Below are 57261 nucleotides of genomic sequence, written 5' to 3' on the forward strand. Positions count from 1 at the left end.
GCGCGCTCCCCCGCCCCCCGTCTTTCAATGTACCGACTCACCCCCCCGCGGGGGGGCGCCCCCCCCCCCCGCCCGCCCCCCCTTCCGCGTATCCGCTTGAGTTCTTCCGCGGCGGGTCGCCGGACCGACGGCGACCGCCTGAACCGGGAGATCGGGGGTGCCACTCGTGCGGATCGGACTGCTCACGGAAGGTGGTTATCCGTATGCCACGGGAGAGGCGAGGCTGTGGTGCGACCGGCTCGTGCGCGGGCTCCCGCAGCACGAGTTCGAGCTCTACGCGCTGAGCCGCAGCGCCGAGCAGGAACGCGCGAGGGTCCCGCTGCCCGAGCACGTCACCCGGGTCCGCACCGCCCCCCTGTGGGTCCCCGCCGACGACGGACGGACGTACTCCCGGCGCGAGCGCCGGCGGTTCGCCGATGCTTTCCGCGAACTGGTCCACGGGATCTGCGCCGGCGAGGCACCCGCCTTCGCGGCCGGGCTGTACGGGCTCGCCGGACTCGCCCGCGAACAGGGCGGCCTGTACGCGGCGCTGCGCTCCGAGCGCGCCGTACGGGCGGTGGAGTCCGCCTGCCGGGCGCCGGGCGCCGGGCGGACCGTGCAGGCGGCGCAGGTACCCGACCTGCTGGAGTTCGTGGACGAACTCGAGCGGATGCTGCGGCCGTTGTCCCTCGACTGGTACGAGGAGCCCGGCAGCCTCGGCACCGTCGACGTCTGCCACGCGGCGGCGGGCGGGATCGCGGCGCTCCCCGGACTGCTGGCCAAACGCTTCTTCGGGGTTCCGCTGCTGGTCACCGAGTACGGGGTCCAGCTGCGGGCCCACTACCTCGAGCAGAGCCGTGACGCCCGGCCCGCCCTGCGGGCCCTGCTCGCGGCCTTCCACATCCGGCTGGCCGGCGAGATCTACGCCCGGGCCGACCTCCTGACCCCCGGCAACGCGCACGCCCGGCGCTGGCAGGAGCGGGGCGGGGCCACCCGGGACAAGCTGCGCACGGTCTACCCCGGGATGGAGGCGGACCGATTCGCCACCGTCGGGGAGTCCGCGGACTGCGGAGACCCCGACACACTCGTCTGGGTCGGCCGGATAGAGCCCGCCAAGGACCTCATCGCCCTGCTGCACGCCTTCGCGGAGGTCCGCAAGGCCGCGCCGCAGACCCGCCTGCGCATCTTCGCCACGGCCGCGGCCCCCGGCTACCTCGCCGACTGCCGCTCCCTGGCAGCCCAGCTCTTCCCCGACGAGGCCGCCGACGCCGTCACCGTCGGGGAGAACCCCGTCACCTTCGAGGAGATCGGCGGGCCCGACGCGCCCACCCCGGCCGAGGCGTACGGAGCCGGGCGCGTCGTCGTCCTGTCCTCCGTGATCGAGGGCTTCCCGGTCACCCTGGCCGAGGCGATGCTCTGCGGCCGGGCCACCGTCTCCACCGACGCCGGCGCCGTCTGCGAGGTCATCGGCGGCACCGGGCTCGTCGTCCCGCCGCGCAACCCGCGGGCCCTGGCCGACGCCTGTCTGTCGCTGCTGCGGGATCCCGAGCGGGCGCAGCGGCTCGGCGCGGCCGCGCGGGCCCGGGCCCTGGAGCTGTTCACCGTCGAGCAGAACGTGGCCGCCTTCCAGGAGATCTACCTGAGGCTGCTCGCCGCCGGCTCGGCCCGGCCGGACGGGGAGATCCCGTTCGCCCGGCCCGCCGAGGCGCGCGTCCCGGGCCACTGGACCAGCCCCACCTGGGCCGAACCCCTGCCGGAGGCGACCGTATGACCACCATGGACCCGCCCGCCGGTGCGGCCCCGCTGCCGGGGCTCCGCCCCGGACCCCGCGCCTCAAACGCCGGCGAGGCTGGATCAGCCGGACCTCGAGCGGCGCCGCAGGTGGGGAGGCGGCGGGTGGGCGGGGATCCCGTCAAGGCGCTGCTGCACCGGCACCGCGAGCTGTGTGAGCGGGCCGTCGATCCACTGGAGATCGCCGCCGGGCTCGAGGCCCACGGGATCACCGACCGCACCGCCACCCGCTTTCGGCACCGGGACGTCTTCTCGCTCGCCGAGGAGCTGTACGCGCGCACCCCGCACGCGGAGGCGCCCGCCGCCGCGCCCGCCCGCGGGCCCGCCGGGCCGTCGGCCCTGCGCCTCGGCTGTGCGCTGCTGCCCGGGGCCCTCGCGTTCGGCGCGGCCGCCGCCGCGCCGGCCTGGGCCGGGCCCGCCGCCGTGGCCGCGACCGTCGCCGCGCTCGTCTGGCCCGGGCGGGCCGCCGGCGGGCGGTTCCCCTACGCCGCGCACCTGCTCGCCGCGGCCGTCGCCGGCTGGGCCGCGCACCGGCACGGCACCGCCCTCGCCCTCGGCCTGGCCCTGGCCGTCGCCCCCGGGCACCTGGTCGCCGCGGCCTTCGCCGCCCGGGCCCGGGCCCGGGTCGCCGCGAGCCGCGCCCTGGAGGAGTTCGCGGACCGGGTCCGGCCCCTGCTCCTCGCCGCCGTCGCGGTGTTCGCCGCGGCCGCCGCCGGGGCCGCCGCACTCGCCGGAGCCCCGCTCACGGCGGCCGTGCCGCTCGCCCTGCTGCTGTTCCTGACCAGGCTGCTGCTCCGCCACGGCGCCCACCGCGGCCCCGTCGCCGCGGCCCTGGCGCTCGCCCTTGTCCCGGCCCCGGCGGCCGCCTCCGCCGCCGCCGCGGGGCTCCTCGTACACGCGGTCCTCGCCCTGTCCCGCGCATCCGCCCATGCGCGGCCCCATCCACCCACCCGCAAGGAGAAACAGAAGATGACCGGCCAGCCAACCAACCAAGGGGCCACGCGATGAGGGTGCTGCTGATCGGAGCCAACGGATACCTCGGCCGCTACGTCGCCGACCGGCTGCTCGCCGACCCCGCCGTCCAGCTCACCGCGCTCGGCCGCGGCGACGACGCCGACGTCCGGTTCGACCTCGCCACCGGCAGCCCGGGTGCGCTGACCCGATTCCTGGACGCCGTCCACCCCGGCGTCGTGATCAACTGCGCGGGCGCCACCCGCGGCGGAGCCCGCGAGCTCACCCGGCACAACACCGTGGCCGTCGCCACCATCTGCGAATCGCTGCGCCGCAGCGGCTGCGGGGCCCGGCTCGTCCAGCTCGGCTGCGCCGCCGAGTACGGGCCCAGCCAGCCCGGGTCCTCCACGGCCGAGGACGCCGTGCCGAGACCGGGCGGGCCGTACGGGGTCAGCAAACTGGCCGCCACCGAGCTGGTGCTCGGCTCCGGGCTGGACGCCGTCGTGCTCCGGGTCTTCTCGCCCGTCGGCCCCGGCACCCCCGCCGGATCCCCCCTCGGCCGCCTCGCCGAGGCCATGCGGCGCGCGATGCAGTCCGGGGACGGGGAGCTCAAGCTCAGCGGGCTCGGCGTGCAGCGCGACTTCGTGGACGTACGGGACGTGGCGCGGGCCGTGCACGCCGCCTCCCTCTCGGCCGCCCAGGGCGTGGTCAACATCGGCACCGGCCGCGCGGTCCGGCTGCGCGACGCGGCCGCCGTCCTCGCCCGCGTCGCCGGGTACGGGGGCGCCCTGCACGAGCTGGACGTCCCGCACGGCGGGCCCCAGCAGCACGCGCACCCGGGCCGGCCGGCCGGTCTCGCCGCCATCGGGTCCCCCCGCTCGGAGGCGACCGCCGAACAGCTCGCCGCCGCGGCCCCCCAGCCGTACCCGTACCCCGACGGCTGCGGGGCCTGGCAGCAGGCCGACGTCCGCACCGCCCGCGACCGGCTCGGCTGGCGGCCCCGGATCAACCTGGAGGAGTCCCTCGCGGACATCTGGATGGAGGCGGCGTGCCGTATCTGACCACCCCGCCCGGGGCCGCGACGGCCGCGGCCACCGAGGCCGGCCGCCTCGGTCTGGGCATCCCCGGCTACGCGCACCCGCTGCTCGCCCCCGTCGAGTGGGCGGAGCTGACCCGCCCCGGCACCCCGCTGCACTGGGCCGTGCTCAACGTCACGGACGGCCCGGGCGGGCGCCCCGACCCGCACTGCACGGAGGCGGCCGCCAAGCTCCGCGGCACGGACGGCACCGGTCCCCGCCTCCTCGGCCACCTCGCGATGCGAGACGGCACGCGGTCCTTCGGGGAGCTGGTCTCCGACGCCCACCGCTTCCGCGACTGGTACGGGGTGGGCGGCTTCTACCTCGCCGGCGCTCCGGCGGACAGGGCCGAACTCGCCTCGGTGCGCCGGGTCGCCGACACCCTGCGCGGCCTCGGCGAGGACATCCGGATCGTGCTCGGGCACGGCACGCACCCGTACGAGGGCTACCTGGCCGCCGCCGACCAGCTGGTCACCTTCTCCGGGGCCTGGGCCGACTACCGCTGGTCGCAGGTCGCGGAGTGGACGGCCGACCATCCGCCGGAGCGGTTCTGCCACCTCGTCCACGGGGTGCCGCGCACGCACCTGGAGGAAGCCGTGCGGATCGCCCGCTGGCAGGGAGCGGGCACCATCTGGTTCACCGACCGGCGCGGCGCGGCCGACCGCGACCCCTGGGCCTCGATGCCCGCGTACTGGGACGAAATCGTCTCGCGGATCGGGACAGGTGTCTTGGAATGAAGACGGGCGTGGCACTGTTACGGGATAGCACAACCCTTAAATGCTCCCCGCGTCCGCGGGGATGACCCTGGAGTCCCCGTGTCGCTGCCACCCCTGGTTGAGCCAGCTGCTGAGCTCACCGTTGACGAGGTCCGTCGGTACTCGCGTCACCTGATCATCCCCGATGTCGGGATGGACGGGCAGAAGCGCCTGAAGAACGCCAAGGTGCTCGCCGTGGGTGCCGGCGGACTCGGCTCGCCCGCCCTCATGTACCTGGCCGCGGCCGGCGTAGGAACGCTGGGCATCGTGGAGTTCGACGAGGTGGACGAGTCGAACCTGCAGCGCCAGATCATCCACAGCCAGGCGGACATCGGCCGTTCCAAGGCCGCGTCGGCCCGCGACAGCGTGCTGGGCATCAACCCGTACGTCAACGTGGTCCTTCACGAAGAGCGGCTCGAGGCCGAGAACGTGATGGAGATCTTCAGCCAGTACGACCTCATCGTCGACGGCACGGACAACTTCGCCACGCGCTACCTGGTCAACGACGCCTGCGTGCTGCTGAACAAGCCGTACGTGTGGGGCTCGATCTACCGCTTCGACGGCCAGGCCTCGGTCTTCTGGTCCGAGCACGGCCCGTGCTACCGCTGCCTGTACCCGGAGCCCCCGCCGCCGGGCATGGTCCCGAGCTGCGCCGAGGGCGGCGTGCTGGGCGTGCTCTGCGCGTCCATCGGGTCCATCCAGGTCAACGAGGCGATCAAGCTCCTCGCGGGCATCGGTGAGCCGCTGGTCGGCCGCCTGATGATCTACGACGCCCTGGAGATGCAGTACCGCCAGGTCAAGGTCCGCAAGGACCCCGACTGCGCGGTCTGCGGTCCCAACCCGACCGTCACCGAGCTCATCGACTACGAGGCCTTCTGCGGCGTCGTGTCGGAGGAGGCCCAGGAGGCGGCCGCCGGCTCGACGATCACTCCCAAGCAGCTCAAGGAGTGGATCGACGACGGCGAGAACATCGAGATCATCGACGTCCGCGAGATCAACGAGTACGAGATCGTCTCGATTCCCGGCGCGAAGCTGATCCCCAAGGGCGAGTTCCTGATGGGCACCGCCCTCCAGGACCTGCCGCAGGACAAGCGCATCGTCTTGCACTGCAAGACGGGTGTCCGCAGTGCGGAAGTCCTCGCGGTCCTGAAGTCCGCGGGCTTCGCGGACGCGGTCCACGTCGGCGGCGGCGTGATCGGCTGGGTCCACCAGATCGAGCCCGACAAGCCGATCTACTAGCAGTCAGCAGCCGGAGGGGCCGTACCGCGCGTGATGCGGGGTACGGCCCCTCCGGCGTGCCGGGACGTGCCGGGACGGGACCGGCCCGGTCAGGCGGGGGATCCGGTCGGAGGGTCGGTCGCGGGCGCGGTCGGGTCTCCGGGCGCGGTGCAGACGGTCCCGGCGGCGGGCGTCGTCCCCTCCAGCAGGTACGCGTTCACCGCGTCCTGCACGCAGGTGTCGCCGCTGTTGTACGCGCCGTGCCCCTCGCCCTTGTAGGTGAGCTCCACGCCGACGCCCGGGCCGAGCCGCTCCACCATGCGGCGGGCGCCCTCGTAAGGAGTGGCCGGGTCGCCGGTGTTGCCGATCACCAGGATCGGGGCGGCCCCGGGGGCGGACACGTCCGGGGTCTCCCAGGCGCCCGCGACCGGCCAGTCGGTGCAGCTCATCATCGCCCAGCCGAGGAAGTCGCCGAAGACGGGCGAGGCCGAACGGAACGCCGGCAGCTTGGCCTTGGTTTCGTCCAGGGTGTAGCGGTCCTTCGAGTCGGCACAGTTGATGGCGGTGTTCGCCGCGCCGATGTTGCTGTAACGCCCTTGCTGGTCACGGCCGTTGAGCGCGTCGGAGAGGGCGAGCAGCAGCTGGCCCTGCCCGCCGTCCGCCTCGTCGAGGCCCTGCTCCAGCAGCGGCCACAGCTCCTGCGAGTACAGGGCCTGCGCGATGCCGTTGGTCGCCTGGCTCTCGGTGAGCTGCCGGTCGCCGATGCCGGCGATGGGCTTGGCGGACAGGTCCTTCTGCAGCTTGATGATGTTGGCCTCGATCTCCTTGGCGGTGCTGCCCTGGAGCTTGCACTCGTCGCCGCGGTCCACGCAGTCCTGCGCGAAGTTGCCGAGGGCGAGCTGGAAGCCCTTCGCCTGGCCGAGGGCGCCCCCCTCGGAGGTCTTGGTCGGGTCCACGACGGCGTCGAAGACGGCCCGCCCGACGTTCGACGGGAAGAGGTGCGCGTAGACCCCGCCGAGCTCGGTCCCGTAGGAGATTCCGAAGTAGTGCAGCTTCTCGTCGCCGAGGGCCTGGCGGATGCGGTCCATGTCGCGGGCGGCGTTGGAGGTGCCGACGTGGGGGAGGACCTTGTCGGAGTTCTTCTTGCAGGCCTGCTGGTAGGTCCGGATGTTCTTGACGAAGGCCTGCTCCTCCGGCGTGCTGTCGGGAGTGGAGTCCTGGGCGTAGTACGCGTCCAGCTGCTTGTCGTCCTGGCAGCGGACGGGGGCGCTGCGGCCCACCCCGCGGGGGTCGAAGCTGACCAGGTCGTACCGGGAGCGCAGGGCCTCGTACTCCTTGGCGGCGCCGGGGAGGGTGGTGATGCCGGAGCCGCCGGGGCCGCCGAAGTTGAAGACGAGCGAGCCGATGCGGTTCTTCTGGTCGCGGGCCTTGGCGCGGATCAGGGCGATCGGGAGGGTCTCGCCCTCGGGCTTCGCGTAGTCGAGTGGGACGTCGAGCGTTGCGCACTGCCAGTCCTTGGGCGGGGCCTGGCCGCCGCCCTCCAGGGGGGTGGGGGCCGGGCACTCGCCCCACTTGAGGGGCTTGACCTCCTTGGCGCCGTCGCCCTTCGTCTTCTTCCCGTCGCCGTCGTCGGAACAGCCGCCCGTGGTGAACAGGGTGGCGGCCAGTGCGGCGGCGGCGGTGACCCGCCAGACGTTTCTCGGCATGCCCCCATCCTCTGCGGCCTCGGCCTCCACCGCCCCCGCGCTGACCCGAACGGGTACCGGCCGCGGACCCCGTACACCGGGCCGGAGGCTAGATCGCTTCCTTGCGGGTCAGGAAGTTGAACGAGATCCACCCCGGCAGCACCGGCAGCCAGAACGTCATCAGGCGGAACAGCAGGACCGCCGAGATGGCGACCTCCTTCTCCAGGCCCGCCGCGATCAGCCCCAGCGTCAGGGTGGTCTCCACCGCGCCCATACCGCCCGGTGTCGGCGCCGCGGACCCCAGCGCGTTGCCCGCGAGGAACACCACCGCGATGCTCGCGTAACTGATGGCCTGGCCGCCCCCGAACGCCCGGATCGACGCGTCCAGGCACATCACGAAGCAGCCCGTCAGCAGCAGCATCCCGCCGATGCCGGTCACCAGCTTCTGCGGCCGCTGGAGCACGTCCAGCATGCGCGGCACGACCCCCGCGAACAGCGCCCGTACCCGCGTCGCGACGAACTTGCGCATGAACGGGACCGCCGTCACCACCAGCACCAGCACCGCCACCGTCAGCAGACCCGCGATGACCGTCCGGGACGGGGTCATCTCCGGGGTCTTCTCGGTCCCCGTCAGGTAGCCGAAGGACAGCAGCAGCAGGATGTGGCTCGCCAGCCCGAACAGCTGCGAGGCGCCCACGCTCGCGACCGCGAGCCCCGGCCGGACCCCCGCCCGCTGGAGGAACCGCGTGTTCAGCGCGACGCCGCCCACCGCCGCCGGAGCCACCAGCTTCACGAAGGACCCGGCCACCTGCGCGACCACGGTCCGCAGGAACGACACCCGCTCGGGCACGAAGCCCAGCAGGCTCATCGCCGCCGCGACGTAGCTCAGCGCCGAGAACGCCAGCGCCGCCCCGACCCAGCCCCACTGCGCCTCGCCGACGATGGTCGCGAAGTCCACGTGCGCGAGCTGCGTCAGCAGGAAGTACGCGCCGAAGGCGCCCGCGATGAACGACACCAGCGTGCGCGGCCGGATCCGCTCCAGCCGGGCCGGCTCCACCGGCGCCTGCGGGCGGATCAGCAGCACCTGCTGGCGGATCTGGCTCAGCAGGTCCTCCTCCCGGGCCCCGTCCAGCGCGTCGTCCAGCGCCTTCTTCTCCGCCTTGCGGTCCGCGGCGGAGCTGGTGGCGGAGGCGTCCGCCCCGCGCACCGCCTTCGCCGCCCGCGAGGACTGCAGTACGGCCTCCCGCTGCCGGTCCGCCCGCTCCCGGGCCAGCTTGCGCAGCGTGGCCCGGGTGGACCGGCTCAGCGCGATCGGCTGGAGCAGCGGCAGGCAGTCCGCCACCGCGTCCGGGCCGAGCACCGACACCGCCGAGGCCACCGCCCGCTCCGCGCCGACCCGCAGGCCGAGCGTGGTCAGCAGCTGGGCGATGTCCATCCGGAGCACCAGGTCGCCCGCCGCGATCTCGCCGCCGCGCAGGTCGGTGAGGATGACGTTGCCGGAACGATCCACCACCAGGGCGTCCCCGGTCAGCCGCCGGTGCGCGATCCGCCGCGACTGCAGGGCCCGTACCTGCTCCCAGGCGTCGCGGCTCAGCTGGTCGGTGATCTCCTCGTCGGAGAGGGAGTCCAGGGTCCGGCCGCCCAGGTGCTCGTACACGAGCATCACGGCGTCCGGGCCGAGCTCGGAGGTGGCGATCAGCTTCGGCGCGTTCGCCCCGGCCGCGATGGCGGCGTACGCGAGCAGCGCCTCCTGCTCCAGCGCCTGGCGCAGCGACTGCAGGCTGCGCCGGGTGGTGATGCCGCGCAGGGTGAGCCGGCGCCAGACCCGGTAGAAGAAGCCCTGGGCCTGCTGCTCGCGGTCGACGACGGTGACGTCGAGCGGCGGGCCGTCCTCCAGGGTGACGTGGTAGCGCCGCCCCCGGTCGCTGACCTCGGAGGCCTCCGGGCTCCCCTCGGTGATGACCTCGGCGCGCATCGCGCTGACCGGCCGGAAGCCGACGCGGCGCAGTCCCGCGAGGAGGGTCTGCCCGGTGGGGCGCACATTGGGCGAGCCGACGGCGTACAGCGTCCCGTACGCGACGCTCCAGCCGATCAGCACGGTGAGGATGATCGAGAAGGGCGTGGTGTAGCCGCTGACCAGCATCGTGAACGCGTCGAGCAGGAGGACCACCCACAGCGCGACGCGCCAGTGCGGCCTGCGGGTCATCCCGACGGCGCACATGTACGCGATCACGGGCGCGAGGTAGCCGTGCACCGGATCGGTGAGGGCCCCGCCGGCCCCCGCGGACTGGGTGAGGGCTTCCTGGATGGTGTCGGGGGCGGCCTGGGAGACCCACAGGTCGGTCGCGAGGGTGACCCCGTGCGCGAGGACGGCGGCGAGCACGCCGTCGGCGATGCGCAGCCCGTCGCGCTTGATCAGCCGCTCGATGGCGAAGGCGACGGGGAGCAGCAGCACCGCGATGCTCGACACCAGCGCGGCGACCTTGATCAGCAGGACGGGGGCCGCGCCGGTGCCCTTGTTGATGTCCTCCTCCAGGCCCACCGTGGTGCCGTGGGCGAAGGCGGCGATGGCGAGGACGACGGCGATGCCGAGGATGCCGACGAGCAGGCGTACGAGGTCGGACGGGCGGTGCACGCGGGCGGCGAGCAGCGGTTCGTCGACCTCGACCCGGTCGGCTTCGGTGGCGGCGTGCCCGTGCGCGCCCTCCGGCTCCTCGCGGCTGCCGGATCCGCTGCCGGGTCCGCGGTCGGGTCCGCGGTCGGATCCTTGCTCGGAGCCGCTGTCGGACAGGGGTCTGGGCCGGGGGGCGGGGCCGTCGTCTGGGCGCGTCGCGTCGTCGTCCGCCGCCGCGCCGTCCGGAGGGCTCACACCCTGCTCCTTCGTCGTCACTTCCGTCTCTTCTTGATCACGTATCACCAGTCACCGCCCGCAAGATGGTGGCACGGACCGACCTGCCAGCGGGGCATCAGGGTGCGCGCCGGTACGGAACCTTGTCTTCCGGCGCCGGGCGGCCGCCGTGCTGCACCATGGGCCGAATGAGCGAGGAGCTGCCCGCGTACGCGGAGCACGTGCTGGAGGTGGCCGAGCGTATTCCGCCCGGCCGGGTGATGACGTACGGAGACGTCGCCGAGTGGCTCGGCGAGGGGGGACCGCGCCAAGTCGGGCGCGTCATGGCCCTGTACGGAGGCGCCGTGCCCTGGTGGCGGGTGGTGCGCGCGGACGGCGTACCGCTGCCCGGCAGCGAGCGCCGCGCCCTGGAGCACTACCGGGCCGAGGCCACCCCGCTGCGGCTGACGGCGGGCGGCGAGCCGCGGCTCGACATGCGCCGGGCACGCTGGGACGGCGGCGGGGACCGCGACGAGGCTCACACCTGACAGCTTCGGCCATGTGCGGCCGGTACGGGCGGTCGAGCGCCCGTGCGAAGGCCCGTCCGGGGGACGGTGACGAACTGCGCGGGGCCGCCCGGTTGCCGTAGCGTTGCCTCTTCCGCTCCGGCCGCCGCCGACGCGGTGCCACCCGAAGACCCACCAGGACCGGCAGCTCACGTGATCACCTCTCCTTCCGACCGCACCGAACGGCGGCGTACGCGGACTCCTGACGCGTACCGCCTCGTGCGCACCGGGCCGGAACGGGTGGACCCCCCTGTCCTGGACGCAGCGCAGCGTGCGGTGGTTGACCACGCGGGCGGACCTCTGCTGGTGCTGGCCGGACCGGGCACCGGGAAGACGACCACGCTGGTCGAGGCCGTCGCCGCCCGCGTGGAAGCGGGCACGGACCCCGCCCGGATCCTCATCCTCACCTTCAGCCGCAAGGCGGCCGTGGAACTGCGCGACCGGGCCGCCCTGCGGCTCGGCGGCGCGCGGGCTCCGCAGGCGACCACCTTCCACTCCTTCTGCTACGGACTGGTCCGCGCCCACCAGGACACCGACCTCTTCGCCGATCCGCTGCGGCTGCTGTCGGGTCCGGAACAGGACGTGATGGTCCGCACCCTCCTGGAGGGCCAGCGCCGGATCCCCGCCGTCGCTTCCATCCGCTGGCCGGACGACCTGCGGGCCGCGCTCACCACCCGCGGCTTCGCGGACGAGGTCCGCGCCGTGCTGGCCCGCGCCCGCGAACTGGGGCTGGGCCCCTCCGCGCTCTCCTCCTTCGCCGACCGGATCGGCCGCCCGGACTGGAAGGCGGCCGCGGCCTTCCTCTCCGAGTACCTGGACGTCCTGGACATGCAGGGCACGCTGGACTACGCGGAGCTCCTGCACCGGGCCGTCCTGCTGGCGGAGCGCACCCCCTCCCTGGCCTCCTCGTACGACGCGATCTTCGTGGACGAGTACCAGGACACGGACGCCTCCCAGCTGCGGCTGCTGCGCGCGCTGAACGGCCCCGGCGGCACGCTCGTCGCCTTCGGCGACCCGGACCAGTCGATCTACGCCTTCCGCGGCGCGGACATCAACAACGTCCTGGACTTCGAGTCGGCCTTTCCCGGCGCGGCGGTCAGGGCCCTTTCCGTCGGCCGCCGCTCGGGCGCGAACCTCCTCGCCGCCACCCGCCTCCTCACGGCCCGCATGCCGCTGCCCCGCCTCCCCGCGTCCGCGGTCCGCGCGCACCGCGCCCTCCACGCCACGAGGGAGGGCGGCCGGGTGGAGGTGTACACCTACCCGACGGCCGGGGCGGAGCTGGACAACATCGCCGACATCCTGCGCAGGGCCCACCTGGAGGACGGCGTGCCCTGGCAGGACATGGCCGTACTGGTCCGCGCCGGCGGCCGCACCCTCCCGGCGATGCGGCGCGCCCTGATCACGGCGGGCGTCCCGGTGGAAACGGACGGCGCGGACACCCCGCTCCGCCACGAGCCGGCCGTGGCCCCCCTCCTCACAGCCCTGCGCACGGCCGCCACGGCTGCCGCGGCCACGCCCGTCCCGGACCACGGTCGGGTGCCCGGCGACGCCGCCGACGCGGCGGGCGGGGCCGCGCCCGAGCGCGCCGGCTCCGCCACGGCGGACGGCGTCGACCCGGCCGGCCCCGCGGCGCCGGAGCCGGGCGAGCTCCCGCCGACAGCCGTCCCGGGCGCCGAGCCCGGCAACGCCGAGGCCGCCGCGGGCGAGCCGGGGCCGGGGCCCGGACGCGCCGGCGGGATCGGGGTCGAGGCTGCCATCGAGCTGCTCGGCTCGCCGCTCGGCGGGATGGACGCCGCCGACCTGCGCCGCCTCGGCCGTGCCCTCCGGGACGAGGAGCGCGCCGCGGGCGTCAAGGTGCCCGCGCCCTCCGACGTCCTGCTCGCCCGCGCCCTCGCCGAGCCGGAACGGCTCACCGCCCACGACCCCGCCTACGCCCGCGGCGCGCAGCGCCTCGGCCTCCTCCTGCGCAAGGCCCGCGAGCTCCTCCAGGGCGGCGGCACCGCCGAAGAGGCCCTGTGGACCCTCTGGGACGGCACCCCCTGGCCCCAGCGGCTGGAACGCAGCGCCCGCCGCGGCGGCCCGGCCGGCCGCAACGCCGACCGCGACCTCGACGCCGTGTGCGCCCTGTTCGACACCGCCGCCCGCGCCGAAGAACGCACCGGCGGCCGCGGAGCCCTCAACTTCCTCGAACAACTGGAGGCGGAGGACATCGCCGCCGACACGTTGACGACGCGCGCCACCCGCCCCGACGCGGTCCGGCTGATGACCGCCCACCGCTCCAAGGGCCTGGAGTGGTCCCTGGTCGTCGTCGCCGGCGTACAGGAGGGCCTCTGGCCCGACCTGCGCCGCCGCGGCTCCCTCCTCGAGGCCGACCGCATCGGCCTCGACGGCCTCGCCGAGCCCCTCACCCCCGGCGCGCTCCTCGCCGAGGAGCGCCGCCTCTTCTACGTCGCCGCCACCCGCGCCCGCGACCGCCTCGTCGTCACCGCCGTCAAGGCCCCGGCCGAGGACGGCGACCAGCCCTCCCGCTTCCTCACCGAACTCGGCGCCACCCCGAAGGACGTCACCGGCCGCCCCCGCCGCCCCCTCGCCGTCCCGGCCCTCGTCGCCGAGCTGCGCGCCACCACCGTCGACCCCGAGGCCTCGCCCGCCCTGCGCGACGCGGCCGCCCGACGCCTCGCCCGCCTCGCCGCGCTCACCGACGACGACGACCGCCCGCTGGTCCCGGCCGCCCACCCGCAGCGCTGGTGGGGGCTGTACGAGCCCACCCGCAGCAGCGTCCCGCTGCGCGACCGGGACCGGCCCGTCGCCCTCTCCGGCAGCGCCCTGGACCAGCTCGCCAACACCTGCTCGCTCCAGTGGTTCCTGGGCCGCGAGGTCAAGGCCGACGCCCCCTCCACCGCCGCCCAGGGGTTCGGCAACGTCGTCCACGTCCTCGCCGACGAGGTCGCCTCCGGCCGCACCCCCGCCGACCTGGCCGTCCTCATGGAACGCCTCGACTCCGTCTGGGACGCCCTCGCCTTCGACGCGCCCTGGAAGTCGGCGCAGGAGAAGGAGAACGCCCGGGCCGCCCTCGAGCGCTTCCTGCGCTGGCACACCACCGACCGCGGGGGCCGGGCGGCCGTGGCCACGGAGCACTCGTTCGAGGTCACGCTCGAAGCCGGCGAGCACACCGTTCGGATCCGGGGCTCCATGGACCGGGTCGAATCCGACCCGCAGGGGCGTGCGTACGTCGTCGACTTCAAGACCGGCAAGGCCGCGCCCACCAAGGACGAGGTCGCGCGCCACCCCCAGCTCGCCGTCTACCAGCTCGCCGTGCGCGAAGGCGCCGTCGACGAGGTCTTCGACGGCGTGCGCCCCGCACCCGGCGGCGCCGAGCTCGTCCAGCTCCGCCAGGGCGCGCCCAAGAAGGAGGGCGGCGACGAGGTCCCCAGGATCCAGGCGCAGCAGCCGCTCGACGGCGAGTGGGTCGGCGACCTGCTCGCCACCGCCGCCGGCCGGGTGCTGGACGAGCGCTTCGCGCCCGCCGCGGGCAAGCACTGCGACCACTGCTCCTTCCGCAGCTCGTGCAGCGCCCGGCCGGAAGGCCGCCAGACCGTGGAGTAGCCGGTCGGGACGGGCGGGCGGGACGGCCCGGTGAGACGGCCGGGCGGGAGTGTCGGTGGGGGCGGCTAGCCTTTTGAGGTGTCCGCGCGTCCGTCCGTCCTCACCGACCCCGAGCAGCTCAAGGAGCTCCTCGGCATCCCCTTCACGCCCGAACAGCTGGCCTGCGCCACCGCACCGCCCGCCCCCCAGGTGATCGTCGCGGGCGCCGGATCCGGCAAGACCACCGTCATGGCCGCCCGCGTGGTCTGGCTGGCGGGCACCGGCGCGGTCGCGCCCGAGCAGGTCCTCGGCCTGACCTTCACCAACAAGGCCGCCGGGGAGCTGTCCGAGCGCGTACGCACGGCACTCGCGCGGGCCGGCATCACCGACCCGGACCCTTCCCCCGTCGAGGCCGGGGCCGGCGCGGCCGGCGGCGAGCCGCGCATCTCGACGTACCATGCCTTCGCCGGCCAGCTCCTCAAGGACCACGGCCTGCGCATCGGCCTCGAGCCCAGCTCCCGCCTCCTCGCCGACGCGACCCGCTTCCAGCTCGCCGCCAAGGTGCTGCGCGAGGCCCCCGGCCCCTACCCCTCGCTCACCAAGTCCCTCCCCGACCTGGTCAGCGACCTGCTCGCGCTCGACGCGGAGCTCTCCGAGCACCTGGTCGAGCCGGAGCGCCTGCGCGCGTACGACACCGATCTGCTGAACACCCTCGCCGACGCGAAGCTCACCAACGAGGACCTCCGCAAGGTTCCCGAGGCCGTGCGCGGCCGCCTCGAACTGCTCGAGCTCGTCGCCCGCTACCGCACCGCCAAACGCTCCCGCGACCTCTTCGACTTCAGCGACCAGATAGCCCTCTCCGCGCAGCTCGCCACCACCCGGCCCGAGGTCGGGGCGCTGCTGCGCGAGGAGTTCCGGGTGGTCCTGCTCGACGAGTACCAGGACACGTCCGTCGCGCAGCGGCTGCTGCTGTCCGGGCTGTTCGGCGGAGGCACCGGGCACGCGGTGACCGCCGTCGGCGACCCCTGCCAGGCCATCTACGGCTGGCGCGGCGCGTCCGTGGCCAACCTCGACGACTTCCCCGTGCACTTCCCGCACGCCGACGGCGCCCCCGCCACCCGCCTCTCGCTCAGCGAGAACCGGCGCAGCGGCGGCCGCCTGCTCGACCTGGCCAACGGGCTCGCCGCACCGCTGCGCGCCATGCACGAGGGGGTGGAGGCGCTGCGCCCCGCGCCGGGCGCGGAGCGCGCGGGCTCGGTACGGTGCGCCCTGCTGGAGACCCATGCCGAGGAGCTGGACTGGCTCGGGGACTCCGTCGCGCACCTGGTCCGCACCGGGACGGAGCCGGGGGAGATCGCCGTGCTGTGCCGGTCCGCCGGGGACTTCGCGCGGATCCAGGCCGTCCTGGTCGCCCGGGACGTGCCGGTGGAGGTGGTCGGCCTGTCCGGGCTGCTGCACCTGCCGGAGGTCGCGGACCTCGTCGCCGTCTGCGAGGTCCTCCAGGACCCGGGCGCCAACGCCTCGTTGGTCCGGCTGCTCATCGGCCCGCGCTGGCGGATCGGCGCGCGCGACCTGGCCCTGCTGGGGCGCCGCGCACGCCTGCTCGTGGGCCGTTCGCCGGCCGGCGCGGACGGGGACGCGGACCCGGACGGACGCCTCGCGGCGGCCGTCGAGGGTGTGGACCCGGCGGAGATCGTGTCGCTGGCCGACGCGCTGGAGACGTTCCTGGACGGGGCGGGCCAGTCCGACGACGGGCTCCCCTTCTCGGCCGAGGCCCGGGTCCGCTTCGCGCACCTCGCGCAGGAGCTGCGCGACCTGCGGCGGTCCCTCGCCGACCCGCTGATGGACGTACTGCACCGGGTGCTGGCCGCGACCGGCCTGGAGGTGGAGCTCTCGGCCTCCCCGCACGCGCTGGCGGCCCGCCGCCGGGAGACCCTGTCGAACTTCATGGACGTGGCCGCGGGCTTCGCCGCCCTGGACGGCGAGGCGACCCTCCTCGCCTTCCTGGCCTTCCTGCGCACGGCGGCCCAGTACGAGAAGGGCCTGGACCACGCCCTGCCGGGCGGGGAGAACACGGTCAAGGTCCTGACGGCCCACAAGTCGAAGGGCCTGGAGTGGGACGTGGTCGTGGTCCCCGACCTCTGCACGGGCGCCTTCCCGAAGGAGAAGGCGCCGGAGGCCTGGACCTCGTACGCGAAGGTGCTCCCGTACGCCCTGCGCGGCGACGCGCCCACCCTGCCCGGGGATCCGGCCTGGACCTCGGCCGGGCTGAAGTCCTTCAAGACGGCCCTGAAGGACCACAAGTCCGTGGAGGAACTCCGCCTGGGCTACGTGACCTTCACCCGCCCGCGCTCCCTCCTCCTGGCCTCGGGCCACTGGTGGGGCCCGACCCAGAAGAGGCGCCGCGGCCCGTCGCCGTTCCTGCAGGCCCTGTACGAGCACTGCGCGGCCGGGTTCGGCGAGATCGAGGCCTGGGCGGACGAGCCCGCCCCGGACGCGGAGAACCCGGCCCTGTCCGCCGAGTCCGCCGGGGACCACTCCTGGCCCCTCCCGCTGGACCCGCAATCCCTGGCCCTGCGCCGTTCGGCGGCCGCCCTGGTCGAGTCCTACCTCGCGGCCCCCGCCCCACCGGCGGAGGACCCCTACCTCTGGCCCCCGTCCTGCGAGGACCCGTCCTACGAGGACGAGCCCTGGCCGGCCGACGACCCCTGGCCGGCCGACGACCCCTGGCCGGAGGCCGCCCCCTGGGCCGATGCGCCCGGCCCGGCCGGGCCGTCGGCCTCCGGCGACCCGGACCCCGCCCACGGCGACGACCTGTGGCCGCAGGCCGACCCCTGGGCTCCCGCCCAGCCCCGGTCCGCCGAGCCCGGCCCCGGCCCCCGCATCGCGGCCGCCGGCCCGACCCCGCACGGGGCCCGCGGCAGCGCCCCGTACGACGACGACCTGTGGCCTGAGGCCGGCCACTGGGCACCGCCTGGGCCCCGCCACGGCGACGGCGCAGCCGTGCCCGCGTCCGGGGGACAGGCCGCGGACACGCCCGGCCCCGGCGCGCCCGGCGCCACCCCGAGCCCCGCCGGAGGCGCACCGCTCACCCCCGAGGACGCGCGGGCCGTGGCCTCATGGGACCGGGACCTCGACGCCCTGGAGGGCGAGCTGCGCCGCGCCCGCGCAGCCGTCCGCGACGTCGAACTCCCGGCCGCCCTGTCCGCCAGCCAGCTGCTCCGGCTCGCCGCCGACGAGCAGGGCTTCGCCCGCGACCTCGCCCGCCCCATGCCCAAGCCCCCGCAGCCCGCCGCCCGCCAGGGCACCCGCTTCCACGCCTGGGTCGAGTCCCGCTTCGACGAGCTCCCGCTCCCGCTCCTCGACGTGCTCGACCCCGCGACCGAGCTGCCCGGGTCCGACCAGGAGGTCGCCGACGAGGCCGACCTCGACTCCCTCAAGGCCGCCTTCGAGCGGAGCGAGTACGCCGACCGGCCGCCCCACCGCATGGAGGCCCCGGTCCAGCTCACCCTCGCCGGCCGCGTCATCCGCGGCCGGATCGACGCGGTCTACCGCACGGACACCGGCTACGAGATCGTCGACTGGAAGACCGGCCGCACCACCGAGGCCGACCCCCTCCAGCTCGCCGTCTACCGCCTGGCCTGGTCGGAAGCCACCGGCACCCCGCTCGAACACGTCACCGCGGCCTTCCTGCACGTCCGCAGCGGCCGCGTGATCCGCCCCCGGAACCTCCCCGACCGCGCCCGCCTTGAGCGGATCCTCCAAGGCAAATCGGACACCGACGGTGACCATCAGGCGGACAGCTAGGCTCGGGGTCATGAGCGACACCCCGCCGGACAGCGTCGTCCGTACGTACATCGACACCCACCGCGCCGCCTTCCTCGACGACCTCGCCGAGTGGCTCCGCATCCCCTCCGTCTCGGCACAGCCCGAGCACGCGGGCGACGTCCGCCGCAGCGCCGAATGGCTCGCGGCGAAGCTCAAGGAGACCGGCTTCCCGGTCGCCGAGGTCTGGGAGACCACCCTGCACGGCGCCCCGGCCGTCTTCGCGCACTGGCCGAGCGAGGACCCGGGCGCGCCCACCGTCCTCGTGTACGGGCACCACGACGTGCAGCCCGCCGCCCTCGCCGACGGCTGGCACACCGACCCGTTCGACCCGGTGGTCAAGGACGGCCGCATGTACGGCCGCGGCGCCGCCGACGACAAGGGCCAGGTCTTCTTCCACACCCTCGGGGTACGCGCCCACCTGGCGGCCACCGGCTCCGCCGCCCCCGCCGTGAACCTCAAGCTCCTCATCGAGGGCGAGGAGGAGTCCGGCTCCCCGAACTTCCGCTCGCTCGTCGAGGCCCGCGCCGCCGAGCTCGCCGCCGACGTCGTGATCGTCTCCGACACCGGCATGTGGTCCGAGACCACCCCCACCGTCTGCACCGGCATGCGCGGCGTGGCCGACTGCGAGATCGACTTCCACGGCCCGGACCAGGACATCCACTCCGGCGCCTTCGGCGGGGCCGTGCCCAACCCGGCCACCGTCGCCGCCCGCCTGGTCGCGGCCCTGCACGACGACGGCGGACGGGTCACCATCCCCGGCTTCTACGAGGGCGTCGCCGAGCTCACCGACGCCGAGCGCGCGCTGATCGCCGAGCTCCCGTTCGACGAGTCCGAGTGGCTCCGTACCGCCAAGTCCCACGCGGCCGCCGGCGAGGCCGGGTACTCCACCCTGGAGCGCGTCTGGGCCCGCCCGACGGCCGAGGTCAACGGCATCGGGGGCGGTTACCAGGGCCCCGGCGGCAAGACGATCGTGCCCGCCTCCGCGCACCTGAAGCTGTCGTTCCGCCTGGTGTCGGGGCAGGACCCGTACGAGGTCGAGGCGGCCGTCAGGGACTGGGTCGCGGCACGCGTCCCGGCCGGAATCCGCCACTCCATCACCTTCGGCGCACCGACCCGCCCGTGCCTGACCCCGCTGGACCACCCGGCGCTGCAGTCGGTCGTACGGGCCATGGGCCGCGCCTTCGGCCAGAAGGTCCGCTTCACCCGCGAGGGCGGCTCGGGACCCGCGGCCGACCTCCAGGACGTCCTGGGCGCGCCCGTCCTCTTCCTCGGGATCTCGGTGCCGTCCGACGGCTGGCACTCGCCGAACGAGAAGGTCGAGCTGGACCTGCTCCTCAAGGGCGTCGAGACGACCGCCTACCTCTGGGGCGACCTGGCCGCGTCCCACCGCACATCCGCCTGACGCCCACCTGCCTGTCCCACCACCGGGGGAGTTGGAAGTACCCGTGAGCATCCATACCGAGCGCCCGCTCTCGCTGACCGCGCCCAGCGGCATAGACCGCGCCGCGCACCACCGCCTCGACGAGGCCTGGCTGGCCGCCGCCTGGAGCCACCCGACGACCCGCGTCTTCGTCGTCTCCGGCGGCCAGGTCCTGATCGACGACACCCCCGACGGGGGCACCGGGATCGTGATGACCCCGGCCTTCGAGGCCCCGGTCACCGAGACGCACCGCTACTTCCTGGGCACCGACGAGGACGGCGTACGGTACTTCGCGCTGCAGAAGGACTCGCTGCCGGGCCGCATGGACCAGTCGGCCCGCGCGGCCGGCCTGCGCGAGGCCGGACTGCTGCTGTGCCCGCGCGACGCGGGGCTGATGGTGCACGCGGTGGCGCTGGAGAACTGGCAGCGGATGCACCGCTTCTGCTCCCGCTGCGGCGAGCGCACCGTGGTCGCGGCCGCCGGGCACATCCGCCGCTGCCCGGGCTGCGGCGCGGAGCACTACCCGCGCACCGACCCGGCCGTGATCATGCTGGTCACGGACGAGCAGGACCGCGCGCTGCTGGGCCGCCAGGTGCACTGGCCGGAGGGCCGCTTCTCCACGCTCGCGGGCTTCGTCGAACCGGGCGAGTCGATCGAGCAGTCGGTCATCCGCGAGGTGTGGGAAGAGGCGGGCGTCAAGGTCGGCGAGGTCGAGTACGCGGCCAGCCAGCCGTGGCCGTTCCCGTACAGCCTGATGCTGGGCTTCACGGCCCGCGCCACCACCTCCGAGATCACGGTGGACGGCGAGGAGATCGAGGAGGCCCGCTGGTTCTCCCGCGAGGACCTGCGCCAGGCGATCGAATCGGGCGAGGTCCACCCCCCGTCGGGAGGCATCTCCATCGCCGCGCGCCTGGTCGAGACCTGGTACGGCGAGCCCCTGCCGAAGCCCGGTCCCGCCGCCTGACACCGAAAGGCCCCCGCCTCGGCGGGGGCCGCTCTGTTCAACGAGGGGGTCAGACGGCGAGGGCCTGCTTGACCTGGGCGAGCGAGGGGTTCGTCATGACGGACTCGTTGCCCGCGGGGGACTTCACGAGGACGGTGGGGACCGTCTGGTTGCCGCCGTTGGCCTTCTCCACGAACGCCGCGGACGCCGGGTCGAGCTCGATGTTGATCTCGTTGTACGCGATGCCTTCCCGGTCCAGCTGGGTCTTCAGCCGACGGCAGTAGCCGCACCAGGTCGTGCTGTACATCGTGACGGTGCCCGTGTCCTGCATGCTGCGCTCTCCTTCGTGGGGCCTCGGTGGTCCGAGTAGTCGAACGTACGGGATACCCCGGCCATTCCCGCAGTCGCCCACGTGTGCCCCTCCCGATAAGTACTACGCATACGGGCGGCCTGTGGACAGGTTTCCCGCCCGCCCCACGAGACCTGGCAGCATGGCGGGGTGACAGCAGCAACGCACTCCTCATCCTTCGCCGGTTCCGTCGACCCGGCCGACGCGGTGCTCCTGGGCCTGGACCCGGAGCAGCGCGAGGTCGCGACGACCCTGCGCGGGCCCGTGTGCGTGCTGGCCGGCGCCGGTACCGGCAAGACCCGCGCGATCACCCACCGCATCGCCTACGGGGTCCGGTCCGGCCAGCTCATGCCGGCCAGTGTGCTGGCCGTCACGTTCACCAACCGGGCCGCCGGCGAGATGCGCGGCCGGCTGCGCGGCCTCGGCGCGGACGGGGTCCAGGCCCGGACCTTCCACTCCGCCGCCCTGCGCCAGCTCCAGTACTTCTGGCCCAAGGCGGTCGGGGGGGACGTCCCCCGGCTCCTGGAGCGCAAGATCCAGTTCGTGGCCGAGGCCGGCGCGCGCTGCCGCATCCGCCTCGACCGCGGCGAGCTGCGCGACGTCACCGGCGAGATCGAGTGGGCGAAGGTCACCCAGACCGTGCCCGCCGACTACCCGGCGGCCGCCCTCAAGGCGGGCCGCGAGGCACCCCGCGACCTGGCGGAGACCGCCCAGATCTACGGGACGTACGAGCAGCTCAAGCGCGACCGCGGCATGATCGACTTCGAGGACGTGCTGCTGCTGACCGTCGGCATCCTCCAGGACCGCCACGACATCGCCGAGCAGATCCGCGCCCAGTACCAGCACTTCGTCGTCGACGAGTACCAGGACGTCAGCCCCCTCCAGCAGCGGCTGCTGGACCTGTGGCTAGGCGAGCGCGACAGCCTCTGCGTCGTCGGCGACGCCAGCCAGACGATCTACTCCTTCACCGGCGCCACCCCCGACCACCTGCTGAACTTCCGCACCCGCTACCCGCAGGCCACCGTGGTCAAGCTGGTCCGCGACTACCGGTCCACCCCCCAGGTGGTCCACCTCGCGAACGGGCTCCTGAACCAGGCCAAGGGGCGGGCCGCCGAGCACCGGCTCGAGCTGGTCTCGCAGCGCGAGCCCGGCCCCGACCCGGTGTACGCGGAGTATGCGGACGAGCCCGCCGAGGCCGAGGGCGTCGCCCACCGGATCCGGGACCTGATCGCGGCGGGCGTCCCGGCCGGCGAGATCGCCGTGCTCTACCGCATCAACGCCCAGTCCGAGGTCTACGAGCAGGCCCTCGCCGACGCCGGGGTGCCGTACCAGCTGCGCGGGGCCGAGCGGTTCTTCGAGCGGCAGGAGGTCCAGAAGGCGATCCTCGCGCTGCGCGGGGCCGCCCGGTCCGGGGGGAACGACCCGCTGCTCGACGATGTCGTCGAGCTCGGATCGCAGGTCCGCGCCGTGCTCAGCTCCACCGGCTGGACCACCGAGCCGCCGGCCGGCTCCGGCGCCGTGCGCGACCAGTGGGAATCCCTGGCCGCGCTGGTCCGGCTCGCCGAGGACTTCAGCCGCGCCCGGCCCGGCGCCACCCTGGCCGACCTCACGATCGAGCTGGAGGAGCGCAAGGCCGCCCAGCACGCCCCGACCGTCCAGGGCGTCACCCTGGCCTCGCTGCACGCGGCGAAGGGCCTGGAGTGGGACGCCGTGTTCCTCGTCGGCCTCACCGACGGCATGATGCCGATCACCTACGCCAAGACCGACGAGCAGGTCGAGGAGGAGCGCCGGCTGCTCTATGTCGGCGTCACCCGGGCACGGTTGCACCTGGGCCTCTCCTGGGCGCTCTCCCGGGCTCCGGGCGGCCGGGCCTCCCGACGCCCCAGCCGCTTCCTGAACGGGCTCCGGCCGGGCTCCGCGGCCCCGGGGAGCGGGTCGGGCGGCGCGGCCGAGCGGGCGGCCGCCGTCCGCAAGCGCGGCCGCCGCGGGCCGGCGCTCTGCCGGGTCTGCGGCAAGACCCTGACCGAGGCGGGCGAGATCAAGCTGATGCGCTGCGAGGACTGCCCGTCCGACATGGACGAAGGGCTCTACGAGCGGCTCCGCGACTGGCGCGCGGTCCAGTCGAAGGAGCAGGGCCTGCCCGCTTTCTGCGTCTTCACGGACAAGACGCTGATGGCGATCGCGGAGGCCGCGCCGTCCGAGGCGGGGGAGCTCTCGATGATCTCCGGCGTGGGTGGACGGAAGCTCGAGCGGTACGGAGCGGACGTGTTGGCCATCTGCGCAGGTCAGGAGCCTGAGGCTGCGGAGTCTGACGACGCGTAGAAACTCGTCGGAAAAATAGTTTGCACATGCCCAGCCAATCCCCATAGGTTCTTAGCAACGGAAACGGTGGCTTCTCCGAAGCCCAGGATCCGTGCTGTACTTATCCGAATACGCATGGGACAGGCCCCCGGGCCACGTCCCCGAGACGCCGAGAGGAGGCGAGACCAGTGACCAGCTTCATGACCTTCACCAAAATGACCGATCGCTCCGTCGACGCCTCCTGCCTGCTCGGTTCCGTCTCCCTCCGGGGTACCGGTGTGTCCGCGATTTCCGCGGCCAGCCCCGCCCTGCTGGCGACCCTTCCGGTCAGCGAGCGCAATGAGCGACCGACCCAGGCACCGGTGGCAGTACTGGCAGCAGAAGCTCAGGCGCATGGCGCCTACGGGTTCGCCGCCGCAGCCGGTGCCGCCAGTGCCGGACTCAAGCGCCAGACGAAGCAGACGAAGCAGCAGCACCACCTGATGTGGGCCTTCCGCGGGCTCGAACCCTGGAGTGATCCAGCCTGATCGCATGATCTGGCCGGCGCCTTCAGGGCCGCGGAACCCCACCCGGGATCCGCGGCCCTTCTGTTTGTCCCCGAACGGGGGCGACACAGCGAAGGTGCCTCGGGACTGGCAGAGCCAGTCGGTGTGAGGACAGCCCAGCCGAACCCGGCCGACCGGCCGGAACGACTAGCCGAACAAGACGAGGAAGAAACCACCGTGCAACTCGAAGCGCACGCCCCGTCCGTACCGCAGACCCAAACGATCTCCCCGCCCGCAGTCCCGGAGGACCACACCTTGACCCCGCTCACCGCGCTGACCGCGCTCGACGACGCCATCGAGAACCTCGGCGTTCCCGTTCCCTGCCGCACCTTCGACCCCGAGGTCTTCTTCGCCGAGTCCCCGGCCGACGTCGAGTACGCCAAGTCCCTGTGCCGGACCTGCCCGCTGGTCGAGGCCTGCCTCGCCGGGGCGACCGAGCGCCGCGAGCCCTGGGGTGTCTGGGGTGGCGAGCTCTTCGTCCAGGGTGTCGTCGTCGCCCGGAAGCGTCCGCGTGGCCGCCCGCGCAAGAACCCGGTTGTCGCGGCATGACCGCCAACGGAACCATCGACCGCCCCCTCACGCACGACCCCCTGAAGCAGGCCCTCATGACCGCCCACTCCACGAGCGAGCAGCCGCACGGCGCCGCCCACGCAGACTTCATCACCGCCGGCGCGATCACCTCGCGTCAGAACAGGACCCGCGAAATGCAACTCATCCCAGAAGCCCTGGCTCGTGCCCATATGGACGACCGCATGCGTGAGGCCGACGCCGAGCGTCACGCCCTGCGCCTGGTCGCCGCCCGCCGCATGCAGCGGCGAGCCGAGCGCGTCTCGCTGCGCGCCCGGCGTGCGCTGGCCATGGCCGTCATGCACTAAGAGGCATGCGGTAGCAGCAGAGAATCAGTCCCGGGGGGACCGGTCCGAACGGACCGGTCCCCCCGGTGCGTTGCGAGGGGCTGTCCACCCCGCACGGCGATATCGTCTGGAGGTGGACCAGCCGACTCCCCACCCCGCCCAGCCGGGACCCGAGACCCAGCCCGTCGTCTGCGCGCGCTGCGGCGCCCGCTCTCCCGACGGCGCCCCGATCACCTGGACCTGCTCGGTGGAGAACGGGACCAGACAGTACTTCTGCGTCGACTGCGCGCGCGCCCATCTCCGGTCGATCGAGGGCAGGCTCGACTCCTCCTGGTGGTGACGGGGCCCCGCCCGTCACTCCTCGGGGGCGAACCCCGGCAGCCAGGTGTCCAGTTCGTCACGCAGCCGTACGGTCGCGCCCAGCTGGCACAGCACCCCGATGGTGCTCAGCGTCACCCGGTGGATCAGCAGGTACGAGGGCGGCAGGTTGATCTGCCGGCCCAACTGATGCGCGGGGGAACGGGGATCGGCGATCCGCGCCGCCTGACCGCGCAGCCACGGCCGGGTGAAGGTGAACTCCTCGGCCTCGGCGGGCTCGATGATCGGCTTGAGGTAGTCCAGCACCGCGTCGGGGTCCAGTTCGATGGACTCCTTCACGAACCCCTCGGCGCACAGGTGCCCGTAGACCCCCTCGGCATCACCGTCCAGCGTCAGCCGCAGCGACCGGCCGATGGGCTTGGGCCAGCCGCCTGGCAGCCGGTCCACCGTGCCGAAGTCCAGGACGCCCAGCCGCATCCGGCCGTCCGCCCCCGATATCAGCCGGAAGTTGCCCGGGTGCGGATCCGCGTGCAGCAGCCCGGTGCGCGCGGGCCCGGAGAAGAGGAACCGGGCCAGCAGCTGTCCTGCGCGGTCGCGCTCCTCCTGCGTGCCGTCGGCTATCACCTCCGACAGCGGCGTTCCCTCCAGCCACTCGGTCACCAGCACCTGGTCGCCCTGGTGCACGACGTCCGGCACGACGACATCGGGGTCGTCCACGAACGCGTCCGCGTGCGTCCGCTGGGCCTCGGCCTCCAGCTCGTAGTCGAGCTCCTCGGCGACCCGGTCGCGCAACTCCTTGATCAGCGGCTTGATCTCCATGCCGGGTATCAGCGGGCCCAGCAGCCCCGCGAACCGGCTGAGCTGCTTCAGGTCCGACAGCAGTGCCTCCCCGGCCCCCGGGTACTGGACCTTGACCGCCACCTGCCGGCCGTCGTGCCACACCGCCCGGTGCACCTGCCCGATCGAGGCCGCCGCGGCCGGCTTGTCCTCGAACTCCTCGAACAGGTCCCGCCAGTCCGCGCCCAGCCGGTCCGCGAGCACCTGGTGCACCGTGGCCGCCGGCAGCGGCGGGGCCGCCTCCTGAAGCTTGGTCAGCGCCGCCCGATAGGGTCCCGCGACCTCCTCGGGCAGGGCCGACTCGAAGACCGACAGGGCCTGCCCGAACTTCATGGCACCGCCCTTCAGCTCCCCGAGGGTGCGGAACAGCTGCTCGGCGGTGCGCTGTTGAAGCTCACGCGCCACGATCTCCGCCGACTTGCCGCCGATCCGCTTGCCGAGCCCCCAGGTGGCCCGACCCGCGATGCCCAGCGGCAGCGCGGCCAGCTTGACGGTACGGGTGACCGCCTTCCGGGGAAGATCAGACATACGCCCCTCCATGTCCCAGACAGCTGCGCCGCAAGCGGCGGTTCGGGAATGCCCCTCCAACGCACGCATCCTGTCATGGCCCTCCCGGAGGGTTCCCTCCCGATCCTTCCCCGGCGCCCCGGGACACCGCCGGACGGCCGGCGCTCGCACCGCAGGGGCAGTCGGGATGGGGCCGCAGCGGGGTGTGCTGCCAGTGCAGACCCGGGAGCGCGGCCTCCCAGCGGGCAGCGGTGGAGGCGGGCAGCTCGCCGTCGAGGAAGGACAGCGCGTGGGCCGCGGCCAGGCCGGCCACGGCCGTGGACAGGCCCAGGTCGCAGGCGGCGCTCGTCCGGCGGCGGTGGGCCGACCGCCACTGCACGAGCATCCGCGGCCAGGCGGGATCCCGGTCCACGCGGTCGCGCTCCATGCACCCGGCGCACGCCGTCGCCCCGGGCAGTACCAGCGGCCCCACCAGCCCCGTGCCCTCCAACACCCCCGCGTACAGGTGGGGGATGCCCGCGGCGACCCAGGCGGCCGCGGTGTCCGGATCCGGGGCCCAGGCGTGCAGTCCGTCCCGCGGAGCGACCACCACCAGGGCGAGCCCCGGCTCCGGCCCCTCGCCCTGCCCGGTGCGCGGGGCGCGGCCCGGGGCCGACTCGCGCACCAGTCCGCCCGCCGCCTCGGCCCGCAGCCGGCCGACGCTCCCGGGCCCGAGCCCGCCCGGGGCCACGTCCCCCGGCTCCACCCGGCCGCCGTCGAGCACCTCGACCCCGCCCACGCCGGCTCCCGCCAGGACCGAGGCGATCAACGCGCCCACCCGGCCGCTCCCGCGCACCTGGACCCGTATCGCCCGGCGCGCGGCGATGCCCCGTAAATCCCCGCCCGGTTCACGGTGGACCAGGGAGAGAGAGCCCAGATCGGGTCCCAGCCGCTCCAGGGTCTCCGGCCGCTTGCGGACGGCCTGGGCCCGCGGGCCGCCCGCCGTGGCGTCGTCGATCAGCCCGGCCCCGGCCAGCCGCCGGACCAGCTCGTCCGCCTGCCCGTCCGGCAGCCCCATCCCGGAGGCCTCGGCCCGCAGCAGCTCCATCCGCCGCGTCCCGTCGATCCGGTCGATGAGCGCGCCCGTCGCCGTGTCGACCGGGCCGAGCACCACCGCGTGCGCGGGGGTCACCCCGAACTGCACCGTCTGCAGATCCCGCCAGGCCCGTGCCAGCGCCGGCTTCACCTTCGGATACACGGCCGTCCCCCTCGATTCCCCGTGCGGCACTCGCACCGCCCCTTTTTCCGTTCCTCCGCAACCCTGCCCGCCCGCCGCATTCCGTGCAGGAATTTGTCCACAGGCAGGGCCTATTAGGCATATGAGATGGAGAAATCGGGCGTCATGAAGGCCGACCGCGCATCGATCACGTTCGAACCCCGGACGGACGGGACTTCCGCGACGGGTTCCGGGTACCGTCGTGGCGTGTCCGCCGACCCATCGCAGCGCGCCGTCGAAGTCCGCCGGAGCGCGCGCCGCCGCAGGACCGTATCCGCCTACCGCGAGGGTGACCGTACGGTCGTCCTGATCCCTGCCCGGATGTCGGAGGCCGAGGAGCAGCGCTGGGTGGGCGTCATGCTCGACAAGCTGGCCGCCCAGGAGAGCAGGCGCACCCTCGGGGACGCGGAACTGACCGAGCGCGCCGAGCGTTTGTCCGAGCAGTTCTTCGACGGGCGGGCCCGCCCCCGCTCCGTCCGCTGGGTCACCAACCAGAACACCCGCTGGGGCTCCTGCACCCCGGCCGAGGGCAGCATCCGGCTCTCGCACCGCCTCCAGGGCATGCCGGAGTACGTCGTCGACTACGTCCTCCTGCACGAGCTGGCGCACCTCCTCGTGCCGGGCCACGGCCCCCGCTTCTGGGAGCTGCTGGAGGCGTACCCGCGGACCGAGCGGGCCCGCGGCTACCTGGAGGGGATCGTCGCCGCCGAGCGCCTCCCGAAGGTTCCCGCCACCCGGGACGAATGACCCGGCACGGCTCAATGCGACCCGCACGGGCCGTCACGCACGGTGATATGTACCGGGTCGGTACCGACTTGGCCGGATGTCGGCCGTTGCCGATAGCCTGAGCGGCACGCATTCACAGTCGGGATGGGGGACGGTCGTTACGTATGGCAAGGGAATTCCAACGGGGCCACAAGGCCAAGATCAGTGATCTGACGGCGGGTACCGATCTGTACGTGGGTGTCCAGATCGCCGGGCCCGGACTCACCTTCGACATCAGCTGCTTCGGCCTCGACGCGAACGAACAGCTGTCGGACGACCGCTACTTCGTCTTCTTCAACCAGCCGAAGTCGCCCGAGGAGTCCATCCAGCAGCTCGGCGCGCAGGCCGGTGACACGGAATCCTTCCGGGTGACCCTGGACCGCGTGCCCGCGTCCATCCACAAGCTGTCCTTCACCGCCACCCTCGACGGCGCCGGCCAGATGTCGCAGATCGGCCCGGGCTACATCCGGATCGTGGCGGGCGGCGAAGAGGTCGTCCGGTACGCGTTCAACGGCTCGGAGTTCACCACCGAGCGGGCCGTGATGCTCGGCGACTTCTACCTCAAGGACGTGTGGCGCTTCGCCGCCGTCGGCCAGGGCTTCGACGGCGGACTCGACGCGCTGCTCCGGAACTTCGGCGGCGAGGTCGCCGAGGAGCAGCAGCCGCAGCAGCAGGCGCCGGCCGCCCAGGCAGGGGCCGCACCCGGGTTCGCCCCGCCGCCGCAGGCGGCCGCTCCGGCCCCGTCGTTCGGCGCCCCGGCTCCGCAGGCCGCGGCTCCGCAGCCCCCGGCTCCGCAGCCCCCGGCTCCGCAGCCCCCGGCTCCCGCGCCCTCCTTCGGCGCGCCGCCCGTGCCCGCCCCGGCCGCGCACGCCCCGGCTCCCGCCCCGCACCCGCAGGCGTACCCGCAGCACACCGCGCCCACCATGGCCGCGCCGATCGCCGCCCCGCCGGCCCCCGCGCCGTACGGGCAGCCGCCCCAGCAGCCCTCGTACGGCCAGGTCCCCCCGCCCGCCGCGGCCCCCGCCCCCTACGGGCAGCAGCCGGGCTACGGCCAGGTCCCGGGCCAGCAGCCGCCCGCCTACGGGCAGGTCCCCGGTCAGCAGCCCGGCTACGCCCCGCAGGCCGCCGCGCCCGCAGGAGCAGGCCTCGCCGCAGCCCTCCAGCCGTACAAGGAAGCCCCCACGGGCGCCCGCTGGACCCCGCAGAACCAGCAGCTCATGCGCGTCGACCTGGCCATGGGCGGCCAGGCCGTCCTCGCCCGCCAGGGAAGCATGGTGCTGTACCAGGGCAAGGTCGACTTCAGCTACAAGGGAGCCGGCTTCGCCGGGCGCATCGTCGGCAACGCCACCGGCCAGGAAATGCAGCTGATGCGCTGCACCGGCCGCGGCCAGGTCTTCCTCGCCGAGAACGGCGCGCACCTGCACTCCATCGAGCTGCAGGGCGACGGAATCTGCGTCTCCGCCGAGAGCGTCCTCGCCTTCGACGAGTCGCTCCAGCACGAGGTCCGCCGCATCGAAGGCCACGGGATCCCCGGCGGCGCCCTGTTCACGATGCAGTTCCAGGGCACCGGCACGGTGATCGTCAAGACGCACGGCGTCCCGGTCGTCCTCCCCGTCACCCCGACCACCTTCGCGGACAGCAACGCCATCGTGGCGTGGTCCGCCGCCTCCCAGGTGATCATTTCCAGCCAGGTCCGGCTCCGGCGCAACGCCTACCCCGGCCACAGCGGGGAGACCGTGAACCTCCAGTTCCGCGGCGCTCCCGGCAACTTCATCGTCGTCCAGCCGTACGAGGTCTGAGGGAGCCCGACATGAACGCAATGAACCAGCAGCTCGCGGGCTACGCCCCGACCCCCGTCACGGCCCGCATGGAGAACCACGGCCGGGCCATGCTCAAGGTCGCCATGCAGAGCGGCCAGGACCTCTTCGCCCGCACCGGCTCGATGGTCGCCTACGAGGGCTTCGTGCAGTACGAGCCCAACCCGCCGGCCGTGCGCCAGATGGCCTCGCAGTGGCTCACCGGCGAAGGCGCGCCGCTGATGAAGTGCACCGGCGACGGTCTGCTCTACCTCGCGGACTACGGCGCGGACGTGGTCGTCATCAACCTCAACAACGACTCGCTCTCCGTCAACGGCACCAACCTGCTCGCCTTCGACGCCCACCTCCAGTGGGGTGTCGAGCGGGTCAAGGGCATGGCCAAGTTCGCCGGCCAGGGCCTGTTCAACGTGCAGGTCGCCGGTACCGGCTGGGTCGCGATCACCTCGCGCGGCACGCCGATCGTCGTCGACTGCGGCCGCGGCGACGACGAGACGTACGTCGACCCGGACGCGCTCGTCGCCTGGTCGCCGAACCTCAAGGTCAAGGGCAAGCGCAGCTTCAAGGCCTCGTCGATGATCGGCCGGGGCAGCGGGGAGGCCTACCAGATGGCCTTCTCCGGCCAGGGCATCGTCGTCGTACAGCCCAGCGAGGACAGCACCGACCGGCTCCGGGTCCGGGGCTGAGGGGGAGCGGACACATCATGCAGAGCGCACTTTTCGCCCACGCCGAGGCGCAGTCACAGGACCGGTACACCGTCCAGAACCCGCAGCTGCTGCGGGTCTCGCTGACCGGCTCCGACGACGTACTCGCCCGCAAGGGCGCCATGGTCGCCTACCAGGGGATCATCGACTTCGACGGCGAGTACCAGAGCAGCAGCCAGCGCAACGCCCGCCGCCGCACCGGCGAGGGCCTCGACCTCATGCGCTGCTCCGGGCAGGGCACGGTCTACCTCGCCAACCTGGCCCAGTACGTGCACGTCGTGGACGTCGACCAGGACGGGCTCACCGTCGACAGCAGCTACGTCCTGGCCCTGGACTCCACCCTGCACACCGAGGTCATCGCGGTGGACAGCCAGTACGGAATCTCCGGGTCCGGCAAGTACCAGCTCAACATCTCCGGCCGCGGCAAGGTCGCCCTGATGACCTCCGGGCAACCGCTGATGCTGCAGGTCACGCCCGACAAGTACGTCAACGCCGACGCCGACGCGATCGTCGCCTGGTCCACCTCGCTGCGGGTGCAGATGCAGGCCCAGACGCACTCCACCGGAGTCTGGCGGCGGCGCGGCAACACCGGCGAGGGCTGGGAGCTGAGCTTCCTCGGCACCGGGTACGCCCTCGTGCAGCCCAGCGAGGTGCTGCCGCCGCAGAACGCCCAGATCGGACAGGGCGCCGCCGCGCAGTTCGGCATGGGCCAGCACGGCGCGCACGCGCAGAACCAGAACAACGCCTGGAACTAGCCGTTCCAGGAGGTACGGCGAAGGGGCGGCCCCGAGCAGGGGCCGCCCCTTCGCCATACCGGGCTCACAGCCGGGCCAAGGCCGCCTCCAGGAGCCGTACGACCGAGGTGTCGGCCACCGCCGCCACCTCCTCGTACGGGAACCAGCGCAGGTCCAGGGACTCCTCGCTGATCTCCGCCACCGCCCCGGCCGGCGCCAGCGCCGCGTACTGCACGTCAAGGTGCCAGTTGCAGGGCGCCGGGATCGGATGCCGGTCCAGGCGCACCGGACCGCCGGGCAGCAGGCTCAGCCCGGACGCGATGCCCGACTCCTCGCGGGCCTCGCGCAGCGCCGCGTCGGCGAGGGTGTCGTCGCCGGGCTCGCAGTGGCCGCCCATCTGCAGCCACATGCCGAGCTTCTTGTGCAGGGTCAGCAGGACGCGCCCCCGCTGCGGGTCGATCACCAGCGCGCTGCCCGTGACATGCCCGGCCCGGCAGGGCTTGTAGACCCCGTCCGGATGCGCGGCCAGGTGCTCCAGGTAGACATCGCGCAGCTCGGGCTGGCCCTCGTAGCCCTTCAGTACGAGGACCGCGTCGTCGTGCAGGCTCACTTCTTCTCGTCGCCGTCCTCGTCGCGCTTCTCGGCGGCCTCGCCGAGCATCTTGTCGATCTCCGAGAAGTCCAGCTGCTCCCGGTGCACGAACCCGTCCGGGTCGTCCAGGTCGGAGGCCGTCGGCAGCATGTCCGGGTGCTCCCACAGACCGTCGCGGCCGTCCACACCCCGCGCGTCGGTGAGCGAGGCCCACAGCCGCGAGGCATCGCGCAGCCGGCGCGGGCGCAGTTCCAGGCCGATCAGCGTCGCGAAGGTCTGCTCCGCCGGGCCGCCGGAGGCACGCCGCCGGCGCATGGTCTCGCGCATCGCGTCCGCCGAGGTCAGCCGGGGCTTCGCCGCCTCGTGCACCACCGCGTCGACCCAGCCCTCGACCAGCGCGAGCGCCGTCTCCAGGCGGGCCAGGGCGGCCTTCTGCTCGGGGGTGTCCTGCGGCTGGAACATGCCGCCCTGGAGCGCCTCCTGCAGCTGCTCCGGGTTGGACGGGTCCAGCTGCCCGACCACGTCCTCCAGCTTGGAGGTGTCGACCTTGATGCCGCGCGCGTAGCCCTCGACCGCGCCGAACAGGTGCGAGCGCAGCCACGGCACGTGCGCGAAGAGCCGGGCGTGGGCCGCCTCGCGCAGGGCCAGGTACAGCCGCACCTCCTCGGCGGGGACGCCCAGGTCCTTGCCGAAGCTCTCGATGTTCACCGGCAGCAGCGCGGCCTTGCCGGCCGGACCCAGCGGCAGCCCGATGTCGGTGGAGCCGACGACCTCGCCCGCGAGCACGCCCACGGCCTGACCGATCTGCTGGCCGAACATGGCCCCGCCCATGGAGCGCATCATGCCGAGCAGCGGGCCCGCCATGGCCTGCATCTCCTCGGGCAGGACCCCGCCCATGGCCGCGCCGACCCGCTCGGCGACCGGGTCCACGAGCTCCTTCCACACCGGGAGGGTCGCCTCGACCCACTCGGCGCGGCTCCACGCCACGGCCGTGGTGGCGCCCGAGGGCAGCGAGGTCGCGCCGTCCAGCCAGTGGTCGGCGAGGCGCACGGCCTCCTCCACGGCGGACTTCTCGGCGACGCCGACACTGGTGTCCTTCACGCCGTCCGCCGTGCCCTGCGCGACGGTCTGGCGGGCGATGTCCTTGGCCATGTCCCAGTTCACGGGACCGCCCTCGTAGCTGAGCATCTGGCCGAGCTGCTGGAAGGCCGCACCGAGGTCGTTCGGGTTCATCGAACCGAACATCGCGGCGAACGGATTGTCCGCACCGCCCGGGCCGCCGGCGCCGCCCGGCAGGCCCATGCCCGGGAACCCGAACGGATTCGGGCCGCCCTGACCGCCCTGATGGCCCTTCCTCTTGCCCTCGTCGCCGTTCTCCGGCTCCTCCGGCGGAAGGCCGAATCCGAATGGGGTGTCACTCACGGGTTTCCTCGGCTCGTAGGGCCGCCGGCGGGAGCCGGCGGGCAATGGTCCCGACAACACCACCCAGCGTAGACACCACACCCGCTTCGGGGCTCGGTGCTCCGCCGACTCCTGGGCTGCGGCAGGATGGACGTCACCTGGTAGGTACGCGTCACGGCGCGTCCCTACTGAAGACAACCGCTGGAGACGCCTGGTGAGTTCCCCGGATCCGCACGCTTTGGGCAAACACAGCTCGGAAAAGCCCGGTCGCGCGCCGCACGACGCCGAAATCCGCGCCGAGCACGGCGAGGACGTCCCCGGCGTTCGCCAGGCGCGAAACCAGGCCGGCCCGTCACGGCGCAGCCCCGTGATCGCCGTGACCGGCGCCGCGTCGGGCGTCGGCGCGGCCCTGGTGAACCGGCTGGCCGCCTCCGACGAGGTCAAGCAGGTCGTGGCGATCGACGAGCGGCGCGGGGACTGCGCCGCCGCGCAGTGGCACGTCCTGGACGTACGGGACCCCGCCATCGCCGAGAAGCTGCGCGGTGCGGACGTGGTCGTCCACCTCGCCCTCGACCTGGACCTGGAGACCGATCCGGCGGCCCGTACGGCGTACAACGTGCGCGGGACCCAGACCGTGCTGACCGCCGCCGCGGCGGCCGGGGTCCACCGGGTCGTCCTGTGCACCTCCGCGATGGTCTACGGGGCCCTGCCGGACAACGACATCCCGCTCTCGGAGGACTCCGAGCTGCGGGCCACCGCCGAGGCGACCGGCGTCGGCGACCTGCTGGAGATCGAGCGGCTGGGGCGGCGGGCCCCGCGGGCGCACCCCGGCCTGAACGTCACGGTGATCCGCCCGGCGGTCCTGGTCGGCGGTACGGACACCGCCCTGACCCGGTACTTCGAGTCCCCGCGCCTGCTGGTGGTCGCCGGGTCCCGCCCCACCTGGCAGTTCTGCCACGTGGAGGATCTGGTCAGCGCGCTGGAGTACGCGGCCCTGGAGAAGGTCGAGGGCGAGCTCGCGGTGGGCTGCGAGGGCTGGCTGGAGCAGGAGGAGGTGGAGGAGCTGAGCGGCATCCGCCGCATGGAGCTCCCCTCGGCGGTCGCCCTGGGGGCCGCGGCCCGGCTGCACCGCATCGGCCTGACGCCGTCCCCGGCCGGGGACCTCGCGTACACGATGCACCCGTGGGTGGTTAGCGTCAGCGGGCTGCACGCGGCGGGCTGGCGGCCGCGCTGGACCAACGAGGAGGTGCTGGCGGAGCTCCTCCAGGAGGTCGCGGGCCGGCACACCGTCGCGGGGCGCCGGCTGGGGCGCAAGGACGCCGCCACGGCCGCGGGTGCGGCGGGTGCGACCGTGGCTCTGCTGGGTGCGGCTGCCGCGGTGCGCAGGGCTCGCAAGCGGCGCGGGATCTGACCCTGCCGGGTCGGGCCCCGCCGCGGTGCGGCGCCGTTGCCGGGCTCCGCCCCGGACCCCGCGCCCCAAACGCCGGCGGGGCTGGATGGCGCCGGGCGGCGCCGGCGGATTTCGGGGGCTTCGGGGCGGGTGTGAGGGCGCTGCCACCTGGGGGTTTCTGTAGGAGGCTCCCAAAGGGGCCGGTCCGGCACGGGCGAATCAGCTATTTCGCCTTGTCAGCGGCTAGGGCACGATGAAGACATGGCACCGCACTTCGATCACCCCGGCGAGCAGGCCGCGCAGGACCCGATCCGGCTGCTCGCGATCCGTGAGACCCCCCTCTCGATCGACGAGGTCTTCCAGGCCGTCGGCGACGACGCGACGGGCGGGACGACCCTCTTCGTCGGCACGGTGCGCAACCACGACAGCGGCGCGGACGTCGACTCGCTCGGCTACTCCTGCCACCCGACGGCCGAGGCGGAGATGCGCCGGGTCGCCGAGCGGGTCGTGGCCAAGTACCCGGTCCGCGCGCTGGCCGCCGTGCACCGCGTGGGCGACCTGGCCGTCGGCGACCTCGCGGTGGTCGTCGCCGTGTCCTGCCCGCACCGCGGCGAGGCCTTCGAGGCCTGCCGGATGCTGATCGACGACCTCAAGCACGAGGTCCCGATCTGGAAGCACCAGACCTTCGCCGACGGCACGGAGGAATGGGTCGGCGCCTGCTGAACCCCCGGTCGCGGAGCGCCCCCCGGAAGGGGGTAGCCTCGCACCCGTTCGGCCGCGCAACACGCCCTCGATTTGCGTAACCCCCTCCCGGGCATGAGCGTTGAAGCCACCAACGACATGTACTTCGGGGTAGGGAGACAGGCCCATGGCGTCTCTGGCGTGGTTGCTGATTCCGCTGTTCGCCGCGATCGGCGCGGGCATATGGGGCAGCTGGGCGGCACGCGACCGCACTCAAGGCGACATATCCGAGCTCGCGGGCTACGCGCGGTTCCGCGAGGCCATGGGCAACACCGAACAGTCCAGGGCGAAGGCACAGGCCCACTCCGGCTCCGACGCCGTCTGAGATTCCCCTGAGAGTTCCGCGTACGGACCCCGTACGGACCGGCCCCAGCGGCCGCCCGTCAGGGCCGTCCCGTACTGTCGGATCCATGCCACGCCGCACTGCGACGATGCTCGCTTCCACCCTGGTGCTGTTCGCGCTGCTCTGCGCAGGAGTGTTCATCAAGGTCCCGTACTCCGAGATGAGCCCCGGCCCGACCGTCAACACGCTGGGGGACTCGCACGGCGAGCCCGTTCTCAACATCTCGGGGCGCAAGACGTACCCCACCAGCGGTCACCTCAACATGACGACGGTCCGGGTCACCGGCGCCGACTACGACATGAACCTGCTGGAGGCGGTGTACGGGTGGCTGGCCGACGACAACATCGTCGTGCCGCACGAGAACCTCTACCCGAACGGCAAGACGGACGAGGAGTCCACCCAGGAGAACGCGGAGGAGTTCAGCCAGTCGCAGCAGAGCGCCAAGGTGGCGGCCCTCAAGCAGCTCGGCATCCCGGTCTCCGCCCGCGTCATCGTCGCCTCCGTGGTCAAGGCGAGCCCCTCCGAGGGCATCCTGCACGCCGGTGACGTCATCAAGGCCGTGGACGGCGCCCCCGTCACCGCCCCCGAGGACGTCGCGAAGCTCGTCACCAAGCACAAGCCCGGCGAGCCGGTCGAATTCACCCTCGTGCCCGCCGCCGAGGCGGCCGAGGCCGCGAAGGCGAACCGCGAGCCCACCGGCACCACCAAGGTCACCATCACGGCGGGCAAGGCGGAGGGCGACGGTCACGCCATCGTCGGCATCCGGGCCGGTACCGACCACACCTTCCCGTTCACGATCGACATCAAGCTCGCCGACGTCGGCGGGCCCAGCGCCGGTCTGATGTTCGCCCTCGGCATCGTCGACAAGCTCACCCCGGAGGACCTGACCGGCGGCAAGTTCGTCGCGGGCACCGGCACCATCGACTCCGCGGGCAAGGTCGGCCCGATCGGCGGCATCCAGATGAAGACCATCGGCGCCCGGCAGGCCGGCGCCCGGTACTTCCTGACGCCCGCCGAGAACTGCGCCGCCGCGGCCGCCCACGTGCCCGACGGGCTGACCCTGGTGAAGGTCTCCACCATCGGCGACGCCACGCAGTCGCTGGAGAAGATCAGCAAGGGGGACACGGCCGGGCTGCCGCAGTGCGCGGCCAAGCCCTGACCGGCCGGTCCCCGAACACCTCTAGGAGAAGGTCGCCGCCAGGGCCTCCGCCAGGCCGGGCACCAGGCCCCCGCCGGTGAGGACCTCGGTCGAGGAGTCCTTCTCGCGCAGCCGTACGGCCGACTCCCGCGACCCGTCGCGCAGCACGGCCACGGTCAGCCGGACCTCCTGCCGCTCCGGGTGACCGGCGACCCACTTCGCCAGCTGCTTGTCGTTCAGCCCCTCCGGTACGGAGGCCTCCGCGGACGGCGGCAGCATCAGCCGCTCCACCGTCAGCGCGCAGCCGACGACGGCGTCGGGCCAGGCGATGGTGCCCAGGAACTTGTCGAGGGGCGTCCCGGCGGGCAGCTCGTCCTGCTCGATCGGGGTGAGGGAGGTCTTGCCGGCGTCGTCCTGGTCGAGGCCGAGCTGGCCGGCGAGGCGCGGTTCCTGCTTCTTGAGCTTGGCGGTGTCGACGAGGGCGAACAGCCGGGCGGGCTGGTCCCAGCCGAGGCCGGCCGCGTACTCGTCGATCTCGAGACAGGCCCGGGTGAGCGGGCTGGCCGCCATCGGCGTGCCGGGGGAAGGCGAAAGGTTGGACATGGACAACATCCTGCCTCCTTTCCACCGGATACCGGGAACTGACTAAAGCCTCAGTAAGTTGCATGAGTGGGCTCTACGATCGGGGGCCCGTTGAATACCAGACCCTCCCCCGGACTCCGTCCGGGGGGACCCCAGACTTTCAGAGGTGCGCACCTTGGCTTTCCAGATGCCGGACCGCGGCGGAGGCCCTTCGGGGCCACGGATGAGAGTCGGCCGCCCGTCCAGGCGGGCCCGCACTCTCCTCATGACCTTGGGCGTGCTGGCCGTCCTGCTCATGCTCTTCATCATGTTCGCGGGCTTCTGGACGGACTGGCTCTGGTTCCGCTCCGTGAAGTACTCCACCGTCTTCACCACCACGCTGTGGACCAAGATCGGCCTCTTCGCCGTCTTCGGCCTGCTGATGGCGGGTGCCGTCGGGTTCAACATCTGGCTGGCGCACCGGCTGCGGCCGCCGCTCAGCGCGATGTCGATGGAGCAGCAGAGCCTCGACCGGTACCGGATGAGCGTCGCCCCGTACAAGAGGTGGCTGCTGCTGGGCATCTCCGTGCTCGTCGGCCTGATCGCGGGAGCCTCGGCGGCCGGCCAGTGGAAGACCTGGCTGATGTACGTGAACGGGGTGCCCTTCGGCAAGAAGGACCCCGAGTTCCACCTGGACGTGTCGTTCTACACCTTCGACCTGCCCTGGTACCGCTTCCTCCTCGGCTTCGGCTTCGCCGCGGTCGTGCTGTCGGTGATCGCCGCGGCCGTCGTGCACTACCTGTACGGCGGACTGCGCGTGACCAGCCCGGGTCCCCGGGCCACCGCCGCTGCGACCGGCCACCTGTCGGTGCTGCTCGGCCTCTTCGTCACGCTCAAGGCGATCGCGTACTGGCTCGACCGGTACGGCCTCGCCGTGAAGTCCAGTGACTTCAAGGCCGCGGACAACTGGACCGGCCTGCGCTACGTCGACGCGAACGCGTACCTCCCGGCGAAGACGATCCTCATCGCCATCGCCGCGATCTGCGCCGCGCTGTTCTTCGCGACCCTGTGGCGCCGCACCTGGCAGCTGCCGGTCATCGGCTTCGGCCTGATGGTGCTCTCGGCGATCCTGATCGGCGGGCTGTACCCGGCGATCGTGCAGAAGTTCCAGGTCCAGCCGAACGAGCAGGCCAAGGAATCGCCGTACGTCGAGAAGAACATCAAGGCGACGCGCGACGCCTACGGGATCGCCGGCTCCGAGGTCAAGGACTACGCGGGCGTCCCGGCCGCGGGGACGGACAAGGGCCAGCTGCGCAAGGCGGCCGACACGACCGCCAGCGTCCGCCTGCTCGACCCGAACATCGTCTCGCCGGCCTTCCAGCAGCTCCAGCAGGTCAAGGGCTACTACGCGTTCCCGTCCACGCTCGCCGTGGACCGGTACAGCGGCCAGGACACGGTCATCGGGCTGCGCGAGCTGAACATCGCCGGCATCCCGAAGAACAACTGGATCAACGACCACTTCAAGTACACGCACGGTTACGGCGTGGTCGCGGCCAAGGGCACCACCGTCGGTGACCAGGGCGCTCCCGACTTCACCCAGTCCGACCTGCCCTCCAAGGGCATGTTCGGCACGGACTTCGAGCAGCGCATCTACTACGGCGAGCAGACGAAGCAGTACTCGATCGTCGGCGGACCGCAGAAGGAGCTCGACTACTCGGACGACAAGGGCGAGAAGGAGACGAGCTACACCGGCAAGTCCGGCGTCAGCCTCGACAACCCGATCAACCGGGCGGCGTACGCGCTGACCTTCAGCGAGCCGCAGATCCTCTACTCCGGCGCCATCGGCGACGGCTCGCGGATCCTGTACAACCGCACGCCCAAGGAGCGCGTCGAGGCCGTCGCCCCGTGGCTGACCATCGACGGCGCCCCGTACCCGGCGGTCGTCGAGGGCCGGGTCAAGTGGATCGTGGACGCGTACACGACCACGAACGGCTACCCGTACGCCTCGCGCACCACGCTGGGCCAGAGCACCGCGGACTCGCTGACCAACAGCCAGCGCGCGGTCGTGGCGCAGGAGAACCAGGTCAACTACATCCGGAATTCGGTGAAGGCCACCGTCGACGCCTACGACGGCACGGTCAGCCTGTACCAGTGGGACACCCAGGACCCGGTCCTGAAGACCTGGATGAAGGCGTTCCCGGGCACGGTGAAGCCCAAGAGCGACATCTCCAAGCCGCTCATGGACCACCTGCGCTACCCGCAGGACCTGTTCAAGGTCCAGCGCGAGCTGCTGACCCGCTACCACGTCACCGACCCGCAGACCTTCCTCAGCGGCAGTGAGGCCTGGGCCGTCCCCGACGACCCGACGACCAAGGCCGGCACAGCGGTCCCGCCGTACTACCTGTCGATGAAGCTGCCGGGCCAGACGGAGAAGGACCAGGTCTTCTCGCTCACCACGACGTTCACGCCGAACGAGCGGGACAACCTGAGCGCCTTCATGGCGGTCAACGCCGATCCGGGCACCCCCGACTACGGCAAGATCAGCGTCCTGAAGCTGCCGACCAGCAAGCCGGTCGACGGCCCCAAGCAGGTCCAGAGCAAGTTCCAGTCCGAGCCGAAGATCGCCGAGTCGATCCGCCTGCTGCGCGGTGGTGACTCGGAGGTCGAGTACGGAAACCTGCTCACGGTCCCGCTCGACGGCGGAATGCTCTACGTGGAGCCGGTGTACGTGCGCAGTTCGGGGCTGAAGTACCCGCTGCTGCGCAAGGTGCTGGTGACGTACGGCGGGCAGACCGCGTTCGAGGACACGCTGGAGAAGGCGTTGAACGTGGTCTTCGGGGCCGAGGCTCCGACCACGCCGGTGCCGCCGGCCCAGCCTCCGGGCGAGGGCACCACCACGCCCCCGGCCACCGGCCAGGACCCGACGGTCAAGGCGGCGCTCGCCGATGCCCAGAAGGCCATCGAGGATGCCGAGAAGGCCCGGCAGGCAGGCGACTGGGCGGCCTTCGGCAAGGCGCAGGAGGACATCAAGGCGGCGCTGAAGCGGGCGATCGACGCGGAGGCGAAGCTGACGGCCCCCAAGCCTGGCGGCTGACCGGCCAAAACCGGTAATGGCTCCGTCCCGCGTCGTGATACTGTGGTTTCACCGACGCGGGGTGGAGCAGCTCGGTAGCTCGCTGGGCTCATAACCCAGAGGTCGCAGGTTCAAATCCTGTCCCCGCTACTGAAGACGAAGGCCCGGATCCATGGGATCCGGGCCTTCGTCATGTCCGGGGTGGACACGCGTTAGCTGAGACGGGTGAGTTGGGGCGGGAGCGTGTTTGACTTGACGCTCTATGGGCATGTCGACAAAACGCTGTAGTGACCTCACTGGCTGCGACATACCAGGTGTACGCGGGTAGCAGGTGATGCGACGATGGGATTTATGGGGGACAGGTCAACTCTGCTGGAGACAGGGCGGTTTGCGAGGGCGGATGCCGAGCCGGGTACGGGAGCCGGTGACTCGGCTCCCGTTGTCAACGCGCAAACCGCGCTGACCGATGCGGATTTCGCGGAGGAAATGTTCGCCGAGACCGACGCGGCGAGCGACGCCGAGCTCGAGGCCCGGCACCGGGTGGCCGCCGACAAGGGCGACCCGGGCGCCATGAGCGTGCTCGGTGCGCTGCTGCTGCGCCGCGGCGACCTGGACGGGGCCGAGCCGTACCTGCGCGGCGCCACGGGGGAAGGGGACCGGGCCGCCGCGAACAACCTGGGCGTACTGCTGCACCAGCGGGGCTACCCGGAGGAGGCGGCCGGCTGGTGGCGGGTCGCCGCCGTGGCCGGATCCGCTCCGGCCGCGCACGCCCTGGGCCGCCACTTCCGCGAGCGCGGGGACGAGCCCGCCGCCGAGTACTGGCTCCGCCAGGCGGCGGAATCCGGCCACGCGCTGGGGGCGTACGGTCTGGCGGACCTCCTCGAGCACCGCGGGGACAAGGGCGTGGAGCGGTGGTTCCGCGCAGCGGCGGAGCAGGGGCACCGCGAAGCCGCGTACCGGCTGGCACGGCACCTGCGCAAGGGCGACCCCGCCGAGGCCGAGCAGTGGTACCGGCAGGCCGCCGCGCGCGGACACCGCCGGGCCGCCCTGCACCTGGGCGCGCTGCTCGAGGCGCGCGGGGAGCTCAAGGAGGCCGGGCGCTGGTACCTGACCTCCGCCAAGCAGGGCGAGGCCCGCGCGGCCTGCGCACTGGGGTTCCTGCTGCGCGACGCCGGGGACGAGGACAGCGCCGCCGCGTGGTGGCACCGCGCTGCCCAGGACGGCGACGGCAACGCCGCGAACGCGCTGGGCGCCCTGCACGCCGCCCGCGGCGAGACCCAGACCGCCGAGCGCTGGTACCGCACCGCCATGGACGCGGGCGACCAGAACGGGGCGTACAACCTTGCTTTGCTGTGCGTCGCACAGGACCGCACCGCGCAGGCCGAGCAGTGGTACCGGCGGGCGGCCTACGCGGGCCACCGCGAGGCGGCCAACGCGCTCGCCATTCTGCTGCTCCAGGGCGGGGACGCGGCGGGCGCGGAGCCGTGGTTCTCGAAGGCGGCCGAGGCGGGCAGCGTGGACGCCGCCTTCAACCTCGGGATCCTGTTCGCCAGCCGCGACGAGGACCGCACGGCGCTGAAGTGGTACGAGCGGGCCGCGTCGGCCGGTCACACCGACGCCGCGCTCCAGGTGGGCATCGCGCTGGTGCGCGACGGCGAGGAGCGGGCGGCCGAGCGGCACCTGCGGTGCGCGGCGGGCGGCGGCAGTGCGGAGGCGGCCTTCCGGCTGGCCTCGCTGCTGGAGTCGCTGGCGCCGCCGCCGGAGCCGGTGGCGCTGGGCGAGCCGGTGGGCGGTGCCCCGCGGACCGAGAGCGAGGAGTGGTACGAGCGGGCCGCCGAGCTGGGGCACCGCCGGGCGCAGGTGCGCGTCGGCATGCTCGCCGCCGCCCGGGGCGACCTGACGGCCGCCGCGCGCTGGTACCGGGAGGCGGCCGAGGCCGGTTCCCGCAACGGCGCGTTCAACCTCGGGCTGCTGCTGGCCCGCGAGGGGAGCGAGCCGGAGGCCGCCTTGTGGTGGACCCGCGCCGCCGTGGCCGGCCACGGCCGCGCCGCGCTGCGGCTGGGGCTGCTGGCGGCGCGCCACGGGGACCTCGCCGAGGGGCAGAAGTGGTGCGTGCGCGCCATGGAACTGGGCCCGGCGGAGGTCTCGGAGCGGGCGGCCCGGCTCCGCGACGCCCTCGCCGAGGAGCTCTCGGCCTGATCCCGGCCCGGGGGCTCGGCCGGCGTCCGTTAACCGATTTGCATCTGTCGTGGGGCCTCACGTAAAGTCGTGTTTACCGACGCGGGGTGGAGCAGCTCGGTAGCTCGCTGGGCTCATAACCCAGAGGTCGCAGGTTCAAATCCTGTCCCCGCTACTGAAGACTCAGGGCCCGGATCCCATGGATCCGGGCCCTGAGTCGTTTCGCATATGAGAAGCAGCAGGGCCCGGACTCCGTGGGAGTCCGGGCCCTGCTCGTGTCCGGGTTCAGGCGGCGGCGCAGTTCGGGCAGATTCCGCGGTAGGTCACCTCGACCGCCGAGACCACGAAGCCGAAGCGCTCCGTGTCCGGCAGGTCGCTCAGCGGGTTACCCGCCGGGTGGACGTCGCGGATCGCGCCGCACTGGGCGCACACCAGGTGCTGGTGGGGCCGGTGGGCGTTCGGGTCGTACCGCTTGGCGCGGCGGTCCGTGGAGACCTCCAGCACCTCGCCGAGCGTCACGAGCTCGCCCAGCGTGTTGTAGACCGTCGCCCGGGAGATCTCCGGCAGTTTGGCCACGGCGCGCGCGTGTACCTCGTCGGCCGTCAGGTGAACGTGGTCACCGTCGAGCACCTCGGCCACGACACGCCGCTGTGCGGTCATGCGCCATCCGCGTCCGCGAAGTCGTTCCAGCAGGTCACTCATGTACGCCAGCCTAACAGTGAGGGGTATCCGGTGTAACTCCCGAAGCGATACGGATTTAGATGCTTACTTGACTTAGACAAAGTCTAATGTAGCCTCGGTTGGACAAACGCCAGGGACAGGACACGCAGGAATGACGCAGGAGGCGCACGTGACGCAGGGACCGCTCACCACGGAGGCCGGGGCTCCGGTCGCCGACAACCAGAACAGCGAGACGGCAGGTGTCGGCGGGCCCGTCCTCGTCCAGGACCAGCTGCTGCTCGAGAAGCTCGCGCACTTCAACCGCGAGCGCATTCCGGAGCGCGTGGTGCACGCCCGCGGCGCCGGGGCGTACGGCACCTTCACGCTGACCCGTGACGTCTCGCAGTGGACCCGCGCCGCGTTCCTGTCCGAGGTCGGCAAGCAGACCGAGACCTTCCTGCGCTTCTCCACCGTCGCGGGCAGCCTCGGCAGCGCCGACGCCGTGCGCGACCCGCGCGGCTGGGCGCTGAAGTTCTACACCGAAGAGGGCAACTACGACCTCGTCGGCAACAACACCCCGGTGTTCTTCATCAAGGACGCGATCAAGTTCCCGGACTTCATCCACACCCAGAAGCGCGACCCGTACACGGGCTCGCAGGAGGCGGACAACGTCTGGGACTTCTGGGGCCTGTCGCCCGAGTCGACCCACCAGGTGACCTGGCTGTTCGGTGACCGCGGCATCCCGGCGTCCTACCGCCACATGAACGGCTACGGCTCGCACACGTTCCAGTGGAACAACGAGGCCGGCGAGGTCTTCTGGGTCAAGTACCACTTCAAGACCGACCAGGGCATCAAGAACCTCACCCAGGCCGAGGCGAACCGGCTCGCCGGCGAGGACCCGGACAGCCACCAGCGGGACCTGCGCGAGGCCATCGAGCGCGGCGAGTTCCCGACCTGGACCGTGCAGGTCCAGATCATGCCGGAGGCCGAGGCGGCGACCTACCGCTTCAACCCGTTCGACCTCACCAAGGTGTGGCCGCACGAGGACTACCCGCCGATCGAGATCGGCACGCTGGAGCTCAACCGCAACCCGGACAACGTCTTCGCCGAGGTCGAGCAGAGCATCTTCAGCCCGGCCCACTTCGTCCCCGGTATCGGTCCGTCCCCGGACAAGATGCTCCAGGGCCGCCTCTTCGGCTACGGCGACGCCCACCGCTACCGCGTCGGCGTCAACGCCGACCACCTGCCGGTGAACCGCCCGCACGCCGCCGAGGCGCGCACCCACTCCCGCGACGGCCACCTGTACGACGGCCGCCACAAGGGTGCGAAGAACTACGAGCCGAACAGCTTCGGCGGCCCGCACCAGACCGGCCGCCCGCTGTGGCAGCCCCTCCCGGTGACCGGCGGCACGGGCAACCACGCCGCGCCGATCCACCGCGAGGACAACGACTTCGTCCAGGCGGGCAACCTCTACCGCCTGTACTCCGAGGACGAGAAGTCCCGTCTCATCGAGAACCTGGCCGGCTTCATCGCCAAGGTCTCCCGTGACGACATCGCCGAGCGCGCGATCGACAACTTCCGCCGGGCGGACGGCGACTTCGGCAAGCGGCTCGACGCCGCGGTCCAGGCCCTTCGCGGCTAGGCCGCCTGCCGTGGCAAGGTGACGGGCCGGAACCCCCGCGGGTTCCGGCCCGTCGTCGCGCTATGCCGCGACCGTGCGCCGCGCGGGCACCCAGCAGCGGATGACGTCGCGCACGGAGACGATGCCCACCGGGCCGCCGTGCTCCAGCACGATCAGGTGCCGGAAGCCGCCGTGGGCCATGGCCTCGGCCGCCTCCTGCAGGGTGGCGTCCGGGGTGCAGAACACCACGTTGTTGGTGGTGTGCGCACCCACGGTCTCGTGGTCGGGATCGTGTCCCGCGCCGATCGAGTTGAGGATGTCGCGCTCGGTCAGGATGCCTATCCCGCTGTGGTCGGGGTCGAGTACGACGGCTGCGCCGACGCGCCGCCCCGACATCAGGCAGGCCGCCTGGCGCAGGGTGTGCGCGGGTCCGAGGGTGAGGATCACGGTGCTCATTGCGTCACGGACGAGCATGAAGAGAGCCACCTCCTGGGGTGAGTTCCCTCCGCTCGGGTGTGGTGCGCCCGCGGATCCTAGAGAAAGGATTCACAAGCGCACAAGCGGGGGGATTCTCAGATTCCCACGGACACGCACCGTCAACAAGGGGGCACGCACAGGCCGCGGCCCGGCGCTCGGGCGCACTCAGGCGCGCGGGCGCAGCAGCTCCAGCATCTCCTCGTGGAGCAGCCCGTTCGAGGCCGCCGCGTTCCCGCCGTGCACCCCGTCCACCCCGTCCAGGCCGGTGAACCGGCCGCCCGCCTCCTGGACCACGACGGCGATGGCCGCCATGTCCCACAGGTTCAGCTCCGGTTCGGCGCACAGGTCCAGCGAGCCCTCCGCGACCATCATGTACGGCCAGAAGTCGCCGTAGCCGCGCGTCCGCCAGCAGGCGCGGGTCAGGTCCAGGAAGCCGGCGAGGCGTCCCTGCTCCTCCCAGCCGGTCAGCGAGGAGTACGCGAACGAGGCGTCGCCCAGCCCGGCCACCTTCGAGACGCCGATCGGCGTGGTCTCGCCGAGCGCGCCTCCCGCGTACGCGCCGCCGCCCCGCACCGCCCACCAGCGGCGGCCCAGCGCGGGCGCGGACACCACGCCCACCACGGGGCGGAAGACGCCGTCCTCGCCCTCCGCCATCAGGGAGATCAGGGTCGCCCAGACCGGGACCCCGCGCACGTAGTTCTTCGTACCGTCGATCGGGTCCACGACCCAGCGCCGCGGGCCGCTGCCCTGGAGGCCGTACTCCTCGCCGAGGATCGCGTCGTCGGGCCGGGCGGCTTCGATGCCCGCCCGGATGATCGCCTCGGCGGCCTGGTCCGCCTCGCTCACCGGGGTCATGTCCGGCTTCGTCTCGACCTTGAGGTCGAGGGCACGGAACCGCTCCATCGTCGCGACGTCGGCCGCGTCGGCGAGTTCGAGGGCAAGGCGCAGGTCATCGTCATACTCGGACATGGCCGAACAGTATCGCGGCGGCCGCGGCGGCCGGGACGCGCCCTTGACAGGATCTGTCGGCCCGTCAACTCTGGCCCGGGGGGACCCAGCGGGACGGCCCAGTGGGAGGCGACGATGCCGGCAGCCCGGGAGACCTTGCTGGAGGCGGCGGGAGCAGCGCTCTCCGCGCGCCCCTGGCCGGCCGTGCGGATGGTCGACGTCGCGGCGGCCGCCGGGGTGTCCCGGCAGACCCTCTACAACGAGTTCGGCGGCAAGGGGGGCCTGGGCCGCGCCCTGATCCGGCGCGAGGGCGAGTGGTACCTCGACGGGGTGGAGCGGGCCCTGTCCACCCCGGGCCCGACCGCCCAACGGCTCGCCGCGGTCGCGGAGTGGACCGTACGGGCTGCTCGCGCGCATCCCCTCGTACGGGCCCTGCTGACCGGGTTCTGGGACCCGGACCTGCCCGCCTCGGGCCGCGCTCCCGGGCCCGGAGAGCTGGCCCGGGCCGTCCGGGACCGGGCGGCGGCCGCGCTCATGCCGGCGGAGGACCTCCAGCGGTGCGAGCTCGCGATACGGCTCGCGCTCTCCTACGTGGTGGCCCCGGGGGAGGAGCCGGGGGCGGGGGAACTGCTGCGGCTGCTCAGTGCGCAGAACCGGACAGCTGGAGCCCGATGACCCCGAGGATCACCAGGGAGATCGAGACGAGCTTGAGGGTGGAGACCAGGTCGCCGAGGAAGACCATGCCGTAGATGGCCGTCCCGGCGGCGCCGATACCGGTCCACACCGCGTACGCCGGACCCACGTCCAGCTTCTTGAGGGCCAGGGTGAGCAGGCCGAAGCTGCCCAGCGCGAAGCAGGCGAACGCGACGGTCGGCCACAGCCGGGTGAAGCCGTGGGACAGCTTGAGGCAGACCGCGAAGCCGGTCTCCAGGATTCCCGCAACCACGACGAGCAGCCACGCCATGTCGAATGCCTCCCCGCGTCACGTGAATTCTCGTCACTTGGTGCGATTATGCATTTGTCCAGACGCGATCTTCGGCAAACCCGACGACGTGTCAGTCGCCTTCGCGGCGCTCCCGCGTCTCCAGCAGCCGCCGCAGCGAATACAGCCGCGCCGGGTCGGCGTGGCCGTCCTCCACCCACTTGTCGAGCGCGCAGTCCGGCTCGTCGTGACTGCACGCGCGCGGGCACTCCTCGGTACCCGGCACCAGGTCGGGAAAGGCCAGGATCACCCGGGACGGGTCCACGTGGTGCAGGCCGAAGGACCGCACGCCCGGGGTGTCGATGACCCAGCCGTCCATCCCGGGCAGCGGAAGCGCCAGGGCGGAGGTGGTGGTGTGGCGGCCGCGCCCGGTGACCGCGTTGACCACGCCGGTCGCCCGCTTGCGGTCCGGCGCCACCAGCGAGTTGACCAGGGTGGTCTTGCCGACGCCCGAGTGCCCCACGAACGCGGTGATCCGGCCCTCCAGGCGCTCGCGCACCTTGTCGGCCGCGTCGCCGGTCGCGAGCTCCTCGCGGTTGGTCACCACGTAGTTCACGCCGAGCGTCGAGTAGATCTCCAGGATCTTGTCGGCGGAGGTCAGATCGGACTTGGTGAGCACCAGCAGCGGTTCCAGCCCGGCGTCGTACGCGGCCACCAGGCAGCGGTCGATCATCCGGGGCCGCGGCTCCGGGTCGGCCAGGGCCGTCACGATGGCCAGCTGGTCGGCGTTGGCCACGACCACCCGCTCGTACGGGTCGTCGTCGTCGGCGGTGCGCCGCAGCACGGACTTGCGCTCCTCGATCCGCACGATCCGGGCGAGGGTGTCCTTCTTGCCGGACAGGTCGCCGACGATCCAGACCCGGTCGCCGACCACCGCCGCCTTGCGGCCCAGTTCCCTTGACTTCATCGCGTGGACCGTGCGGTCCTCGACCAGGCAGGTCAGCCGCCCGCGGTCGACGGTGAGGACGAAGCCCTCGGAGGCGTCCTCGTGCTTGGGCCGGATGCTCGTCCGCGGCCGGTTGCCCTTGGGGTTGGGGCGCTGGCGGATGTCGTCCTCGTCGGTGTGCTTGCCGTACCTGCGCATGACGGGGCCCTACGCTCCCGCTCCCGCTGCGGAATCTCCCGCGAGCATGTCCGTCCACATCGCCGGGAAGTCCGGCAGGGTCTTCGCGGTCGTCGCCACGTTCTCGATCACCACGCCCTCCACCGCCAGGCCGATCACCGCACCCGCGGTGGCCATCCGGTGGTCGTCGTACGTGTGGAAGGTGCCGCCGTGCAGCGGGCGCGGCCGGATGTGCAGGCCGTCCGCCGTCTCGGTGACATCGCCGCCGAGCGCGTTGATCTCCCGGGTGAGCGCGGCCAGCCGGTCCGTCTCGTGCATGCGCAGGTGCTGGACCCCGCGCAGGACCGACTCCGAGTCGGCCAGGGCCGCCACCGCCGCGATGCCCGGGGTGAGCTCGCCGACCTCGCCCAGGTCCACGTCGATGCCGTGGATCTTGCCGGTGCCGGTGAAGACCAGGCCCGCGTCGGTCAGCTCGCAGGAGCCGCCCATCTCCGTGAAGATCCGGCGCAGCGCGTCACCGGGCTGAGTGGTGCGGCGCGGCCAGTCCGGGATGGTGACCGTACCGCCGGTGATCAGCGCCGCGGCCAGGAAGGGCTGGGCGTTGGACAGGTCCGGCTCCACCACCAGGTCGCGGCCGAGTACGGCGCCGGGGGACACCCGCCACACGTTCTTCTCGCCGCCCGACTCGGGGGTGTCGACCTGGGCGCCGGCCGCCCGCAGCATCTCCACCGTCATCCGGATGTGCGGCATCGACGGCAGGTGGGTGCCCACGTGCCGCACCTCGACGCCCTGGTTGAACCGCGGGGCGGAGAGCAGCAGCGCGGAGACGAACTGGGAGGAGTTGGTGGCGTCGATCTCCACGACCCCGCCCTCCAGGGCCCCGCCGCCCTGCACGGTCAGCGGCAGCGCGCCCCGGCCCTCGTCGTCGATCCGGGCGCCGAGGGTGCGCAGGGCCTCGATGACCTGGCCCAGCGGGCGCTCGTAGGAGCGGGGGTCGCCGTCGAAGCGGATGTCGCCGTCGGAGAGGGTGGCGACGGGCGGCAGGAAGCGCATGACCGTGCCCGCGTTGCCGACGTCGACGGTGGCCGGGCCGTGCAGGGCGGCCGGGATGATCCGCCAGGCCTCGCCGCCCGCGCCGGCCCCGGCGGAGCTGGAGGAGACGGTCTCCTCGATGCCCACGCCCATCGCGCGCAGGGCGTCCGCCATCAGCTGGGAATCGCGCGAGCGCAGCGGCCGGCGCACCCAGCCGGGTTCGGCGGCGAGCGCGGCGAGCACGAGGGCGCGGTTGGTGACCGACTTGGACCCCGGCACGGTGACGGTGGCGTGGACGGCAGCGTCGGCAATCGGGGCGGGCCAGAGGGCGGGGAGCGCGGGGGTCTCGGTCATGGCCCCCACTTTAGTGGCTTCCTCCGGCCCCGGATCTTGATCGCTTGGCCGTCTCAGAGGGCGAGAAGCCAACGCCCGCCGCCCACCAGGGAGCACAGGGCGACGACGTGGAAGAGGAGCAGCCACACCACCGGGTGCACGTGGGTGAGCCGGCCGAGCTGGTCCGCGTCGGAATCCGGCGCTCCGCCGTGCCGGCGCTTGGCCCCGAGCTCGAAGACCGGCCGGACACCGCCGAGCAGCAGGAACCACACCACGGCGTACGCGAAGACGGCCTGCACCTCGGAGGGGGCCGTCCAGGACACCAGCACGAAGGTCCCGCCGGTCAGCACCACGGTCAGCGCCCCGTACGCGTTGCGGATCATCACCAGCATCGCCACCAGCAGGGCGGTGGCCGCCCACAGCAGCAGCGTGATCCGGTGCGCGGACAGCAGCGCGGCCCCGCCGAGCCCGAGCAGCGAGGGCGCGGTGTACCCGGCCGCGGCGGTCAGGACCATGCCCAGGCCGGTCGGCTTGCCCCGGCTGACGGTGACCCCGCTGGTGTCGGAGTGCAGCCGTATGCCGTCGAGCCGCCGCCCGGTCAGCAGCGCCAGCAGGCCGTGGCCGCCCTCGTGCGCGATGGTCACGGCGTTGCGCGACAGCCGCCACAGCGGGCGCGGGCCCACGGCGGCCAGGGCGGCCAGGCCGGTCGCGATCACGAGCCAGAGGTCGGGCGCGGTCTGTATACCCGTGAGCCGGTCCCACAGGCCGGCCGTCGTGCTGCTGTCCATGGAGGGGCGGACTCCTTGCGGTGGGGTGTCGGTGACATGGCAGTGTGGCAGGCATGTGCGGACGGTTTGCAGCGAGTCGTAGACCCGAGGACCTGGTGGAGGCCTTCGGCATCGAGAAGTGGGAGCCCGAGGAGACCCTGGCCCCCGACTTCAACGTGGCGCCGACCAAACAGGTCCACGTCGTCCTCGACCGTCCCCTGAAAGACGCGTCAGACCCCCGCCCGGTTCGCCAGCTGCGCACGGTGAAATGGGGGCTCGTGCCCTCCTGGGCGGCGAACCCCGACGGCGCCGCCCGGATGATCAACGCCCGGTCGGAGACCCTCGCCGAGAAGCCCTCCTTCCGCCGCCCCTTCGCGCAGCGCCGCTGCATCGTCCCCGCCGACGGCTACTACGAGTGGGTCACCGCCCACGACGAGCGGCAGCTGGAGGTGGAGGGGAAGAAGAAGCGGGCCCGCAAGCAGCCCTACTTCGTGCTCCCCGCCGACGGCTCCGTCTTCGCCATGGCCGGCATATACGAGTTCTGGCGCGACCGGACCCTGCCCGACCAGCACCCGCTCGCCTGGTGGGTCACCTGCTCGGTGATCACCACCGAGGCCGAGACCGGGCCGCTGGGGGCGGCTCCCGCCGAAGGGCCGCGCTCGCTGTCCGACATCCACCCGCGGATGCCGCTCATGCTGACCCCGGACCGCTGGGACGCCTGGCTGGACCCGGCCGACACCGACACCGAGGGCTCGCTGCGGGAGCTGCTGGCCGCGCCGCCGGGCGGCCTGATGCGGGCCTACCCGGTGTCCACGGCCGTGAGCAACGTACGCAACAACGCGCCGGAGCTGCTCGCCGAACTGGCCGCGCCGGAAGAGGGCACCCTGTTCTGATCCGGGCAGGATGGGGCGCATGAGCACGCGTACCCAGAGCGTCGACACCCCGGCGGGCGAGGCCCGCATCACCTGGCACACCGCCCGCACGGCCCGGCTCGTGCTCGCCGTGAGCCACGGCGCGGGCGGCGGCATCGAGGCCCGCGACCTCCAGGCGCTGGCAGCCGCCCTGCCCGCGCACGGGATCACCGTGGCCCTCGTCGAACAGCCCTGGCGGGTCGCCGGGAAGAAGGTCGCCGCCGCGCCCAAGGTGCTCGACGAGGGGTGGCACGGGCTGTGGCCCGCCCTCGCGAAGCCCGGACTGCCCGTGGTCGCGGGCGGCCGCAGCGCCGGGGCCCGGGTGGCCTGCCGGACCGCCGCCGCACTGGGCGCGGCCGGGGTGCTGGCGCTGGCGTTCCCGCTGCACCCGCCGGGCAAGCCGGAGAAGTCCCGGGCCGAGGAGCTGCTGGGCGCCGGGCGGCCCACGCTCGTGGTCCAGGGCGGCCGCGACCCCTTCGGGCGCCCGGAGGAGTTCCCGCAGGGCGGCGCGTACACGCTGGTGGAGATCCCGCACGGGGACCACGGTTTCGCCGTGCCCAAGAGGGCCGGCGTCACCCAGGAGGCGGCGCTCGCCCTGATCACCGGAGCGGTGGCCGAATGGCTCTGCGCACTCGAGGTCTGATCGAGGCCCGGCGGATCCCGGGGTGATCCGGATCACCCCCTCCCGCAACCCCCCGGACGGGCCGAAACCCGCGCCCCCACTGGGGAATGCGCCGCCCTCACCGTCTGTTGTGCCGGGTGTCGGTACGTACGGGAACTTGTCGGAGGAGAGGGAGCGCATGACCCAGGTCATCAGTCAGAACCGTCGGCAGGCCGCTGACCTGGACTGGACGGTTCTCCCCAGCCCCAAGCGCGGCACGCTTCGGGCGGCGGAGGGCCGGGATGGTCGACTATTCTCCGATTCGAGCGGCTCCGCTTTCGGAATCGCCACGCAGTCGGAGGAGGTGGGTCCTGTCGCTGGGACCGACGAAGGCCACGCGGAGGAGACGACCCCGGAGCGCAATGCGCGCTTCGAGCGGGACGCCCTCGGCTACCTCGACCAGATGTACTCGGCCGCACTGCGCATGACGCGCAATCCGGCCGACGCCGAGGACCTGGTCCAGGAGACGTACGCGAAGGCATACGCGTCCTTCCACCAGTTCCGCGAGGGCACCAACCTGAAGGCGTGGCTGTATCGCATTCTGACGAACACGTTCATCAACTCCTACCGCAAGAAGCAGCGCGAACCCCAGCGCAGCGCCGCGGAGGAGATCGAGGACTGGCAGCTGGCGCGCGCCGAGTCGCACATGTCGACCGGACTGCGCTCCGCCGAATCGCAGGCGCTCGACCACCTGCCCGATTCGGATGTGAAGGAAGCGCTCCAGGCCATTCCGGAGGAGTTCCGCATCGCGGTCTACCTTGCCGACGTAGAGGGCTTTGCGTACAAGGAGATCGCCGACATCATGGGTACACCCATCGGTACGGTCATGTCGCGACTGCACCGTGGCCGCCGTCAACTCCGCGGAATGCTGGAGGACTATGCCCGTGAACGCGGGCTGGTTCCCGCGGGCGCCGGAGAGTCGAACGACCGGAAAGGCTCGGGCTCATGAGTTGCGGAGAGCCGCACGAGACGGAGTGCTCTGAGGTCCTGGATCACCTTTACGAGTTCCTCGACCGGGAGATGCCCGACAGCGACTGCACGAAGTTCGAGACACACTTCGGCGAGTGCAGCCCCTGTCTGGAGAAGTACGGCCTGGAACAGGCCGTGAAGAAGCTGGTCAAGCGCTGCTGCGGATCGGACGACGTGCCGAGCGACCTGCGCTCCAAGGTGATGGGACGGATCGAACTGATCCGGTCGGGACAGGCCGTTCCCGATCACGACGTCACCGCCGACGTCGCCGCGGACAACCCCGCCGCCGGCTGACACCTCTGCGGGCCGTTTGACCGACCGCTTGAACAACGACCGCCCCCGGAAGGGCACTTCGTTCACCCGAAGGTGCTAATCCGGGGGCGTCCGTATACCCCAATGTGAAAATGTGGCCCGCTTCTCAAGGGGCCCCACTTATTCTCCCCAATCGGTGCTGGTTTGATTCGGTACCTGGCTTGCTCGCACGCAGGGGGAGGAGAGCGCCATGCGGGTACTTCCGCCGGCGGCGCGCGGATACATCCTGTGCGCCGTCCTCGCGGCCCTCGCGTGCGTCGCGCCCGCCCTCACCGGTTCCGGTACGCCCTGGGCCACCGTCGCCCTCCTCGCCGTGCTCTACCTCGGCTGCGAGCTGGTGAAGATCTGTCCGCTGCTGGGCAGCCGGGTGCCCGAGGGAATCGGCTCCTTCTTCCCCGTGGTGCTGGCCGCCGTCCTCCTGCTGCCGCCGCCCGCCGCCGCGCTCGTGGCGCTGCCCGGCGGGCTCGCGGGGACCGTGGTCCAGCGGCCCGCATGGGTGCGCCGGGTATGGCACGGAGCCCAGCAGGCGATCGCCGCCTGGGTCGCAGGGCAAACGTTCCGGCTGCTGCACGGCCCGGCCGCGCTGGGCTCCTCCGCGCCGTCCGGGCCGCCGGGATCGGCGGACCCGCCCGTCTGGGTGGCCGACTTCCCGTACGTGCTGCTCCCCGCGGCGGCCGCGGCCGCCGCCTTCTGCCTCGTGCTCACCGCCCTCGACGGGGGCATCCTGGCCGCCGCGGAACGCCGGCCCGCCGCCACCGCCTGGCGCGGACTGTTCACCCGGTCCCTCGCCCCGCACTGCGTGCACGGCCTCGCCGGACTGATGATGGCCGTCATGTGGCGCAGCCCGTACGGACTCCCGGCCGCGCTGCTCGTGCTGCTGCCGATGTACATCTCCTGCTGGGTCTTCGCCCAGTACCACCGCGAACGCGCCGCCCACCGGGCCACCATCCGCGCCCTCGTCCAGGCCGTCGACATCAAGGACCGCTACACGCGGGGCCACAGCGAACGCGTCGGACAGGCCTCCGCGATGATCGCCCGCGAGCTGGGCATGTCCGAGGACCGCCTCGAGGTGGTCCGGATCGCCGGGATCCTGCACGACGTCGGGAAGCTCGGCGTCCCGACCCGGCTGCTGCGCAAGGACGGGCCGCTCACCCCCGAGGAGCGCCGGATCATCGAACTGCACCCCGAGTACGGGCACGAGATGGTGCGCGGCATCGGCTTCCTCGGCGAGGCCCGGTCCGCGATCCTGCACCACCACGAGCGGGTCGACGGCTCCGGATACCCGTACGGGCTGACCGGCGAACAGATCCCGGTGCTGGCCCGCGTGGTGGCCGTGGCCGACGCCTTCGACGCGATGACCTCGACCCGGTCCTACAGCCGGGCCCGCCCGGTGCCGGTCGCCCTGGCGGAGCTGGAGCGCTGCGCGGGGGCGCAGTTCGACCCGGCGATGGTGGACGCCCTGACCGAGGCCATCGGACGCAGCGGCTGGCATCCGGTGGTCACCTCCGACGCGGACCTCCAGGTGATCAGCCCGTCCGCCCCCGCCGCTCCCGCGCCCGCTCGGGGCGGGCCGGGACTGCCGCCGCTGCCCGCGCTCCCGGCGCAGGGCACGGGCGAAGCGCCGGCAGCACCCCGGGGCGCCCGGCAACCGTCCGCCGCCGAGGCGCGGCTGCCGCGTGGGCAGGGGCGCCGGCCGTGAGGGGGACCGCCGTGTGGGGCGTGCGGGGGGCGGCCGGGCTGCTCACCGCCGCCGGCCTCGGCCACACCCTGTGGAACGGGCTCGTAGAACCCGGCATCGCCCTGGCCTTCGGCATCCTGATCACCATCGGCGAGCTCGCCCGCCGCGACCACCGCGACCACCACGCCCCCACCGACCGCCGGCCCGCACCCCTCGGCTCCGCCGGAGCCCTCGCCTACGCCCTGCTCGGCCAGAACGCCGGGCAGCCCACCCACCACGGGGTGCTGCAGATCGTCGCCGTGGTCGTCGCGGCCGCCCTCGCCGGGATCGTCCCGCACATCGCGCGGGGCCGCGGCCCCGCCGTGGACCACGTCGCCCGCCGGGTCCTCACCGTCGCCTTCGCCGCCGTCTGTTTCCAGCCGCTCTACAACTCCGGCCGCCTGGAGGAACGGGTCGGCCAGGGCCCGTACCTCGTCCTCTTCCTGCTCTGCCTCCTCGGCCTGACCGCCCTGTGCGAGGCCGTGCTCGCCGCCGTCCTCGCCGGGGCCCGCACCGGCTGGCCGTACGGGCCCCTGCTCCGCGACGAGCTGCGCGCCCAGCTCGGCATCGGCTCGGCGATCTGCGCCACCGGCGTGGTGATGGCCCTCGGGGTCGCCGGGGCCGGGCTGTGGGCCCTGCCCGTCTTCAGCGTGCCCCTGCTGCTGACCCAGATGTCCTTCCACCGGATCACCGCGATCCGCACCACCTACCGCCAGACCATCACCTCCCTGGCCCGGGCCACGGAGATCGCCGGCTACACCCCGCCCGGCCACTCCCGCCGGGTCGCCGCCCTCAGCTGCGCCGTCGGCCGGGAGCTGGGGCTCTCCGAGCGGGAGCTCACGGTCCTGGAGTACGCGGCGCTGATGCACGACATCGGGCAGCTCTCCCTCGTCGACCCGGTTCCCGACGGGGCCACCGCGGTGCTGCCCGCCGCCGAGGCGCGCCGGATCGCCGAGCTCGGCGGGGAAGTGGCCCGTCAGACCGGGGTGCCCGCCGAGGTCGCGGTGGTCGTGGAGCGGCAGGCGGACCCGTACCGGGAGCAGCCCGTCGCCGCGCGCATCGTGCGCGCGGTGAACGCGTACGACGACCTGGTCGGCGGGGACCGTCACCCGAGCGGCTCACTGGCGGCCCTGGAAGAGCTCCGCCTGGGCACCGGGCAGGACTACCAGCCGGAGGTCGTGGAGTGTCTGGCGAGGGTTCTGGCCAGGGGTGGACGTGACAGAGTTGTTCCCGCCCCACGTGGGTAACCCATGGGTAATGAGCGGCCGTCCGAGCGGGCATGGTTGGATGCCAGTAAGAGTGAGATAGAGAGTGTCCGCAAGGCTGCACCGTTGGACCGGCAGGCGGGAATCGTGAGGATCTTCGGGAAGGTACGGCATCGGCCCTCCGCCTCGTGGCGGCAGGCCACCGACCGCGCGTTCACGCTGATCGGGGACGGGCGGTACGAGGACGCGGGCGCGCTCCTGACCAGAGCCGCGGACCTGGAGCCCTGGCTGTCCGAGTCCTGGTTCAACCTGGCGCTGCTGCACAAGTTCCGGCACGACTGGGAGCAGGCGCGGGCCGCCGGACTGCGCGCCGTGGCCCTGCTGGACCGTGAGACGGGCGCCCCGGACTGGTGGAACGTCGGGATCGCCGCGACCGCGCTGCAGGACTGGCCGCTGGCGCGGCGGGCCTGGCAGGCCTACGGGCTGAAGGTGCCCGGGGACGCGCACGGCGCGGGCGCGAACGGGAAGAACAGCGGCGAACCGGTGGGCATGGAGCTCGGCAGCGCCGCCGTACGGCTCT

Annotated in this window: 49 protein-coding genes and 2 tRNA genes (1 of these 51 running past the window's edge); 36 read left to right on the top strand and 15 right to left on the bottom strand. The window is 73.0% G+C overall.

All coding sequences use genetic code 11. The features are described from left to right. Positions 1 to 166 precede the first annotated feature (166 nt). The 5 genes from ACIPUC_RS21685 (at position 167) to moeZ (ending at position 5791) form a co-directional block, all read left to right on the top strand. Positions 167 to 1750, top strand: coding sequence for a DUF3492 domain-containing protein (locus ACIPUC_RS21685; protein WP_446591405.1), 1584 nt, complete (start codon positions 167 to 169; stop codon positions 1748 to 1750). 125 nt (positions 1751 to 1875) lie between these two features. Continuing rightward, the gene (locus ACIPUC_RS21690; protein ID WP_446591407.1) at positions 1876 to 2778 is read left to right on the top strand and encodes a hypothetical protein; all 903 of its coding nucleotides are present in this window, start codon (positions 1876 to 1878) and stop codon (positions 2776 to 2778) included. Beyond that, complete coding sequence (locus ACIPUC_RS21695) at positions 2775 to 3782, top strand: NAD-dependent epimerase/dehydratase (protein WP_446591408.1); 1008 nt, start codon at positions 2775 to 2777, stop codon at positions 3780 to 3782. The genes ACIPUC_RS21690 and ACIPUC_RS21695 overlap by 4 nt, the downstream gene beginning before the upstream one ends. Continuing rightward, positions 3770 to 4534 carry a spherulation-specific family 4 protein gene (locus tag ACIPUC_RS21700; RefSeq protein WP_446591410.1) on the top strand — a complete coding sequence of 255 codons (765 nt, stop codon included), beginning with the start codon at positions 3770 to 3772 and terminating at the stop codon, positions 4532 to 4534. Before ACIPUC_RS21695 ends, ACIPUC_RS21700 begins: the two co-directional genes overlap by 13 nt. A 78-nt stretch (positions 4535 to 4612) precedes the next feature. Beyond that, positions 4613 to 5791 carry an adenylyltransferase/sulfurtransferase MoeZ gene (gene moeZ, locus ACIPUC_RS21705; protein ID WP_446591412.1) on the top strand — a complete coding sequence of 393 codons (1179 nt, stop codon included), beginning with the start codon at positions 4613 to 4615 and terminating at the stop codon, positions 5789 to 5791. 89 nt (positions 5792 to 5880) lie between these two features. On the opposite strand, the gene ACIPUC_RS21710 is transcribed toward moeZ, so the two are convergent. Continuing rightward, entirely contained in the window at positions 5881 to 7476 is a 1596-nt protein-coding gene (locus ACIPUC_RS21710) for an alpha/beta hydrolase (RefSeq protein WP_446591414.1), read from the bottom strand. Between the two features lie 88 nt (positions 7477 to 7564). After that, positions 7565 to 10324: a lysylphosphatidylglycerol synthase transmembrane domain-containing protein gene (locus ACIPUC_RS21715; protein ID WP_446591416.1), complete on the bottom strand. Its 2760-nt coding sequence runs from the start codon at positions 10322 to 10324 to the stop codon at positions 7565 to 7567. Between the two features lie 167 nt (positions 10325 to 10491). On the opposite strand from ACIPUC_RS21715, the gene ACIPUC_RS21720 reads away from it, so the two are divergent. The 5 genes from ACIPUC_RS21720 to nudC all read left to right on the top strand — a co-directional run bounded on the left by ACIPUC_RS21720 (position 10492) and on the right by nudC (position 20645). Further along, complete coding sequence (locus ACIPUC_RS21720; RefSeq protein ID WP_446591418.1) at positions 10492 to 10830, top strand: MGMT family protein; 339 nt, start codon at positions 10492 to 10494, stop codon at positions 10828 to 10830. A gap of 237 nt (positions 10831 to 11067) precedes the next feature. Then, on the top strand, positions 11068 to 14454 hold the full coding sequence (locus ACIPUC_RS21725) for an ATP-dependent helicase (RefSeq protein ID WP_446591874.1): 3387 nt from the start codon (positions 11068 to 11070) through the stop codon (positions 14452 to 14454). Positions 14455 to 14532: 78 nt separating this feature from the next. After that, positions 14533 to 18240, top strand: coding sequence for a UvrD-helicase domain-containing protein (locus tag ACIPUC_RS21730; protein WP_446591420.1), 3708 nt, complete (start codon positions 14533 to 14535; stop codon positions 18238 to 18240). 10 nt (positions 18241 to 18250) lie between these two features. After that, a complete protein-coding gene (locus ACIPUC_RS21735; protein WP_446591422.1) occupies positions 18251 to 19663 on the top strand; it encodes a dipeptidase in 1413 nt (470 codons plus the stop codon). A gap of 31 nt (positions 19664 to 19694) precedes the next feature. Further along, positions 19695 to 20645 carry an NAD(+) diphosphatase gene (gene nudC, locus ACIPUC_RS21740; protein ID WP_446591424.1) on the top strand — a complete coding sequence of 317 codons (951 nt, stop codon included), beginning with the start codon at positions 19695 to 19697 and terminating at the stop codon, positions 20643 to 20645. A gap of 49 nt (positions 20646 to 20694) precedes the next feature. Here the strand turns inward: nudC and ACIPUC_RS21745 are convergent, their stop codons facing one another. Then, on the bottom strand, positions 20695 to 20955 hold the full coding sequence (locus ACIPUC_RS21745) for a mycoredoxin (protein ID WP_362295934.1): 261 nt from the start codon (positions 20953 to 20955) through the stop codon (positions 20695 to 20697). Between the two features lie 168 nt (positions 20956 to 21123). Between ACIPUC_RS21745 and ACIPUC_RS21750 the strand changes: the two genes are divergently transcribed. The 5 genes from ACIPUC_RS21750 to ACIPUC_RS21770 all read left to right on the top strand — a co-directional run bounded on the left by ACIPUC_RS21750 (position 21124) and on the right by ACIPUC_RS21770 (position 25013). Further along, positions 21124 to 23295, top strand: a complete 2172-nt coding sequence (locus tag ACIPUC_RS21750; RefSeq protein ID WP_446591426.1) for an ATP-dependent DNA helicase UvrD2 — start codon at positions 21124 to 21126, stop codon at positions 23293 to 23295. A 167-nt stretch (positions 23296 to 23462) separates the two neighbouring features. After that, positions 23463 to 23801 carry a hypothetical protein gene (locus ACIPUC_RS21755; protein WP_446591428.1) on the top strand — a complete coding sequence of 113 codons (339 nt, stop codon included), beginning with the start codon at positions 23463 to 23465 and terminating at the stop codon, positions 23799 to 23801. A gap of 195 nt (positions 23802 to 23996) precedes the next feature. Then, positions 23997 to 24368 (top strand): WhiB family transcriptional regulator, encoded by a 372-nt coding sequence (locus tag ACIPUC_RS21760; RefSeq protein ID WP_328927527.1) that lies wholly within the window; start codon positions 23997 to 23999, stop codon positions 24366 to 24368. After that, positions 24365 to 24694: a hypothetical protein gene (locus tag ACIPUC_RS21765; RefSeq protein WP_446591430.1), complete on the top strand. Its 330-nt coding sequence runs from the start codon at positions 24365 to 24367 to the stop codon at positions 24692 to 24694. The genes ACIPUC_RS21760 and ACIPUC_RS21765 overlap by 4 nt, the downstream gene beginning before the upstream one ends. Positions 24695 to 24806: 112 nt before the next feature. After that, positions 24807 to 25013: a hypothetical protein gene (locus ACIPUC_RS21770; protein WP_443300865.1), complete on the top strand. Its 207-nt coding sequence runs from the start codon at positions 24807 to 24809 to the stop codon at positions 25011 to 25013. A gap of 14 nt (positions 25014 to 25027) precedes the next feature. On the opposite strand, the gene ACIPUC_RS21775 is transcribed toward ACIPUC_RS21770, so the two are convergent. Together ACIPUC_RS21775 and ACIPUC_RS21780 are read right to left on the bottom strand one after the other, a co-directional pair. Then, complete coding sequence (locus tag ACIPUC_RS21775; protein WP_446591431.1) at positions 25028 to 26356, bottom strand: ABC1 kinase family protein; 1329 nt, start codon at positions 26354 to 26356, stop codon at positions 25028 to 25030. A 73-nt stretch (positions 26357 to 26429) separates the two neighbouring features. Then, positions 26430 to 27572, bottom strand: a complete 1143-nt coding sequence (locus tag ACIPUC_RS21780) for a ThiF family adenylyltransferase (protein WP_446591433.1) — start codon at positions 27570 to 27572, stop codon at positions 26430 to 26432. A gap of 144 nt (positions 27573 to 27716) precedes the next feature. Here ACIPUC_RS21780 and ACIPUC_RS21785 point away from each other — a divergent pair, with 144 nt between their 5' ends. From ACIPUC_RS21785 to ACIPUC_RS21800, 4 genes are all read left to right on the top strand, one after another. Further along, positions 27717 to 28337, top strand: coding sequence for a M48 metallopeptidase family protein (locus ACIPUC_RS21785; protein ID WP_446591876.1), 621 nt, complete (start codon positions 27717 to 27719; stop codon positions 28335 to 28337). A gap of 143 nt (positions 28338 to 28480) precedes the next feature. Continuing rightward, positions 28481 to 30154, top strand: a complete 1674-nt coding sequence (locus ACIPUC_RS21790; RefSeq protein ID WP_446591435.1) for a TerD family protein — start codon at positions 28481 to 28483, stop codon at positions 30152 to 30154. Between the two features lie 20 nt (positions 30155 to 30174). Further along, positions 30175 to 30855, top strand: coding sequence for an AIM24 family protein (locus ACIPUC_RS21795; protein WP_446591878.1), 681 nt, complete (start codon positions 30175 to 30177; stop codon positions 30853 to 30855). Positions 30856 to 30872: 17 nt separating this feature from the next. Beyond that, a complete protein-coding gene (locus ACIPUC_RS21800; protein WP_446591437.1) occupies positions 30873 to 31628 on the top strand; it encodes an AIM24 family protein in 756 nt (251 codons plus the stop codon). A gap of 64 nt (positions 31629 to 31692) precedes the next feature. On the opposite strand, the gene ACIPUC_RS21805 is transcribed toward ACIPUC_RS21800, so the two are convergent. Continuing rightward, positions 31693 to 32217 carry an NUDIX hydrolase gene (locus tag ACIPUC_RS21805; protein WP_446591439.1) on the bottom strand — a complete coding sequence of 175 codons (525 nt, stop codon included), beginning with the start codon at positions 32215 to 32217 and terminating at the stop codon, positions 31693 to 31695. Further along, positions 32214 to 33620 (bottom strand): zinc-dependent metalloprotease, encoded by a 1407-nt coding sequence (locus tag ACIPUC_RS21810; protein WP_446591440.1) that lies wholly within the window; start codon positions 33618 to 33620, stop codon positions 32214 to 32216. The genes ACIPUC_RS21805 and ACIPUC_RS21810 overlap by 4 nt, the downstream gene beginning before the upstream one ends. Positions 33621 to 33888: 268 nt before the next feature. Between ACIPUC_RS21810 and ACIPUC_RS21815 the strand changes: the two genes are divergently transcribed. The 4 genes from ACIPUC_RS21815 (at position 33889) to ACIPUC_RS21830 (ending at position 37232) form a co-directional block, all read left to right on the top strand. After that, entirely contained in the window at positions 33889 to 35010 is a 1122-nt protein-coding gene (locus ACIPUC_RS21815; RefSeq protein ID WP_446591879.1) for an SDR family oxidoreductase, read from the top strand. A gap of 240 nt (positions 35011 to 35250) precedes the next feature. Further along, positions 35251 to 35712 carry a molybdenum cofactor biosynthesis protein MoaE gene (locus tag ACIPUC_RS21820; RefSeq protein ID WP_446591442.1) on the top strand — a complete coding sequence of 154 codons (462 nt, stop codon included), beginning with the start codon at positions 35251 to 35253 and terminating at the stop codon, positions 35710 to 35712. A 145-nt stretch (positions 35713 to 35857) separates the two neighbouring features. Next, entirely contained in the window at positions 35858 to 36055 is a 198-nt protein-coding gene (locus tag ACIPUC_RS21825) for a hypothetical protein (protein ID WP_446591444.1), read from the top strand. Between the two features lie 85 nt (positions 36056 to 36140). After that, positions 36141 to 37232 carry a YlbL family protein gene (locus ACIPUC_RS21830; RefSeq protein WP_446591446.1) on the top strand — a complete coding sequence of 364 codons (1092 nt, stop codon included), beginning with the start codon at positions 36141 to 36143 and terminating at the stop codon, positions 37230 to 37232. 21 nt (positions 37233 to 37253) lie between these two features. Here the strand turns inward: ACIPUC_RS21830 and ACIPUC_RS21835 are convergent, their stop codons facing one another. Continuing rightward, complete coding sequence (locus ACIPUC_RS21835; protein ID WP_446591448.1) at positions 37254 to 37823, bottom strand: PPA1309 family protein; 570 nt, start codon at positions 37821 to 37823, stop codon at positions 37254 to 37256. Positions 37824 to 37980: 157 nt separating this feature from the next. On the opposite strand from ACIPUC_RS21835, the gene ACIPUC_RS21840 reads away from it, so the two are divergent. From ACIPUC_RS21840 to ACIPUC_RS21855, 4 genes are all read left to right on the top strand, one after another. Then, the gene (locus tag ACIPUC_RS21840; protein ID WP_446591881.1) at positions 37981 to 40866 is read left to right on the top strand and encodes a UPF0182 family membrane protein; all 2886 of its coding nucleotides are present in this window, start codon (positions 37981 to 37983) and stop codon (positions 40864 to 40866) included. A gap of 55 nt (positions 40867 to 40921) precedes the next feature. Beyond that, positions 40922 to 40995, top strand: a tRNA-Met gene (locus tag ACIPUC_RS21845). A gap of 192 nt (positions 40996 to 41187) precedes the next feature. Beyond that, entirely contained in the window at positions 41188 to 43044 is a 1857-nt protein-coding gene (locus tag ACIPUC_RS21850; RefSeq protein WP_446591450.1) for a tetratricopeptide repeat protein, read from the top strand. A gap of 80 nt (positions 43045 to 43124) precedes the next feature. After that, a tRNA-Met gene (locus ACIPUC_RS21855) sits at positions 43125 to 43198 on the top strand. A gap of 110 nt (positions 43199 to 43308) precedes the next feature. Here ACIPUC_RS21855 and ACIPUC_RS21860 read toward each other — a convergent pair. Then, positions 43309 to 43725: a Fur family transcriptional regulator gene (locus ACIPUC_RS21860; RefSeq protein WP_401198648.1), complete on the bottom strand. Its 417-nt coding sequence runs from the start codon at positions 43723 to 43725 to the stop codon at positions 43309 to 43311. A gap of 130 nt (positions 43726 to 43855) precedes the next feature. On the opposite strand from ACIPUC_RS21860, the gene ACIPUC_RS21865 reads away from it, so the two are divergent. Next, on the top strand, positions 43856 to 45325 hold the full coding sequence (locus tag ACIPUC_RS21865; RefSeq protein WP_446591452.1) for a catalase: 1470 nt from the start codon (positions 43856 to 43858) through the stop codon (positions 45323 to 45325). A gap of 60 nt (positions 45326 to 45385) precedes the next feature. Here the strand turns inward: ACIPUC_RS21865 and ACIPUC_RS21870 are convergent, their stop codons facing one another. Then, positions 45386 to 45778: a CBS domain-containing protein gene (locus ACIPUC_RS21870; RefSeq protein ID WP_446591454.1), complete on the bottom strand. Its 393-nt coding sequence runs from the start codon at positions 45776 to 45778 to the stop codon at positions 45386 to 45388. 168 nt (positions 45779 to 45946) lie between these two features. Continuing rightward, positions 45947 to 46750 carry a histidinol-phosphatase gene (hisN, locus tag ACIPUC_RS21875; RefSeq protein WP_446591456.1) on the bottom strand — a complete coding sequence of 268 codons (804 nt, stop codon included), beginning with the start codon at positions 46748 to 46750 and terminating at the stop codon, positions 45947 to 45949. A 114-nt stretch (positions 46751 to 46864) separates the two neighbouring features. On the opposite strand from hisN, the gene ACIPUC_RS21880 reads away from it, so the two are divergent. Next, positions 46865 to 47404, top strand: coding sequence for a TetR/AcrR family transcriptional regulator (locus ACIPUC_RS21880; protein ID WP_446591458.1), 540 nt, complete (start codon positions 46865 to 46867; stop codon positions 47402 to 47404). Here ACIPUC_RS21880 and ACIPUC_RS21885 read toward each other — a convergent pair. The 4 genes from ACIPUC_RS21885 to ACIPUC_RS21900 form a co-directional block, all read right to left on the bottom strand. After that, the gene (locus ACIPUC_RS21885) at positions 47370 to 47693 is read right to left on the bottom strand and encodes a DMT family transporter (RefSeq protein WP_069921864.1); all 324 of its coding nucleotides are present in this window, start codon (positions 47691 to 47693) and stop codon (positions 47370 to 47372) included. The two genes, ACIPUC_RS21880 and ACIPUC_RS21885, sit on opposite strands and share 35 nt — an antisense overlap. Positions 47694 to 47784: 91 nt before the next feature. Next, entirely contained in the window at positions 47785 to 48795 is a 1011-nt protein-coding gene (rsgA, locus tag ACIPUC_RS21890; protein WP_446591460.1) for a ribosome small subunit-dependent GTPase A, read from the bottom strand. A 9-nt stretch (positions 48796 to 48804) separates the two neighbouring features. Then, positions 48805 to 50160 carry a 3-phosphoshikimate 1-carboxyvinyltransferase gene (aroA, locus tag ACIPUC_RS21895; protein ID WP_446591462.1) on the bottom strand — a complete coding sequence of 452 codons (1356 nt, stop codon included), beginning with the start codon at positions 50158 to 50160 and terminating at the stop codon, positions 48805 to 48807. Positions 50161 to 50213: 53 nt separating this feature from the next. Then, positions 50214 to 50927 carry a M50 family metallopeptidase gene (locus ACIPUC_RS21900; protein WP_446591464.1) on the bottom strand — a complete coding sequence of 238 codons (714 nt, stop codon included), beginning with the start codon at positions 50925 to 50927 and terminating at the stop codon, positions 50214 to 50216. A 53-nt stretch (positions 50928 to 50980) separates the two neighbouring features. On the opposite strand from ACIPUC_RS21900, the gene ACIPUC_RS21905 reads away from it, so the two are divergent. The 7 genes from ACIPUC_RS21905 to ACIPUC_RS21935 form a co-directional block, all read left to right on the top strand. Beyond that, positions 50981 to 51799, top strand: a complete 819-nt coding sequence (locus ACIPUC_RS21905; protein WP_446591466.1) for an SOS response-associated peptidase — start codon at positions 50981 to 50983, stop codon at positions 51797 to 51799. A gap of 19 nt (positions 51800 to 51818) precedes the next feature. Beyond that, positions 51819 to 52460, top strand: coding sequence for an alpha/beta hydrolase family protein (locus ACIPUC_RS21910; protein ID WP_446591467.1), 642 nt, complete (start codon positions 51819 to 51821; stop codon positions 52458 to 52460). Between the two features lie 322 nt (positions 52461 to 52782). Further along, positions 52783 to 53427: a sigma-70 family RNA polymerase sigma factor gene (locus tag ACIPUC_RS21915; RefSeq protein ID WP_030709911.1), complete on the top strand. Its 645-nt coding sequence runs from the start codon at positions 52783 to 52785 to the stop codon at positions 53425 to 53427. Next, entirely contained in the window at positions 53424 to 53741 is a 318-nt protein-coding gene (rsrA, locus tag ACIPUC_RS21920; protein ID WP_446591469.1) for a mycothiol system anti-sigma-R factor, read from the top strand. Before ACIPUC_RS21915 ends, rsrA begins: the two co-directional genes overlap by 4 nt. A gap of 208 nt (positions 53742 to 53949) precedes the next feature. Then, positions 53950 to 55458, top strand: coding sequence for an HD-GYP domain-containing protein (locus tag ACIPUC_RS21925; protein ID WP_446591471.1), 1509 nt, complete (start codon positions 53950 to 53952; stop codon positions 55456 to 55458). Further along, positions 55455 to 56723 (top strand): HD-GYP domain-containing protein, encoded by a 1269-nt coding sequence (locus ACIPUC_RS21930; RefSeq protein WP_446591473.1) that lies wholly within the window; start codon positions 55455 to 55457, stop codon positions 56721 to 56723. Before ACIPUC_RS21925 ends, ACIPUC_RS21930 begins: the two co-directional genes overlap by 4 nt. A 105-nt stretch (positions 56724 to 56828) precedes the next feature. After that, on the top strand, positions 56829 to 57261 hold the 5' portion of the coding sequence (locus ACIPUC_RS21935) for a tetratricopeptide repeat protein (protein WP_446591475.1). 575 nt of this gene lie beyond the right edge of the window; the window shows 433 of its 1008 coding nt (coding positions 1-433); the start codon lies at positions 56829 to 56831; the stop codon falls past the right edge of the window.

This window comes from Streptomyces sp. LARHCF249 (assembly GCF_052871255.1).

What these genes read in the sequence shown, in the direction of transcription:
- ACIPUC_RS21695 (WP_446591408.1), top strand. Translation starts at nt 2,775, where the DNA reads ATGAGGGTGCTGCTGATCGGAGCCAACGGATACCTCGGCCGCTACGTC.
- ACIPUC_RS21710 (WP_446591414.1), bottom strand. Translation starts at nt 7,476, where the DNA reads ATGCCGAGAAACGTCTGGCGGGTCACCGCCGCCGCCGCACTGGCCGCC.
- ACIPUC_RS21720 (WP_446591418.1), top strand. Translation starts at nt 10,492, where the DNA reads ATGAGCGAGGAGCTGCCCGCGTACGCGGAGCACGTGCTGGAGGTGGCC.
- ACIPUC_RS21735 (WP_446591422.1), top strand. Translation starts at nt 18,251, where the DNA reads ATGAGCGACACCCCGCCGGACAGCGTCGTCCGTACGTACATCGACACC.
- ACIPUC_RS21745 (WP_362295934.1), bottom strand. Translation starts at nt 20,955, where the DNA reads ATGCAGGACACGGGCACCGTCACGATGTACAGCACGACCTGGTGCGGC.
- ACIPUC_RS21765 (WP_446591430.1), top strand. Translation starts at nt 24,365, where the DNA reads ATGACCGCCAACGGAACCATCGACCGCCCCCTCACGCACGACCCCCTG.
- ACIPUC_RS21775 (WP_446591431.1), bottom strand. Translation starts at nt 26,356, where the DNA reads ATGTCTGATCTTCCCCGGAAGGCGGTCACCCGTACCGTCAAGCTGGCC.
- ACIPUC_RS21785 (WP_446591876.1), top strand. Translation starts at nt 27,717, where the DNA reads ATGAAGGCCGACCGCGCATCGATCACGTTCGAACCCCGGACGGACGGG.
- ACIPUC_RS21790 (WP_446591435.1), top strand. Translation starts at nt 28,481, where the DNA reads ATGGCAAGGGAATTCCAACGGGGCCACAAGGCCAAGATCAGTGATCTG.
- ACIPUC_RS21795 (WP_446591878.1), top strand. Translation starts at nt 30,175, where the DNA reads ATGAACCAGCAGCTCGCGGGCTACGCCCCGACCCCCGTCACGGCCCGC.
- ACIPUC_RS21800 (WP_446591437.1), top strand. Translation starts at nt 30,873, where the DNA reads ATGCAGAGCGCACTTTTCGCCCACGCCGAGGCGCAGTCACAGGACCGG.
- ACIPUC_RS21820 (WP_446591442.1), top strand. Translation starts at nt 35,251, where the DNA reads ATGGCACCGCACTTCGATCACCCCGGCGAGCAGGCCGCGCAGGACCCG.
- ACIPUC_RS21825 (WP_446591444.1), top strand. Translation starts at nt 35,858, where the DNA reads ATGGCGTCTCTGGCGTGGTTGCTGATTCCGCTGTTCGCCGCGATCGGC.
- ACIPUC_RS21830 (WP_446591446.1), top strand. Translation starts at nt 36,141, where the DNA reads ATGCCACGCCGCACTGCGACGATGCTCGCTTCCACCCTGGTGCTGTTC.
- ACIPUC_RS21835 (WP_446591448.1), bottom strand. Translation starts at nt 37,823, where the DNA reads ATGTTGTCCATGTCCAACCTTTCGCCTTCCCCCGGCACGCCGATGGCG.
- ACIPUC_RS21840 (WP_446591881.1), top strand. Translation starts at nt 37,981, where the DNA reads ATGCCGGACCGCGGCGGAGGCCCTTCGGGGCCACGGATGAGAGTCGGC.
- ACIPUC_RS21850 (WP_446591450.1), top strand. Translation starts at nt 41,188, where the DNA reads ATGGGATTTATGGGGGACAGGTCAACTCTGCTGGAGACAGGGCGGTTT.
- ACIPUC_RS21860 (WP_401198648.1), bottom strand. Translation starts at nt 43,725, where the DNA reads ATGAGTGACCTGCTGGAACGACTTCGCGGACGCGGATGGCGCATGACC.
- ACIPUC_RS21865 (WP_446591452.1), top strand. Translation starts at nt 43,856, where the DNA reads ATGACGCAGGAGGCGCACGTGACGCAGGGACCGCTCACCACGGAGGCC.
- ACIPUC_RS21870 (WP_446591454.1), bottom strand. Translation starts at nt 45,778, where the DNA reads ATGCTCGTCCGTGACGCAATGAGCACCGTGATCCTCACCCTCGGACCC.
- hisN (WP_446591456.1), bottom strand. Translation starts at nt 46,750, where the DNA reads ATGTCCGAGTATGACGATGACCTGCGCCTTGCCCTCGAACTCGCCGAC.
- ACIPUC_RS21880 (WP_446591458.1), top strand. Translation starts at nt 46,865, where the DNA reads ATGCCGGCAGCCCGGGAGACCTTGCTGGAGGCGGCGGGAGCAGCGCTC.
- ACIPUC_RS21885 (WP_069921864.1), bottom strand. Translation starts at nt 47,693, where the DNA reads ATGGCGTGGCTGCTCGTCGTGGTTGCGGGAATCCTGGAGACCGGCTTC.
- rsgA (WP_446591460.1), bottom strand. Translation starts at nt 48,795, where the DNA reads ATGCGCAGGTACGGCAAGCACACCGACGAGGACGACATCCGCCAGCGC.
- aroA (WP_446591462.1), bottom strand. Translation starts at nt 50,160, where the DNA reads ATGACCGAGACCCCCGCGCTCCCCGCCCTCTGGCCCGCCCCGATTGCC.
- ACIPUC_RS21900 (WP_446591464.1), bottom strand. Translation starts at nt 50,927, where the DNA reads ATGGACAGCAGCACGACGGCCGGCCTGTGGGACCGGCTCACGGGTATA.
- ACIPUC_RS21905 (WP_446591466.1), top strand. Translation starts at nt 50,981, where the DNA reads ATGTGCGGACGGTTTGCAGCGAGTCGTAGACCCGAGGACCTGGTGGAG.
- ACIPUC_RS21910 (WP_446591467.1), top strand. Translation starts at nt 51,819, where the DNA reads ATGAGCACGCGTACCCAGAGCGTCGACACCCCGGCGGGCGAGGCCCGC.
- rsrA (WP_446591469.1), top strand. Translation starts at nt 53,424, where the DNA reads ATGAGTTGCGGAGAGCCGCACGAGACGGAGTGCTCTGAGGTCCTGGAT.
- ACIPUC_RS21925 (WP_446591471.1), top strand. Translation starts at nt 53,950, where the DNA reads ATGCGGGTACTTCCGCCGGCGGCGCGCGGATACATCCTGTGCGCCGTC.